The sequence below is a fragment of the Ectopseudomonas oleovorans genome, from assembly GCF_003052605.1.
GTDB classification, from domain to species: Bacteria; Pseudomonadota; Gammaproteobacteria; order Pseudomonadales; family Pseudomonadaceae; genus Aquipseudomonas; species Aquipseudomonas oleovorans_A.
The window spans coordinates 1-43,493 of record NZ_QASO01000047.1; the positions used below are offsets into that span (position 1 = coordinate 1).

A 43,493-nucleotide genomic window follows, 5' to 3' on the forward strand; every position below is an offset into this window, starting at 1 on the left:
CGCCGGGCAGATCGAGGCCGGCATCGTCTGGGTCAACAGCTGGTTCCTGCGCGACCTGCGCACCGCCTTCGGCGGCAGCAAGCAGTCGGGCATCGGGCGCGAAGGGGGTGTGCACTCGCTGGAATTCTACACCGAGCTGAAAAACATCTGTGTGAAACTCTGAGGAGCTGGCCATGAACGCACCGCAGCAAAGCCCTGAAATCGGTCGCGAAATCCTCGCCGCTGGCTACCGCACCAACCTGCATGATCAGGGCGAAGGCTTCCCGGTTCTGCTGATCCACGGCTCCGGGCCGGGCGTCACCGCCTGGGCCAACTGGCGCGGGATCATTCCGCAGCTGGCGCAGACGCGCCGGGTGGTCGCTCCGGACATGCTCGGCTTCGGCTACAGCGAACGTCCGGCCGATGGACAATACAGCCAGGCGCGCTGGGTCGAGCATGCCATCGGCGTGCTCGACGCCCTCGGCATCCAGCAGGCCGACATCGTCGGCAACTCGTTCGGCGGCGGGCTGGCGCTGGCACTGGCCATCCGGCATCCCGAGCGGGTGCGCCGGCTGGTGCTGATGGGCAGCGTTGGAGTGAGTTTTCCAATCACGCCGGGCCTGGATGCTGTCTGGGGCTACGAGCCGTCCTTTGCCAGCATGCGCCGGCTGATGGACGTTTTCGCCCACGACCGCACCCTGGTCAACGACGAGCTGGCCGAGCTGCGTTACCAGGCCAGTATCCGCCCCGGCTTTCAGGAGTCGTTCGCCGCGATGTTCCCGCCGCCACGGCAGAACGGAGTCGACGATCTGGCCAGCAACGAGACCGATATCCGCGCCCTGCCCAACGAAACCCTGGTCATCCACGGCCGCGAGGATCGGATCATCCCGCTGCAGGCTTCGCTGACCCTCGCGCAGTGGATTCCCAACGCCCAGCTACACGTGTTCGGCCAGTGCGGCCACTGGACCCAGATCGAACACGCCGAGCGTTTCGCCCGCTTGGTCGAGAATTTCCTCGCCGAGGCCGACGCCCTCCATTCCTGAGAGAGACCGATATGGACAAGACATTGATCAACGAACTCGGCGACGAGCTCTACCAGGCGATGGTCCAGCGCGAGACCGTCACGCCGCTGACCAGCCGCGGCTTCGACATCAGCGTCGAGGACGCCTACCACATTTCCCTGCGCATGCTGGAACGGCGCCTGGCCGCCGGCGAGCGGGTGATCGGCAAGAAGATCGGCGTCACCAGCAAGGCCGTGCAGAACATGCTCGGCGTGCACCAGCCGGACTTCGGCTACCTCACCGATGCCATGGTCTACAACAGCGGCGAAGCCATGCCGATCAGCGAGAAGCTGATCCAGCCGCGCGCCGAGGGCGAGATCGCCTTCATCCTCAAGAAGGACCTGATGGGGCCGGGCGTGACCAACGCCGACGTGCTGGCTGCCACCGAATGCGTGATCCCCTGCTTCGAAGTGGTCGATTCGCGCATCCAGGACTGGAAGATCAAGATCCAGGACACCGTGGCGGACAACGCCTCCTGCGGGCTGTTCGTGCTCGGCGACCAGGCCGTCTCACCGCGCCAGGTCGATCTGGTCACCTGCGGCATGCTGGTCGAGAAGAACGGCCAGCTGCTCTCCACCGGCGCTGGAGCGGCTGCGCTCGGCTCGCCGGTCAATTGCGTGGCCTGGTTGGCCAACACCCTCGGCCACTTCGGCATCGGCCTGAAGGCCGGCGAAGTGATCCTGTCCGGCTCGCTGGTTCCGCTGGAACCGGTCAAGGCCGGTGATTTCATGCGCGTCGAGATCGGCGGCATCGGCAGCGCCTCCGTGCGCTTCATCTGATCGAGGACAGCCTGATGAACAAGAAACTGAAAGTAGCGATCATAGGCCCGGGCAACATCGGCACAGATCTGGTGATGAAGATGCTGCGTTCCGAGTGGATCGAGCCGGTCTGGATGGTCGGCATCGACCCCGAGTCCGATGGCCTCAAGCGCGCCCGCGAGTTCGGCCTGAAGACCACCGCCGAGGGCGTCGACGGCCTGCTGCCGCACGTGCTCGAGGACGATATCCGCATCGCCTTCGATGCCACCTCCGCCTATGTACACGCCGAGAACAGCCGCAAGCTCAACGAGCTGGGCGTGCTGATGGTCGACCTGACCCCGGCCGCCATCGGCCCGTACTGCGTGCCGCCGGTGAACCTCAAGCAGCATGTCGGCACGCTGGAAATGAACGTCAACATGGTCACCTGTGGTGGCCAGGCCACCATCCCGATGGTCGCCGCGGTATCGCGCGTGCAGCCGGTGGCCTACGGCGAGATCGTCGCCACCGTGTCCTCGCGCTCCATCGGCCCGGGCACCCGCAAGAACATCGACGAGTTCACCCGCACCACCGCCGGCGCCATCGAGCAGGTCGGCGGGGCCAAGGAAGGCAAGGCGATCATCGTCGTCAACCCGGCCGAGCCGCCGCTGATGATGCGCGACACCATCCACTGCCTGACCGAAACCGAACCGGACCAGGATGCGATCACCGCATCGGTCCACGCGATGATCGCCGAGGTGCAGAAGTACGTGCCCGGCTACCGGCTGAAGAATGGCCCGGTATTCGACGGCAACCGCGTCTCGATCTTCATGGAGGTCGAGGGCCTGGGCGACTACCTGCCCAAGTACGCCGGCAACCTCGACATCATGACCGCCGCCGCCCTGCGCACCGGCGAGATGTTCGCCGAGGAAATCGCCAGCGGCACCATTCAACTGCCACGTCGTGAAGCGGCACTGGCCTAAAGGAGTCGCACCATGAATCTGCAAGGCAAGAACGTCACCCTGCACGACATGAGCCTGCGCGACGGCATGCACGCCAAGCGCCACCAGATCAGCCTCGAGCAGATGATCGCGGTCGCCACCGGCCTCGACGCCGCCGGCATGCCACTGATCGAGATCACCCACGGCGACGGCCTCGGCGGTCGCTCGATCAACTACGGTTTCCCCGCGCACAGCGACGAGGAATACCTGCGTGCGGTGATCCCGCGCCTCAAGCAGGCCAAGGTATCCGCCCTGCTGCTGCCGGGCATCGGCACGGTCGACCACCTGAAGATGGCGCTCGACTGTGGCGTCTCCACCATTCGAGTGGCCACGCATTGCACCGAGGCCGATGTCTCCGAGCAGCACATCGGCATGTCGCGCAAGCTGGGCGCCGATACCGTCGGCTTCCTGATGATGGCGCACATGATCAGCGCCGAAAAAGTGCTGGAGCAGGCGCGGCTGATGGAAAGCTACGGCGCCAACTGCATCTATTGCACCGACTCCGCCGGCTACATGCTGCCCGATGAAGTCAGCGAGAAGATCGGCCTGCTGCGCGCCGAGCTGAACCCGGCCACCGAGATCGGCTTCCACGGTCACCACAACATGGGCATGGCCATCGCCAACTCGCTGGCGGCCATCGAGGCCGGCGCCTCGCGCATCGACGGCTCGGTCGCAGGGCTAGGCGCGGGTGCCGGCAACACCCCGCTGGAAGTCTTCGTCGCGGTGTGCAAGCGCATGGGCGTGGAAACCGGCATCGACCTCTACAAGATCATGGATGTGGCCGAAGACCTCGTCGTGCCGATGATGGACCAGCCGATCCGCGTCGACCGCGATGCGCTGACCCTGGGCTATGCCGGCGTATACAGCTCATTCCTGCTGTTCGCCCAGCGCGCCGAGAAGAAATACGGCGTGCCGGCCCGCGACATTCTGGTCGAGCTGGGGCGCCGCGGCACCGTCGGTGGCCAGGAAGACATGATCGAAGACCTCGCCCTGGATATGTCCCGGGCCCGCCAGAACCAGAAGGTGAGCGCATGAACCGTACCCTCAACCGCGAGCAGGTGCTGGCCCTGGCCGAGCACATCGAGAACGCCGAATTGCAGGCCCATGACATCCACAAGGTCACCAACGACTATCCCGAGATGACCTTCGCCGATGCCTACGACATCCAGTGGGAAATCCGCCGGCGCAAGGAGGAGCGCGGCAACAAGATCGTCGGCCTGAAGATGGGCCTGACCTCATGGGCGAAGATGGCACAGATGGGCGTGGAGACGCCGATCTACGGCTTTCTCGCCGACTACTTCAGCGTGCCCGACGGCGGCACGGTGGACTGTTCCAAGCTGATCCACCCCAAGATCGAGGCGGAAATCGCGGTGGTCACCAAGGCACCGCTGGTCGGGCCTGGTTGCCATATCGGCGACGTGATCGCCGCGGTCGACTACGTGATCCCCACCGTCGAGGTAATCGACTCGCGCTATGAGAATTTCAAGTTCGACCTGATCAGCGTGGTGGCCGACAACGCCTCGTCGACCCGCTACATCACCGGAGGCCGCATGGCCAACCTCGAGGAGGTCGACCTGCGCACTCTCGGCGTGGTGATGGAGAAGAACGGCGAGGTGGTGGAACTTGGTGCCGGCGCCGCAGTGCTCGGCCATCCGCTGTCCAGCGTGGCCATGCTGGCCAACCTGCTGGCAGAGCGCGACGAACACATACCGGCCGGCACCTTCATCATGACTGGCGGCATCACCGCCGCCGTCGCAGTAGCGCCGGGCGACAACATCACCGTGCGCTACCAGGGGCTTGGCAGCGTCTCCGCGCGCTTCGTCTGAGCCATCCGGCCGCCCTGCCCGGGCGGCCTCTTCTTCAGGAGGCACACCATGCCTATTGCCCAGATCCACATCCTTGAAGGCCGCAGCGACGAGCAGAAGGAAACCCTCATTCGCGAAGTCAGCGAGGCCATCTCGCGCTCCCTGGATGCGCCGCTGACCAGCGTGCGAGTGATTATAACCGAGATGCCCAAAGGCCACTTCGGCATCGGCGGCGAAAGCGCCAAGGCCATTGGTCGATGAACCTGCCTCCTCCTGCACAGAGTCCGGCACATGAGAACAACGAATCAACGCTCGCTGCACTGGGAAGCCGCCTATGCCGCCACCCGTGCGGCCGTGGCACATGCAGAGAAGCTAGGCGTGCGCATTAACGTCTGCGTGGTTGACCACTCCGGCCTGCCGTTGGCCTATCTCCGCATGAACGGCGCCTTTCTACATTCACGGGAAATTGCCGAAGACAAGGCATACACCGCCGTGAGCTTCGGCTTCTCCACCCGCGACTGGCTCGACGTGCTGGGTGACAACCCGCGCCTGCGCATCGGCCTGCCAAGACGCGAGCGGCTGGTGGTGTTCGGCGGGGGCCTGCCGATCCTGCTCGATGGTGAATGCATCGGCGGCATCGGCGTCTCTGGGGCCGACGAGGGGCAGGACGAAGCCTGCGCGGCAGCGGGCTTGGCGGCCATAGGGCATCATGAGGCATCCAGTTTGGGGTAGAGGCAGATTTTGACTTTCGCGCCCGAACGCATCATGCGGCTGGCTTCCAGAAGGGAAATCAGCAGCATTGATTGGCCTTCTGATCTCTTTAGGCGGTTTCGGTAATAAGCGGAGCGAGAAACAGATCAGCCGATGGATGCTAGGTCGGCAAGCCCGTTCAGTTTGGCGGTGGCAGATAGACCGTGGGCCAATGGCTGGTTGGCGGCGAGCAATTCCTGCAACTGCACGGCTTGGCCGCCCTTGAGGTGCTCAGCGTTGCGCAGCAGCAGCCAGCGGCTGCGCTTGACCACCTTGCGCGCTGGTTTGTTATCGCGCAAGGTGGTTGGCCTGGTCGACGCGGATACGGTCGATCACCTCACGACCGTAGCGCGCCACCCCATGGAACAGGTCGTACACCACTTCGGCTTGAGGGCAGTGCCGCTTCACTTCCAGGTCGAAAGCGGTGTTCATGTCCATGGCGACCGCCTCGATATGCCGGCAGTGCTCACCGAGCCACTCGAAGAATGGGCGAATCGCCTGGCGGCTGCATAGCGACAGCAGGGTGTGGGGGTTGGGATGTTTAGCGACTGCCAATCTACCCACTTCCTCGCCTGTTACTAATGAGGAACAAAGTATCCGAACATCGCAATAATATTCGCGGTATTGTCTGACATCATAAAAACACAAAAGCATCAGCGTGTTATGGGTTTCACGGATACTTATCGGAAAACTTTTTGACTGTCCGGATACAAAATTTCGGGTTAGTAACTCGCTCTTTCCCCAGAATCCGCGGCCGCCCATTATAAAGGCTGGACACGCTGGCCGTTCCATAAACTGGAAGAGGAGTCTCTTCATGAACATCACTGCATCGGAACCGGCGTCCGGGCCCTGGAACCCTAAACGAATTCTGGCCGCGCTGCGCGCCGACGCCAGCATCGGCGAAGTGCTGGCGGGCGCCGACATCGAGGCCCGGTACCTGAACGACTGGAGCGGCGAGGAAGGCGGCAGGCCGCTGGCCTTGGTGCGCCCGCACGACACCGCCGAAATTGCGCGCGTGATGGCATTATGCCATGCAGGACGCTGCCCGGTGGTGCCGCAGGGCGGGCTGACCGGCCTGGCCGGCGGTGCCACGCCGATAGAAGGCTGCGTGCTCGTTTCACTGGAGCGCATGTCCGGCGTGGTCGAACTGGACCCTGCCTCAGCCACCATGACCGTGCTGGCCGGCACGCCGCTGCAGGTCGTTCAGGAAGCCGCGCAGGCGGCGGGCTTTCTGTTCGCGCTGGACTTGGGCGCGCGCGGCTCATGCCAGATCGGCGGCAACATCGCCACCAATGCGGGCGGCAACCGCGTGATCCGCTACGGCATGGCGCGCGACCTGGTGCTGGGACTGGAAGCCGTGCTGCCCGACGGAACCGTGCTGTCCATGATGAACAAGATGGTCAAGAACAATGCCGGCCCCGATCTGAAGCATCTGTTCATCGGCACCGAGGGCACGCTGGGCATCATCACGCAGGCCGTGCTCCGCCTGCATCCGGGCGTCTCGGGCGCCAATACCGCGTTGGTAGCCGCGCCCGATTTCGGCTCGGCCATCAAGCTGCTGCGCCATGCGCAGCACCTCCTGGGCGGCCGGGTCAGCGCATTCGAGATGATGTGGCAGGACTACTATGCCGCGGCCACAACCGCCGGCGGCATCGCCGCGCCGCTGCCGGCCACGTATCCACTATACGTGCTGCTGGACCTGCAGGCGGCCGCACCCGAAGAGGATGCGGCGCGCTTCGAGGCGATGTTGGAACACGCGCTGGCCGAAGGCTGGATCGCCGACGCCGCCGTGGCCCAATCTCACACGCAGACCCAAGCCTTCTGGGAACTGCGCGATGCCATCTCCGAGATGCTGCGCACCTTCGCGCCCACCATCAACTTCGACGTGTCCGCGCCCATCTCGGGCATCGAGGAATGCGTGGCCCGGATGCGCGAGGCGCTGGCGCGCGATTTCCCCGGCGTTCGGGCGATCTACTTCGGCCACGTCGGCGACGGCAACGTGCATATCGTGGTGGGTTCGCTGCCGACTGACGACCGCAAGACCGAACAGCGCATCGAGGCCGCATTCTACGCTATCGTGCGCAGCCTGTCGGGATCGGTCTCGGCCGAGCACGGCATTGGGCTGCACAAGCGGCCGTGGTTGCACTACAGCCGCAATCCGGCGGAGCTGTCCTTGATCGCGACGGTGAAGCGCGCGCTCGATCCGCACGGGATCATGAATCCGGGGAAGATTCTGGCGTCTTGAGTGGGGGTGGTGGCGGCGGTCGCCGCCTGATGGGTGCTGCAAGAGATTTTTTTGAAGAAAAAATTTACGGTCACCCCGTTTCTGCAATACTGACCAGCGATGATTCTATGGCTTGCGTAAATCTATCCGGCGCCTCGTTTGGGCTGCCTCGCGCCACGATGAGAGTCGCGCCTGGTGATCCTGACAAGCCGGCGGCTTCGAAAGCCGTTTTTTATGTCAGGTTCTTCACCAAGCCGGTGGCCGTTCACGTCATCGGTTGTTCAGCATCGCAAAACCTGGAAGGGTGTTCCGTGGTACAGCTGTAATGGCCGGATCAGGCGGCGTAGACGACTGGCCCTGCTTCGAATTCCGAGTGGTTGGCAGCGATCGCCCAGGCGATTCGGGCGAACTTGTTGGCCAGGGCGCACACCACTACATTCGAGTGATTCGAGCGGCGTCGCTCTCGTAGCGAACGGACCCAGTCGGCCAGGGCGCCCTGCTGATGCTTCAGGCGCTGCGGCTAGACCCGGGCGCATTGCACTAGAAGTCGCCGCAAATTCTTGTCCCCTCGTTTGCTCATCCCCAGCAAATTGGCTCGACCGCCGGTGCTGTGCTGGCGGGGCACCAGCCCCACCGATGCCGCGAAATCACGGCTGCCGCCATACTGCTTGCCATCGCCATTTCGGCCGATAACAGGCTGGCCGTGATCGGGCCGACACAGGGAATCGTCAGCAAGCGACTCCCCAGGTCATCTTCCTCAAGCTGGGTGGTCATTTCCTTGTCCAGTGCCTTGATCTGTCCGTCCAGATAGCGTGAATGCTGATGCAGGCGCGTTAGGAGTGCGACCAGCCGAGGCGGCAGCTCATGCTCATCCAACGTGCTCGGCAGTCGTCTGACCAGCGATAGTCCCTTGGGCAGGCTGATGCCGAACTCCAGCAGGAAACCGTGGGCCTGGTTGGCCGTCTTGGTACGATCACGCACCAGCGAATCACGCATCCGGTGCAATACCGAAAGCGTTTGCCGGGCCTCGGTCTTGGGCGAGACGAAGCGCATGCTGGGCCGCGAGGCGGCTTCGCAGATCGCTTCGGCATCAATGAAGTCGTTCTTGTTGCCCTTGACGAAAGGACGCACGAACTGCGGCGAGATCAATTTCACTTGATGCCCGAGCGCCGTCAGTTGGCGCGCCATAAAGTGCGCTCCGGCGCAGGCTTCCATCACCACCGTGCAAGCCGGCAGGATGCCAAGCAATCGCATCATTTGCTGGCGTGTCGCTTTCGTGCGAAAGATCTTCCGGCCAGAACCGTCTTTTCCGTGTAGATGAAAGCTTTGCTTGCCCGGATCAATCCCTACCAGTGCAACTGCGCTCGTGATGATGGCCTCCGAAATAAAAACACCCTGCGAAAGTGTGCCCTCGGAGGGTGGGGATGACCATCTCATTAACCCGAATCTCGAACGCGCGGAACCCACCAGGCAGCAAAAGCCACCGATCTTCTCGGCATGCAGCCAACTACCCTGGCTGCTGCCCAGCTCCACGCTGATCCTCCGCGCCGTTTCGCAAACTACCGGTATCAGCCTGCATGCGCTTTTCATCCATGTATTCGAGCGTGCTGGACAGGCTGCTCGCGGCGACGGTCTTGCGGCTGCCGCCGCGTATCGACAGTAAGCGCCCCCCCTTTTGCTCGAACACCCCGCCCTGCATCCTGTGCTTTTCCAGTAGGGGATTTATATGGAAACGATGCACGCGCGCCGCGAGTCCTGGGCTCGGCATGTTCAGGCCTGGCAGGACAGCGGGCTGACGCAGTTGCTTATTGCCAGTAGCATGCGCTCAAACCCGAGGCACTGGCCTACTGGATCAGACGCAGCAAGCGGGCGGCCACGCCGCTTACCCTGGTGCCCGTGGCAGCGGCAGCGGCAGGGGTGTGGCTGCTGCAGGCATGCCAGTGGCTGGCGGTTGGCGTTGCCGGCGGACGTCGATGCAAGCTGGTTGGCCGGATTGCTGCGGGGGATGGCCTGACGCGAATGCCGGCCCAGGTTTGGCTGGTGGCCGACCGATCAACATGCGCTTGGGGATCGACGGGCTTTGGTGCACCTTCAGCAGGCCCTCGGGCGACCACCCTGCGATGGCACGACCTATGCCTTTCGCAATCGGCACGGCTCGCGGCTCAAGCTGTTGCAGAAGGACGGCACCGGTGTGTGGTTGGGTCAGCGCCGTCTGCATCAAGGCCGTTTTCGCTAGTTCCATGCCGCCGAATGCAGCGCCGCGCTGGTCAAGATCGGCGAAGACATCAGCGAGCAGCTCGACCTGATCCTGGCCAGGTCCTTCGTCCACCGGCACAGTCGCCCGCAATAAGCCTGCCGCCCGTGCGAAAGCATCAGCGCCGCGCCGGTTCCGCCAGCAGTGATCGAAGGCGGCATGGCCGCCCCTGACCTGACCGCCTGCCGCTCTACCGCCTCGAACAGATCGCTGCCCGTGACGGCGTCACCCTGCCCGTTCGGCCCTCGCCGAGTGAGTCGGGCGCTACGGCGTGGCCTTGAGCCCCTGGTGGATCGGCTGCGCGCCTTATTGCTCCAACGCCAGGTGCTGCATGCCGATGAAACTCCCTCTGCAGCAACTCAATCCCGGCGAGGGGAAAACCAAACGCCCCTATCTCTGGGCCTACTCTGGGCCTACCGCAGCAACGACCTGGAGCCCAGTGACAGCCGAGGCCTTGCGGCGCATCGCCGATCTCTATGCCCTCGATTGGCGCGCCCCCGCACTCGACGCGGCCGTCCGGCAGCTGCTGCGTGAACAGAAAGCCCTGCCCAAACTGCAGGCCCTACACGACCGGCTGCAGCTACCGCGCCGCCACCATCCAGAGCGTGCTGGCCACCACCAGACTGAACGGTCTCGAGCCCGGCGCCTGGCTCAAGGACACCCCGGGAAAAACTGCCCATCTGGCCCAACAGCCAGATCGAGGAGCTGTTGCCCCTCGGCGTCTCAACCTGAGTAACGATGGGACGGCTGGACGCTCACCTTTTTTCATAAGACGAGCCGAAAACGGGCACCTACCCACAGCATGGGTTCGCGGAGGCGGGCTTAACCGTGATCGGTTGCTAAATGGGGGGCGATGCCGCTCAGCATGCGCTTAATGCAGCTCACGACCTGCTCAACCTAGATTGCTAATTCCCGGCTTGGATAGGGGGCAGGTTTTACAGAGGGTTCGCGCTTGGTAAGAAGTCCTCATGCAGGAGCCGCAGGTATGGGTTGTCTGGCGGCGTCTCCTGGAACAGCGCATCCGGGCTGGCGAGCAGGTAGCCGTGCAGCCGGCGCGACTTGCGCGGCCCCGTGACTTCGCAGGTCCAGATGTTCAGCCCGCTCGGCTGCTTGCGGTGCTGTCCCAGCTTCTCGAAGCGCTTCTGTACCCACTGCCACCCCTCCAGCTTCTCCTGCTTGGCCAGCGCGACGACTTGAAGGTACTCCTGCGCGTAGCGCTGGAACACGCCGGGGCTGACGAGGTAGCTCGTACCGGCGACGGTATGCACCAGGGCCCTGGCGTCGTTGATGATGAGCTTGCGCGTCTGGATGCTCTGACGCAGCCAAGCCATGAAGTGCGCCCCGGAGGGCTCCGTGCGATCCTGGGCAGGCGCGAGGCTCATCTGCGGCGGGGGCACGGTCGAAGGGGCCGGCTCGGGCTCGGCAACAGTGGAGCTCGGGATCTCCGGTTCCGTGGGTGGAGCGGCGTCGCCCAGCAGGTCGAGCAGCGCGGCCACGCCGGTGTCCATGGCTGCGGATGGGATCGGCGCCGCGCTCGCGGGTGCAGCTTCGGTGCCTTCCACGCGCGGCCCATCGGCCACCCCCGGCGCCTGCGGCTCCGCCTGTTCCGCTTCGACCTGCACACGGCCTGCGAACGGCGCCGGCCGGTCGGCGGCATCCCAGATCATCGCCGGCGAGAGTTTCAGGAAGGTGAAGGCGTGCGACCAGCCGGCGTCGCTGGTGACGGTAGCCTTCCAGATCGCCTTGCCATCCGGCGTCGGTTGCACGACGCCGTGATCCTGCAGCACGTTGAACACCGCCGTGTTGCTCGCGGGGATGCCGTCGATGCCCTGCGACAGCAGATGTGCGCGCAGCTTGTCGGAGACGGTCTTGCTCACCAGCCACAAGGCGTCTTGGGTCAGCCAACCGTCCGCCGGGCCGGCCTGGTTCAACTTGAACTCCTCCTTGAGCAGGTAGCCCAAGCCGTCGAGCAATTTGCGTTGCAGCGCATGCTTGGGCGCCGCCAGCGCCTTGCTGGGATCGCCGCCGAGTTCTTGGGCGACCGATGCCTGGTCGGCCTGCACGACCAGCTCGCCGAGCGTGCCGGCGTGCTCGTACTGGCCGGCCAGTACGTACAGCAGCGCGGCCCAGAGGTCGGAATAGCCGCTGAGCCAGTCGAAGATGTCTCGATCGAGAAGGCGCGCGTAGAGCAGCCCGGTGGCGGCGCTGTGCAGGCGGTACTCACGCTCCTTTCGGTAATGAAAGCGGTAGGGCTTACGCAGTGGGCCGTGCCAGGGATGCCAGACGCTGCCGTCGACATGCTCGACGTGCAGATCGACGGCAATCTTGCCGATGTCGTGCAGCAGGGCCGCGTAGGCCGTGCCTGCGGTCCAGGCTTCGGCCTGGGCCGCCTGTGCCTCTGGCGTGACGCCCGCAGGCAGCAGGTATGACTGCCGCAATTTCAGCGCATAGGCGACGATTTCCAGGCCGTGGTCCAGCATGCCGCCCGGATAGGCGTGGTGGTGGTTCTCGGAGGCCGGGAACTTCTGGACCAGCTCGGCGTAGCGTTCCAGTGGGGCGAGGTAGAGCGTGGCGAACTGTCGGCGCGAGAGCGATGTGCGCTGCCAGATGCGTTCCAGCAGTTTCCGCCGGCGCGGCGAGGCCAGCAGCGATGCGGCCGACTCGGGCCGCATCGACCCTTTCGGAGTTTCGATGGCGGATGTGGGCGGTGTGCCGGCGGTGGGTGGCACCCGTTTGCGCTGGAACAGCGAGAGCATGACGACCCCCGGATGACGGGCTGATCGGGGCGCCTTTTGGCCTTTTCGGGTAGGGCCTTTCCCCTTGGCCCCGTTCCCTTGCCCCTTCCCAGCCCTTTGGCCTTTGGCCTTTGTCGGAAGCCTTTGGGTATAGGGCCGCTGCTTCGCGGATGCCACGATGAATGCGGCATGGGGCAGGCCCGACAAGCGGGGAATACTTCTGTCGCCGCGTCAGATCTGGCCCAGGCCGGCATCGAGCGCAGCGGCTTGCGCGGCGAAGTCCTTGGGGCGCTTCTTGCGAAAGGTCTCCAGGTTGTTGAGCTTCCAGCGCAGTGCCGGCAGTTGCGCGGCGTGCTGGCATTGCATCAGCGACCAGTCCGGTTCTGCGCGTACCAGGCCGCTCAGGAACCGCCTGTGCGCCTTCGTCAGCCGTTGCTGCAACTCGCGTCGCAACTGCGCGCGAGCCTCCAGCAGCGTGTCCAAGGGGCAGTCCACTTCGGCCATACCGACAAAGGCCCGTTCGTACTCGCCGGCGATGTCCTTGTCGTTGCCGAACAGCACTTCGTGGGGCGGTCGGTTGTGGCCCGCCAGATAGATCACGAAGCACTCGACCATGCCGTCGCTGATGTCGCCCGACTCAAAGAGCTGCCACACGTCGAACAGGTCGCGGGGGTGCTGCCGATCCAGCGCGGCCACCAGCTTGCTGGCATACAGCTCGTCTGGTGCCAGGATCGGCACGTCCAACTCGATGCCGAACAGATCGCTGGTCCTAGCACTCAGCGGCCGCCGCTCAACGGGCAGCACGCTGCCTCGGAACACGACGTTGACCTCGATCTTCACCTGGTTGGCGTCGTTCTCGACGATCAGCTTGGTGTCCCCCAGGTCCTTGGCGCGAACCAGGCGTGTCTGCACGCCCAGTGGTGCAACGCGCGTGGCGATGGCGGCCAGCTCCTGGTTGATGGCTTGCAGCGCTTCGTCGCGCGGCGTCTGCCAAGGGAGGTACACCACGTCGATGTCTACCGACAGGCGCGGCATGTCCCGCACGAAGAGGTTGATGGCCGTGCCGCCCTTCATGGCGAAGATGTCGTTGGCGAACACGTCAGGCGCGACGGCCAGCAGCAGGCGAACGGTGTCCGCGTAGGTCTTATCCATGAGGTCTCAGGCTCAGCAAGGTGCCGTCATCGAGCCGGCTCATCCAGCGCGTGTTGCTGCCGGTGCGAACCGGGTACTGCTCCAGCAGAGCATCGACATCCACGAGGCTGGTCTCGCGCGCCCAGGTGAGGAACAGGCGCACGGCCTTCACGCTGGCGCAGCAGGACAGCAGTTGCCCGAGTAAGTCCTTGCGGGGGGAACGCAGTCCATCAAAGATGTTGCGGGCCTCTTCGAGGCTCTGCTTGGCGCCGGCTTCGTACAGCAGTTCCAGAACGGCACGCTCGGAGGCAGCCACCCGCAGATCCTCGGGCAGGCCAGGCGGCGTGGTCAGGGTCATGCTGGCCAGCGCCGTGTCCGGCCAGTCGAACAGGCGGGCGTGGACGTAGCGGGCCGGAAAGCGCGCGGTGAACCAGGCCGGCAACGCGAAACGACCGTCGCCCCACAGTACCAGCGTCTCCCGGCTGCCCAGGTTGTGGCGCACGCCCTGCAGGGCCAGGGCGCTCTTGCCGCCGACGTGCAGGCCGGGCACGCGCTGTTGCAGGAACTTCAGCGCACTGTAGACCCCGAATTCATCGTTCGGGAAGGCATAGACGCCATGGGCCAGGCGCACGAGCCACCCGCCGTCGGCATAGTGGGCGGCAAGCTGGGGCGACACCCCGAACTGACTCAGGGTGGCGAGGTCGAACGGCGCCCCGCGGGGGAGTCCGGCCTGCAGCCGCTTGATTACCTGGTGCCTAGAATTTCCATCCATGCTATAAAAATAGCACGGAATCCAATCAGCCCCTAGAGGTATCGCAAGAGCCTCACAGGGAAAGTAGCATAAGGTTTGATTTCTATTGCAAAATCTAATCATCTTGGCGACACCCGAGCCAGCCTGGCTCTGCCAGCCGCAACCCACCCGCCCTCCTGATCGCGGTCTATGCTGGAGGGCAAGCCACAACCGGCCGCTCCTGAGGTGAGGCACCACTGAAACCGAGGCACATGAGCATGACCACCAACACGCACAACGGGCGCTGGAGCCACCGGCTGGGCCGGGGGGCTGGCCGTGCCTGGCGTGGATACCAGCGCCGCGAGCAGCGTGTCGCCGGCCGGCTGGTGACGCGCGGGGTGCCCGCAGGCGCGGCGACGGCGGTGCTCTGGATCGTCAAGCTGGCCGTGCTTGGCATGCTGCTCTACACCGTATCCTGGCTCGTCCTGCTGCTGGCCTTTGCGGTGGTCGCCACATGGTTCGCGCGGAATGCCGATGCGGATGACGAGAAGCAGCCGGAACTTAGAGACGGACACTCGGGCGTCGGCCTGTACGACAAAGATGACTGGCGGATCGACATGGGCGATCCCGACGAGCCGTAGCCGCCGCATCAGCGCGAGAGAGTGCTCCTTACTTCGCGGCACCTTTCGATACGGCCGTCATCGCAAGACGAGAGCCGCTACCTCCAGCCGACTTTGCATCGGACGTGCCAGTGATGAGACCGCCCAGGAAGTTTCCAGCGCGAACTCCCGCCCATCCGAGTGCCATCACCCAGAACGTCGGTAACACGATGAACATCATCGCCATCACGAAATTCAACAGCATATCGCCGAAAGCGTTATTCAACCCCATCAGCGGGTTGAAGTTGCTGTGCGGCGAATGCCAGCCGTAGAGCGCGTCCAGGATCGTGCTGTCGATCCAGCGCGCGAGCTGGAACCAGAAGTCCACGAAGAACAGCGCGAACTGGACGCAGCTCACCGTCACCACCGTCTTCAGGTCGTAGGTGCCGATCAGCAGCACCAGCGGGATGCAGATGACGAGCGCCATCTTGAGCATCGTCAGCACCATCGGCAGCGCCTGGCGCACCACGTCCATCGCCGGAAAGAAGCCCAGCGAGCCGACGGTCAGCCCCAGGTCGCCCGCGTCGCGCGTGACGACGTTCGGCAGCGTCTTGTCGATCTGGCCGCCGTAGTCGGTGTAGACGGCGCCCTGGTTCATCTTCTGCTGCCTCGGTGAGACGACGGCGCGGATCACCGAGTCATTGAACTCGCTCTGCGACAGGAAGCCCGCCCAGCGCGCGATGCGCGACAGCAGATCCGGGTCGACCTGAGCCAGCAGCCGGCTGCGCAGTCCCTGGCCGCCATCGGCCCACCACTGCCGGCAGGACGGATAGCCGCCGCCGCTGTCCACCTGTGCCAGCCCCGCATCGCGGGTCGCGTCGTAGGGCCAGGCCGTGCGTGGGGTCTTGGCGCGATAGGTGTCATAGAAGCCGGGCGTGTCGAGGAAATAACTCGACCCGATCCAGGTGACGTCGTTCATCTGTTCCTCGGAGAGCGTCGGCCGGTTCATGAACAGCTTGGCGCGCGACGGCCCGTAGCAGTCGTGCGTGAAGTCGGCGACCTCCTGTGCCAGCACCGGATCCTCGATGCGCGTGGCATCCACATCCATGCGAATCTGACGCAGGTCCGTGCCGCAGGGAATCGCCGCCACCGCGGCGCCCGTCACGGCTTTCGACAGCGAGTGCATGAAGAACCACCACACCGGCACCAGCGCGCTCTGATCGTTGAGCGCGGTGTAGACGTTGGACCAGCCCGTCTCGTTGGGCAGCGGGACGTTGACCTGGCATTGCGCGGAGCGCGTGGTGTCGAACTTGATCGTGGCGAGATCCACCGGGATGAACGGGATGCCGGCGAACAGAATGACCACGATCGCCACCCACACCCGGTTCTCGATGCGCATCGACGACAGCACGCCCTTGTTGCCTTCGTCCGCACCTTCGCTGCGGGCCTTGAGCCATTCCTGGATCACGATGGCCACGAACGGCAGCGCGAACACGCCGCTGGCCACGAGGATGCTCCAGATGCCGTTGTTGACCACCCAGGCCACCAGGGTCAGGTAATACTCCAGGTAGTCCGTGGTGTAGAGCATCATGCCTGCCTCCCGGTCTCAGTCGTGCCGCAACAGGTGACTGGCTTCCAGCGCGACCACGGCGATCACGGCCGCGATCTGCGTGCGCAGCAGGCGCTGATGCGTCTCGCGGGAGGGCTCCCGCTGCAACAGGCGCCGACGCAGCCACCACCAGCCGTAAGCCGTCGCTCCGTAGAGGCACAGCCGCCACACGAAGAAATGGCCGGCGTGCGCCTGCAGCCAGTGCTGCCAGCCCTCGACGCCGCCGACCACGTGGATGCCGGCGATGTTCACCGCCACCGCGGCGGCGACCACCAGCAAGGTCCACAGCAGCGCCACGCCGACGCGGCGGTTGAAAAGCCACGGTAGTCGCAACCAGGCCGGCCGGCTCATGGCGTGCCGCTCCGCTGTTTCTGGACTTCCCGGAGACGGTCGCGCGTGGTGTCGCCCTCGAAGACACCGCGTGAGCCGACGGCGCGGATGCTGTGGCGCTGGATGATCGCCATCGCCGAGTTGCCGGCCAGCGTGCGGCGCAGCTCCAGCTCAGTCTTGAGGTTGTCGATCTCCTGCTCCAGCGCGCTGTTCTCCTGGTCGACCGCCCGCACGGCCAGCTCGTTGGCGGCGACGTTCGGCTCCTTCTTGCCGGTCAGCAACGTGCGTTGCAGCAGCAGGGCCTTCTCCAGCACGTTGGACAGCGCAGCCTCCGACGCCAGGCGCTTGCCCAGCACGTCCTGGTCGGGCTCGTCGCGTAGCGCTTCAATCACGCCGCGGGTAATCGGCAGCGAGCTGCTGCCGGCTGCGTCGAGATTGGCCAGCGTCGTCGGCCGGGCGCCCGTCACCAGCTCCTGCAGCACTTGCAGCTTGGTCTCGTACTCTTCCTGGATCATTGGCGTCAGCCCGACGCCAGGCGTGGTCTGGGTCTTCGTGCAGCTCTCGCAGGTACGTTGCTCGCGTTCGCCCAGCACGCGGGTCGCCCAGTCTGCGGCCGCCTGGGGCGAGGACCAGGTCTGGCAGGTCAGGCGGTTGCCGCAGGCGTTGCGCGCGATCGACAAGGTATCGGTGGCGCTGCGCCCGTTGAGCAGGTTGTAGCCCGCTCGCGTCACGTCGCCGACCACCTTGATCGAACTCTGGCCGGAGCCGCCCGCGTTGCCGCCGCCGACCCAGGGCACGCCGTTGTTCCCTTTGTTGGACTCGGCCTTCTCGACGGCGGAGACGGCGTCGGTGCTGCCGACCGCATCCCGCAGCGCCATCCCCTCGGCGAGCTGGTCCCAGCCGGCCTGGCCGCCGGCCATGTCCGCCATGCGATTGGCGATGGCCCGGCAGGTCATCTTCGAGCGGTCGAAATCCAGGCGCGCCTGCAGGATGCCGTTGGTGAGCAGGTTGTAGAGCCCGGGATCGGCGCGCTGGATGATCAGCGCGGGCAGCGAGGCCACGGCGCTGGTGGCGTTCTGGATCACGTTGCTCATGATCGTCTGGAAGCCGTTGCTGATGCCGTTGAGCTGGTTCTGCAGGGTCGTGGTGATGCTCATGTCGCCGCAGATCAGGTTGCTGTTCCAGCCGACCCCCACGCCGATGCTCTGCATGTTGCCGGCACCGCCCATCGACACGGCCCGGCCGCCGCCGATGCTGTAGAGCACGTCGTCGCCGATCACGCTGCCGCCGACGTTCACGCCATTGGGGTCGATGCGCGTCTGCGCCCAGGCGACGCCGACGGCCAGCGTGATGACCGCCACGAGCAGCGTGGCCCGCAGATGCGGCTTCGCGCGGCGCAGGAAGTCAGGCAGGGAGGCGTTCATCGTGGGTTCCTCACATGAAATCGACGCTGCCGAGGAAGACCTGGCCACGGCGCTGGCAGCAGGAGTACGGCCGCCACAAGGCCCAGGCGTAGTCGCCTTGCTGGGCCTGCACGCGGGTGCGGCTGTGCGGGAAGACCACGCAACTGTTCGAGCGCGTGGGCGTCAGCTCCTGCCACTTGCCCGTCGAGGCGTCGGTCTCCATCAGCGCGGCGGCCGGCCAGTAGCCGTCGCGGGCGTTGGCCAGCAGCGGCTGATACACATGAATCTGGTTGCGGCGCGTCACGATGTCGCCCGCGCGCTGCGCGACCACGGCGCCGCTCTTGTAGTCGTCGGTCTGGTGCAGGAAGCCACCGCGTGGATACACGTTGCCCCAGAGGTTCAGGTCGGTGCGCGTACCGATTTCGCGCCGGCCGGGGATGAGCGCTTCGGGGTAGAACGCTTCCGGGATGTTGTAGCGCCAGGCGATCGTGTCGAGCGTGCTCAATAGATACGGCATGAAGGCCGTGCCAGCGCCTTCGCAGGTGTAGCCGGAGGCGCTGGCGAACTGGCTGAACACCATCCCGGCCGGATGGCCGATGACATCGGCGTTCTTGAACTTGGCGAGGTTGTTCTCGTTGTCGTGATTGGTCGTGCCGTCACCGCCAGCCTTAGCACTTGGGTTGGGCATGCTCATCGCCCTGACTTCCAGCCACGGGTTTTCGCCAGTGTTCGAGTAGCTCGACACCACCGCATCGGGGACGTAGTGGCGCACCTTGACGGAAGTGCGAACCGAGCAGCCGAAGGGCGTGCAGTACAGCCAGTAGCAGATACCGACCACGCGGTATTCGAGGCAGTCGGGGGACAGCGCCGACGAGACGATGGTGGCGGTGTCCAGGGCGAACGTCGACGTGGCCGTGCTCAGCAGCAGCGAGGCGACGGTGGCGCGCAGGCGCCGGGATGCCAGCAGGAGGCTCATGGCTGCGTGCTCCGGTAGGCGTTGATGCGCGCGACGGCGCGGGGCACGTCGGGCTCGCCGTAGACCACGTAGCGTCGATCGACCACCACGGCGGGAATCTTGGCGATGCCCAGTCCCCAGGCATCCGCGACACCTTGGTAGGCGTGGCCGATGCGGCGTTGAAGGGCCTCGCCGCCGTCATGCAACCGCTGCCGCACCAGGGCTGCAGCCTGTTGCGGGTCGGCCGGTAGGTGCGCGGCGAGTTCGACCTCGATGCGCGTGGCCTGGTCCAGCTCGATGATCCGCACGCCGGCTGGAGCCTGCACCGGATGACGGCTGTCGGTGACGACGAGCACGTCGGCTGCTGCAGTCTGGGTAAACATGAACAGCACTGCCCACAGTCCGGGCGCAATGCTGATGGTCGGCAGCCGGGGCGAAGCCTTGAAGACGGGGGCCGGCATATCGGGCGTCCTTGGAGTCGATCAAAGTCACAGTCGACTTCAAGTGCCGATCTAGCGCGACAAAGAAACCGCATCCGGCCCCTGCCGGTTTCATACCCTATGCCGTTGTGAGCGTTGTGATTGCCTCCTGTCGGAGGCGGAGATCAGGTGCGGGACGCTGAGGTGCCCGCGAACCCAAGAAACGCATGCTGTAAGCGAATCGGCATCGACGGCTTGGAGCGTGCATGTAGGCTCTGCCAAGTCCCGTCACTGATGTCGCTCGGGGCGAGGCGATCTACCGAGCGCGAAACTCTTCTCAAGTAAGCGTTGACGCCATCCGCGGATTCCGAAGGAGCGCCGGCAAGAACGTACCCCACCATGAAGCCGATAGCATGGTTCTCGCCGTACTTCTCCTGGATGAATCGATCCATGCCCTCGACGACGTACTCTCGACACAAGTGAGTGTCCGACCCGGCGATTCGTTTGCATTCGATGATCGCGTGCGGATCATGCTCCTGCGTGCGCAAGAAAATTTCGACGAACGCCAGCGGGATGTCGGTACGTCCGTCTGGCAGCATCACGTTGCTTTTGGATCGCGATTCCGTGCCAGGCAGCACCATGATCTGCTTCCACGGGGAGTTCTTCAGCGCAATGCGCATCCCGTCCCGCAGGCGCTCGGTCATGATTACCTCTCCAGCGTTGGCATTCACGTCCTCGGCTGCGCATGCTCGCTGCCAACCTGCGGCCAGTGTCAGCAGAATGACCGCCACAACCTCGGGCTCAAGTTCAATGAACTCTCTGCCCAGTGCAGGAGGTGCCTCATAGGGGATCCTCAAACTTTGCCCCCTGAAAAGCTCTCCGCGACCACTGCATCGGCATCTTCCAGTGCCGCTATGCCCATCCAGTAGCGCCGCGCTGCTGGCTTGATGATCACGACTTCGTTGCGTCCGTGTACTCGCAATTCCCGCTCTGCACTGAGCGCGGTCGCAATCTTGACTTTCAGGCGCCTGCCGATACGTGCCAGTACTTCACCCAATTCGCCTTGTGGTGCCACGACGCTCACGCTCGCATTACCCGGCCCTTCTTCCAAGACAAAGCGCACGACGCGCAAGGCCGAACTGCTTGGCAAGTCGAGCACTTCGGCGCGCATGTGCCGCTTATTGCGAACGGAAAGCCAATCCTCGATAACGGACAGGAACGTCTTGGCATACGCCGTGACCTCAGTACGACTGTCCGATGGCTCCACGGATGATTCGCGGCCGGTTTCCCATTGCCACCCGGCGCGAAGGAGGCCGTCTCGAATGACAGTTCGGTCGGCATCGTTCAGTTCGTACAGATCGAAGACAGCTTCGTCCAGTTCAGCCCATCCCCTCTCGTCGGTGCCGTTGGCGCGCAGATTCTTCTCAATCTGCAGCAGGCGCTGGCCAGCCTCAGATTTCACTGCGCTCGTGAAATTAGGCACCGGTAGGAAGCTGAGGTCGCGAGCCAGCAGCTTCCTCTTGTAGATTCCAAACTCTGCAGCGGTCAGATAGAAGAACCATGTCGCAAAAGCAGAACTCAACACGGTGGCAAGCAAATGTGCCGTCCGCGTGTGCCCTCTCGGAAGAGACACTGCGAAGTATGAGTTCGTGAAGACGAGATCCCGCTCGGAGACGGCCGCCAAGACGCGTGGACTCCCCAGAAGCATTTCCTTCACGATGAGAAGCGGGGCTTGATATATCTCCCGCGATCGTGGCCATTGTGCCTTCGATTGGCTGAAAGTCGGCAAATCATCGGGAATGTTGAAGTGCTGCATGTCTTTGACTTGCAGTACATCCAATCCTTTTAGCGGGCGAGCATCGCGCGTCTGATTCTCTGGGGCCCCGCGAATCAATCCAACCTGGAAGGTAGTGTCGAGTAATGAGAGTTGCTCGCCCAGATTTCTGTGGGCCGAAGTCAAGTCATCCAGCAATAGGAGGTCACGGCGCCGGCCAACGGCTGCTGCCTTGAGCTTCAACGGCTGTTCTTGGATTTCGTCGAGTGTCAAAGTGATGACGTCACTCGGCGCCACCTCGAACGAATGAGTCCTTGCACCGCTGGGCGTCCACGGGATCTGAACGACCGTGACCTGATCCGTTCGCTGCTTCGGTCGATGACGGGCAAAGAGAACCACTGCGGGCATGGCCGCTGTCGCGAAGAGCCAACTGCACAAATTGGACAGATTTACCAAGGTGATCGGAGCCACGGCTCGCATCACATGCTGAGCTGCTGCCATGCCGGTGCCGCTGCGGCTGAAGAACGGCATCGCGCTAAGAATGATGCCGAAACGGGTCTTCTCATGTGAGAACTCCGCCGCTCGCAACACGAAATCCAAGCCTTCACCGCGCGGTTGCGCAGGTACGCCCGCAACCCTGGTCTTGCGCCGCGCTTCGGTTCCTGTCTGCCCCCTAAAGCTCCAAGGGGGATTGCCCACGATAAGGTCGAACTGCTTCAGCCCTGTCGGCGTCGCCAGCACGGCCTTGCCATCTCCATCACGTTCGACAGTACGAGCGTCACCGACGAGCAATGTCCTGCCGATCAATGGCTGGAACTTCAGGGACTGCGGTGGTTGCGGGTCAGGGTCCAGCTCAAGCGCAGCCAGGTACAGGCTGAACGCAGCGACGCGAATCGCGGCTTCGCTAATGTCTACGCCATACACCTGCCCGTAGAGCGTCGAGCGGATCAGCTCCCTCGTGGGCGGCTGACCTTGCGAGCGAAGATGAACCAAGCGCCGCAGCGCTTCGACCAGGAAGACACCGGAGCCGCACGTCAAATCCAGCACCGACTCCCGTCCAGATAGACCATCCATGACCTCATCGAGGACCAGCGAGACGACGGACAGTCGCGTGTAGTGCACGCCGTTTCGCAACGCTTCTGTGCGCTTTCCTCCAGTCTGCGGCTCAGCATGTGCAAACTGCTCGTAGATCGAGCTGATGAGCTCGACCGGAATCACGTCGAACTGGTACGGGAAGAAGCTGAGTTGCCCGCTTTCAGGATCGACAGCCTCCAGGAACTCCGCAACCCGCGTCAAATGGTGAGCTGCTGGTGTCGTTTTCACCGACGAGGGCGGAAACATATCGCCGTTGAAGGTCTGGGCCAGCCATGCGAACAGCTTGCTGGTCGCTGGCCGGTCGTGCAGGATCGCCGGCAACGCCGTGCGGCCGCATACCCGCTTCAACCGCGCCGCACTGACGATCTCGCGGTCAATCAGGTACTGGGTGAAGATCACGCGCCCAATCAAGGCCTGCGCCGCATCGCGCGCGAGATTGCCTGCGACCAAATCGCGTTCGAGACATCCAAGGTCAGACAGGAGCTTCTGATCGACGCTGGTCTTGCGATCGATGGCCGGCACCTGGGCCCAGAATTGGCCCGTCTCGATCGCCAGTCGGCCGGCCAACTCGTCCAGTTCATGAAGCGAACCTTCGATGTTCTCGAAACGCCGAATCAAATGTCTCTGGGCATCGCCTTCTTTCGCGGGTGTGCCGAAACCGTTGTACAGGTCGATACGCTGCGGCGAGATCACCCACAGCAACGGCGCGAACCCCTCGTTCCAGACCTCTCGTCGCCACTGGCTGACCAGATCGTCTGCAGGCGCGCTTTGCTCAAACTTGAAGTAGACGGTCAACGACGACGCGCTGCGCCACAATGCGTCCGGAACAAAAACGCGGCCGTGGCGCGAGGACTGCGCCTCGGCCCCCAACCGAAGACCGGGCGCGGGTTGCCCGTCCGGCAGGTAGCCGGTTGCGGCGAGCACCTGTTCCAGCGTGGCAGTGTTCACGCCCTACTCCGGATAGCTTCGGGTGGAAACGGCAACGCTGCCTGGCTCGGCGTCGGGACGATCGGCAGCATGTGCTGCTGAAGCCGCATGATCAACGGATCGAGCGGGATGACGAGAGTCGGTTGCGTCGGCGCCGGTCCAATCCCCTCGGGGCCGATATCGCACAGGGTCGCCGAAGTGGCCGTCACGAACGCCACGGACCCATTCAGCGCCAATGCGCTACTCGTGCCCAGCAACCGAAAGAGCGCGTCAACGCCGACGCTGACGGTGGCGATGTGCACTCCCAACGAGCTGACCAACTCATTGGTAACGGCCAAGCCTAGGAGATCCGCGAAGGTGAATCGGGCAGCCTTCCCGGTCTTGGACGCCAAGTAGGGCACGGTCTTGCGCCAATGCCGCACCGTTTCGACGGACACGCCGGTTAGCGTGCGCATCTGGTCCTGAGTGTACTGGATGGCGGTGACGGCAGACATTCGCGTTGCTGGCAACTAGAAAATATGCAGATTCTGCCATGCAAAGGTGTGCTTCTCAACAGGTAAAGGCCGGTTCAGCCGCCTATCCCACAAGCCTTCCAAGCTTCCGAAAGTCGCGACCATCAGAGCGCATCGCGAACGTGTGGATAGGGGCAAGACGCAAGGCGCCCCCGGAAGGGGCGCCTGCGGACTACAACAAGCCGGCTTCGGCGAACGAGTACGGGCTGCCCTTGCCGACGATGAAGTGATCCAGCACCCGGACATCGACGGTGGCCAGGGCGCTCTTCAGCCGCTCGGTGATCACACGATCAGCGGCCGAGGGCTCGGTGTTCCCCGAGGGATGCTGATGCGCCAGGATCAGCGCCGAAGCGTTGAGCGCCAGCGCACGCTGGACCACCACCCTCGGATACACCGAAGTCTGGTCGACCGTGCCCTTGAACAGCGGCTCGAAGGCGAGTACCTGGTGCTGGTTGTCGAGAAACACGACAGCGAAGATTTCGTTCGGCTCCGCGACCAGTTTCAGGCGCAGGTAGTCGCGCACGGCGGCGGGACTGCCCAGCGCCGGACCGGCCTTGAACACGCGGTTCTCCAGCAGGGTGATGGCCTGCCGGATGATCCAGTCTTCATGCTGGGCGGCGATCAGGGTGAGCGACTCCGGGCAGGAGTCGGCGATGACAAGAGACATGGCGAACCTCCAATGGATGAGATCGGAGGGCGCCTGCCCCTGGAGGGCAAACCCTCCTGGGGACGATGGGGATGGAACGGGTGACGAGCGGGCATCCACCACCGCGGATGCGGTGGCTGTTCGCGTCAAGGGATGCGATGCGAACGGGTTTCGATCAACGCGGACGAGCCGCGCCGCAGCCTTGAAGATCGATGGCTACCTGGGCATGTCACCGGCGACGCCGGCGGGCATGTCTGGGGAATGGGCTGGTTCGGCTGCGGTCGTGCTGCCGGCGGCGAGCAGGTCGATGGCCGACAGCAAGGCATCGCCTTCGACGGGACCGTGCAGCAGGAGGGTCTTGCCGGACTCGCGGTCGCGCAGTTGCAGGGCCGGCGTGGCCGCGATGCCCTGCTGTGCCGCTTCCGCCGCGTGGGCACGGATGATGGCATCGGGGCGATCGCTGTCGAGACAACCCTGCATGGCTGGTGTGAGGTCGGGATAGCGCAGGCTTTCCGGCAGGCCCTGGCCGTCGCCGCGGGTGTTCGCGTAGAGCCAGGCCACGGCCTGCCAGAACGTGGCATGTCCGCCGGTCTCGCCCGCGCACTCGGCCAGGCGTGCCCCGGCAGTCGCGGCCGGCTCGTGCATGGACAGCGGCAGGTGGTGCCACTGCCAGTTCACCTCGGGATGGGCGTCGATCCAGCGCTTGAGCGCGGGGAAGTAGGCCCGGCAGTACGGACACTCCAGGTCGGCGTACCCGACCACCGTGAAGCGCGCATCGGCACGGCCATACAGCCAGGGCGGGCCGGCCGGTTTCGACGCTTCGGACCCGGCAGCAGCCAGGGACACGGGGTCGGTCGCCGGATGCGGCGCGCGCAGCAGCATCCACCAGGCAACCGCAATCGTCACCACGATCAGCAGACCGATCCAGGGATGACGGCGGGCGAATGAGGGAAGGCGCATCGTGTCGCTCCCGTCAGGCCAACGTATCCAGCGCCAGGGGTTCGATGCCCCGCGCACGGTCGATCTTCTCGGCCACGCGGAAGGCGGCATCCAGCTCGCTGATGCCGTGCTGCTGCATCAACTGGAAGCGTTCGGCCTTCTCCTCGGGCTCGGTCATCGCCATCGCCAGGTAGAGGCTGGGCGGCACGGCGCGGAACAGCACTTCCATCGACTTGGACAGGATGACGCCCTCGCTGAACTTGCCGGCCTCCTTGCGGGCCGAGAGCATCAGCGCCTTCTGGGAAGCGTTGAGTTCGCGGAAGCGCGCGATCTTCTCGACTTCATCGGGCGGCATCGACAGGCAGATCCACCACTCGATCATGTTGAGCATGGGCTCGGCCGCTTTCGGCAGGTCGTCCAGGTTCTGCGTGGCGAGCCAGAACCAGGCGCCGAGCTTGCGCCACATCTTGGTGATCTTGACCACGTAGGGCGCGAGCAACGGGTTCTTCGTGATGATGTGGCCCTCGTCCGTCACGTTGATGATCGGGCGGCCCAGGAACTGGTCGCGCTCGGCGATGTTGTTGACCGTGTTGATGAGCGAGATATAGGCAATCGAGAGCTGCGCGTTGTAGCCCTCGCGCGCGAAGGTGGCCAGGTCCACGATGGTGATGTCCGCCTCGGGCCACGGCGTGCCGGACCGGTCGAACATCTCGCCGTCCACGCCCTGGCAGAACATATCCATGGCGTCGGCCATCTCCAGCAGCCGTGCGCGCCGCATCTCCGGCAGCGTGGCGTCGCGGGCGCGCTCGCGCAGCGCGTCGCGCACATCGCGCGTGAGCACCGTGCGTTCGTCAGCCACGCAATGCTGGGCCGCATCGAGAATGCACTGGCGGATCAGGCTGCGGTCGGCGCGCGTCATGCGCGCTTCTTCCTTGTCCTCGCCGCCGGTGATCATCAGTCGCGCCGTGATCTCCAGCTCGCCGAGCACGTCGCGCTGCTCGTCGCCTTCCACGGCCATGTCGACACCTGTCTGGTCTTCGTCGAGCGCATCGGCGTCCAGCGTCTGTACCTGGCTGGGCGTATCGACCAGCCGCCAGGCGTCGGCGAACGGAGCCAGACCGACGCCCGCGCCCGGCGCGAGCTTCACCCGATGCACGCTGAGGCCCAACCGCGCCGCGAAGTCGCCGAACAGGCCGAAGCTGTTGCCCGCCTCGACGATGAACAGGCGCGGCCGATAGATCGCGGTCACCTGGCTCATGATGTTGTTGAGCGTCGCGCTCTTGCCCGAACCGGTGGGGCCGAACAGGAACAGGTGCGCGTTCATCTGCCGGTCGAGGCGGTTCAGCGGGTCGAAGGTGATCGGCCCGCCGCCGCGGTTGAAGAACGTGATGCCCGGATGCCCCGTGCCCTGGCTGCGGCCCCAGACCGGCGCCAGGTTCGCCGCGTGTTGCGCGAACATGAGCTGGGTGTACCACTGGCGCTTGTCGGCAGCCGGATCGAACACGCACGGCAGCCAGCGCAGATAACTGTTCAGCGGCGCCACCTCGTCCTCTTCACGTACCGGTTGCAGGCCGGCGTTGAGCATCACGTTGACGAGCTGCAGGCCGCGCGCATCGAGCTGGGCCAGGTCGCGGCCACGCAGGTAGAACGCCAGCGCGCCGCGGTAGAGCTTGTGCGCGCTGCCGATCAGGCCGCGCGCCTGCTGCACGTCCTGGCGGGTCTGCTCCGAGGCCAGGGTCTCGCCGACGGCCTTCCTGGCGAGGTGGTTGAGGTGCGCCTCCAGCACGTCCTGGGGCGTGGCGACCAGCGTCAGGCACATCACCGTGTCCTCGGGCATCTGATCGAACAGCGCGTTCATGGCATCGCCGCCTTTGCGCGTCTCGCCCGTCAGATGGCCCGTCACGGGTGGCGTGCGCAGGCGATCCATCACGATCACCCGATGCGGCATGCCGTCGAAGAACCAAAGGCCGTTGGGCACGTCCGAGCGTGGCTGGCCGAAGAACAGGCGCTGCGCGAAGTCGGTGCCGCTGGCGAGTTCGATCTCGCCCTCTTCCCGCTCTTCCGGGTAGCGGGTCAGCGCATAGAAGCGTTCCCGGTCTTCGGCAGTGGCGCCGAGCAGGGTCGGGTTCGGGTTGAACCAGCGCAGCAGCCAGGCGTGGATGTCCGCCGCGCCGAGACGCCGGGCTTTCACGCCGGCATTCGCCAGCCCGCCGACCAGGCGGTCGCAGATCGTGGTCAGCGCCTGCTCGGGCGACTGGCCGCGCCGCGGGGCCGCGGACGTGCGGCGATAGACCACCATGCGCACGCGCCGGACCTGGCCGCGCCACCGCAGGCGCGTCACCGTGGTGTCCTCGAACAAGCCACCCGGCTTGGCGATGGCCTGCAGGTGATGGGCGAAGAAGCGCAGGTAGAAGTCGCTGAACGCGCTTCCCTGCGCACGCGGCTGCAGATAGTTCGCCAGTGAACGCAGATAGTTGTTCCAGTCGGCCTCGTCCTGGGCGTAGAGCTGCACCACCCAGGGGTTGTCGTCCAACTCGTCGAAGGAATCCTGCAGGGCGTTCTCCAGCGCATCGCGCGCCTGCCATAGCCAGACCATCTCGCGGCCCTCGGTGCCGACCGGCGCCAGCTCGAAGAAGGCCGCCACCGACCGCCCGTCTTCGAGCAGCATGGTCTTCGACCTCGGCAGGTACTCGACCCAGGGCAGCATGTCCGCGAACGACGGCGCGACGGTGTAGAGCGCATCGTGGTCGGACTGGGTCGCTGGCCGGCGCTGGCCGGCGAGCGCGCCGCCGGGCTCGGGTATGCCCTGCGCGGCCAGCGTCGCGACATGCAGCGCCCAGGCGTCGTCCGCCGCCTGCGCACCATCCGCTGGAGGGGCGGCTCCCTTGCGCGGCCACGGCATCGACCAGGCCATCAATAGTCCTCCACCCGCTCGCCGGGCATTGCGTACTGCACGCGCTGGTACAACGGGAACACCGTGCTGTAGCCAGGCACTGGCACCGGGTCGGTGCCGGCCAGATGCGGGAACACGTACATCACCAAGTCGGGATTCGGCAGGCGATGAAACTGCCGGTAGATTTCGTTGCTCGCGGTGCGCGTGTAGCGCTCTTGCACGGCGGGTGTGGCCTGCACGTCGGCTTCGGTCAGCGGCCGGCGCAGGCCCTGGCGTGCGTCGAGCAGTTGCCGTGCGGCGGGGCCCCCGCCTTCGCCGCCGCCGGTCTCCTGCTGCCAGATGTCGAGCATGGTGTTGTGGCCGTGGGGCAGCAGCTTCTCCTTGCTGGTCGCGCAGCCGCCGAGCAAGACGGCCGCCAGCAGCACGACGGCCGCGTCAATCCAGGTCCGAGGCATGGGCTTCTCCGATGCGGTGGTTCACCCGACGCCCCTGGGCGTCGCGGTCGATGTTGAGCGGCTGCTCCAGATGCACGGCGACCCTGGCGCCGGGCTGCACGTAAACGGCCGCGAAGGCCTGGCCATACAACTTGTTGACCCAGTCGGCCATGTCCCGCACGCCACCGGCCAGGATCCGGCCCATCGCTTCGTTGCCGCTGATGCCGACGGTGCCCATCGAGCCGTTGCTGTTGGCGACCACGGCCACGCTGCCGTTGTCGGACTTGATGAGCGAGGCCGCGCCGGCGCCGGCCGCGGTGATCAGCGCCTGGCTGCCGAGGTACTGCTGCGCGTTGCTGCGCCGCTCGCCGCTGACGCAGGGAATGCCGTAGGGATCGCTGATCCAGCCGAGGCCGCCTTGCGTGGCACTCGTCGTGCTGTTGGCGCTGGCTTGCCCGCTGCGCTGGTCCCGGTTGCCGTCCTCGGGCACCGTGCGGATGGTGCCGTCCTGGAACACGAACGTGACCGAGCGGATTTGCCCGCGCACGCACGAGAGCGTCCAGTCGCCCGAGGCCGTGCCGCTGACCACGGCGCCGGCCACGTCGGGGATGTCGATGCCGTTGGCCGTGAGGTTGTCCGGGCCGATCAGCACCTTGAACGGATAGGGATCGTTGACGGTTCCATCGATCGGCACGCGCCCGATCAGCGCCGTCATGGCAATCGACCCCATGAGCGTCGAGTTCGACGGCACAGTGTAGACCGCCTTCGTGGATGCGCCCACGGCGCGGCTGCCGACGTCGCCGACGGATTCCACTGCGGCCGACAGGCTTTTCTGGGCCGGCCCGAAGCTCAGGGGAAAGCTCGGCTCCTTGCTGCCGTTCTTGGCGTCGACCTTGGCATCGTCGGGCTCGACCCACTGCGTGCCACCGACGCCGCGGTTGAAGCGCTTGCCGTCACCCTCTTCCAGCCCCAGCCCGACGGGCAGGTCGGACGGGCCGCCCTTGCCGGCAATGGCGTCCAGTTGCCGCTGCAGATCCTGCAGCAGCCCCTGGGTCTGCTGCCTGTCGCTGGCCACCTGATTGCGCTCCTGCTCCAGGCGGTTGCGTTCGCCTTCCAGCGCGCTCTGGATGCGCTGGTCGATCGCGCTTTCCCGCGCACGCAGGCGCTCGTTCTCGGCCTTGTGCTGCCTGTTGTCGCCGAGCGCGCTCTGCAGCTCGGTGCGCAACTGCTTCACCTGCGCCACCAGCGTGGCGACGGTATCGCGCGGCGTGTCGCCGGCGATGCCCAGGGCCTTCATCTCCTCGGCCGTGAGCGTACCGGCCGCGCCCTTGGGCGCGGACTGGCCGCCGGGGGTGCCGGAGAACAGCTTGATGCCGACGACCACCAGCAGCAGCGCCATCGGGATCAGCAGCCACTTGAGCAGCGGATTACTCTTCATCGCGCGCTCCTCCGGCCGAGCCGGCCGCGGCGGCCGGCGGCAGGTTCACGATGGCGTCGATCGGGCTCAGCGCCGGCAGCAGCGACTCGGCCAGGCCGTGGCCGCGCGTGACCAGGTAGAGCACCGTGGTGTCGGACGGGGTGCCGGCCGGCCCCAGGTTCGGATGCTGGAAGGTCGCCGCCACGAAGTTCCCCTGCAGCGCGCGCGGGTCGAGGTCGAGCCAGCGCGCGGCGGTGTTGGTGAGTCGCACGGCCGTCACCCACTGGTCTTCCAGGCGCCACGCGGCCAGCGCCCGCGCGTGCACCGGCAGCGTCGGCAGCAGGGTGTCCAGCGCGAGGTCGCGGCGCAGGTTCACGCGCCCGATGCCGGACACCGGCTCGACGGTGCGCAGCGGCGCGTACAGGTTCTGTGCGGCATGGCGCGTCAGCACGACCGGTAGCGGCGTTTCGCGCCGGGGAACGGATTTGTCTGCGGGCGCATCGGCCTGCGCGTCCGCGCCACTTGCCGCACCGCCGCCGTAGCGCTTGGCGGGGGCTTCCGCTGCCACGATGCGCACCGGCTCCAGCGGCGCCTGGCCGTCCTGCGCCGGCTCGGCGGCGATGTCGAGCAGGATCAGCGCGCCGGATTCCACGTCCTGCAGTTGCAGCCGCGTTGGCGGAATCGGCTCGCTCGCCCGCAGGTAGATCGCGCCACCCGTACTCTGCACGCGCAGGTGGTCGCCAACACCGGTCGGCACGCCGACGCGCACATTGCGGTCGATGAAGACCACGCGCTCCTGGCCGACCACCAGCGGCAGCGGCAGGGGCAGCCGCTCCCAGCGCAGGATTTCCACGGCCTGGCTGGCCGGCACGAAACCGAGGGTCAGCAGGACGGCGGCCAGGGCCGACAAGACGACGGACTTCATGGGGAGCCTCCCTGCAGGCGGCCGGAGGCGTTGGCGGGCGTGCCGGCCCGGGTCGGCGTGGGCGTCGGCGGTGGTTCGATGCGCTGGGGTGCGCTGGCGTAGCAGTCCAGCGCCAGGCCGAAGGGGTTGCGCTCGGGGTCGATGTCCAGCCGGACGACCTTGATGGGGTAGCGCACCAGGGCGCGCTTGACCTGCTCGGAGCCGTAGTATTCGTCCGCGCTCACGTCGAGCGTGACGATCCAATCGCGGTCGGAGACCACCTTGACGCGCGTGGCCGGATTGTCGCCGTAGCCGCGGCCGGGAATCTCGTAGATGCCGCGCACGCGCTGACGCAACTCGCCCCTGGCACGCCGGTACTCGTAGTCCTGCTGCAGGAAGGCCCGGCAGCTCGGCGTCAGGTAGGCCGACAGCGCGCGCAGGTTGCGTGGATAGTCCTCTTCGCCGCTCGTGGGCCAGCGCTGTACCTGCTGCCAGATGTAGAAGGTGAAGGCATACACGCTCTCGGGCGGCACCTCCCACCACTTGCGCGTGCTGCCCGAGCGCAGGTCCGGCGGCACATGGATGGTGAGACTCTTCGGCGCAGTCCACCAACCGAAGCCGAGCAGCAGCACCACCGCGAACAGCGCGCCGGCGCCCAGGCGCAGCGTCCTCACGTGCGCCTGCAGGTGCGCAACCTCGTTCCTGAAACGGCTCATGGCGCCCCTCGATCGGCATTGCGCCGGGTCGTCCAGTAGCCCGAGCGGGTTATGAGGCGCTGGCCGCCCAGGAGCGCCGCCAGCGCTGGATGCCTGAGGGCCAACCGCCACTGGAGCTGCCGGTATAGCCAGGTCTCGGGCCGGCCGCGCTTCTGTGCGCGCAGGAAGCCGCCGCCGATGAAGACGCCCAGCGCGATACCGGCGACGATCAGCGTGGGCACCATGGCGATGCTGTGCGTGAGCCAGGCCAGCGGCACGCCGAGCGCGAACCCGGCGGCGGCCGACAGGCCGGCGCAGATCCACAACTCGTCGGCGGTCAACCCGCGCACGACCACCGGCTGGCGGTTCAGCCGGTGCGGCAGGAAGGTCACCAGCGTGTCGCGCGGGGTCTCCGCAGGGACGGCCATCGCTTGCCGCCCTCACAGCACGCCGGTGGCCTCGGTGAGCAGCCAGATGCCCACCACCAGCAGGATCGCGCCCACGGCGACCGTCAGGCCGAACTGCCCCCAGGTGGCGCGGCCGGCGTGGATCTCCGAGTAGCGGGTGTAGGCGTGGTAGCAGACGCCGACGAACATCGAGGCGACCACGAGCAGCGCGATCAGCAGCACGATGTCGTAGCCGTAGTTCTGCAGGGTCTGCAGGATGCCGCTGCCCTGGCCGCGCGATGGGTCTTCCATGGTCGGCAGGCCCTGCGCGAACGCGGATGGCGGCAGCCCCAAGAGCGCCAGCGGCAGCAGCGGCGCGGCGATGCGGGACGGAATGCGATGGGATGTCGTTGGCGTGTTCATGGCGTATGGCCCTTCGTGACGGTCAGGAGAGGAGGAAGAAGGCCAGCACCAGGTACATCGCCACGAAGCGCACGACGACGGCGAGGAACTGACGTTCAGTGATGCGGTGCTCGGCCCAGCCGACATAGGCGGTGCGCATGGCCCACACGCCCCACAGCAGTAACACGGCGAACACGAAGCCCAGCACCACGGCGGAGACGGCCGAAGGCGCAAAGCCGCCGTTGGCCTGGAAGGCGGCGACCTGATCGGCAGAGGGCGTCATGGCGACGGTTCCTCGTCGTCGGCGCGCTCGCGGCGGACGTAATCGCCGGCCAGCGGGACGGGATCGCGCGGCTGGGCGCGCTGGGGCACGAGGTAGTCCTGCAGGCCGGTGCGAACGCGCTGCAGGTCGGCGCGCAGCCGGGCGTAGTCGAAGTGGTAGCGGGCGCGCGCCTGCGGGGCGGTGCTGGTGGCGTGCTCGACCAGTCGGTCGATCAGGTCGAGCTGGCGCGCGAGCGCGGCGAGCTGCTCGTGTTCAGCGGTGGCATCGCCGGCCGATGCGGGCGATACGCCGGCCAGCGCGATGATCAGCGCCAAGGCCGGCACACGGCGGCAAGGGGTCATCGGGTTGCCATGGGGTGTCATCACGCCGTTCCACAGTCGTTTGGATGGCGGGATGCTGCGGTGGTCGGCTGGAACCTGCCGCAAACAATCGGAACGGGCTGCGAACCGGATTCACGTAATCTACTTCGTAGAGTGCCAAGCTAGCGCTTGCCGTGTCCGGCGTGCCCTGCGCCGGAGCAGCCAATCCACGACCGGGGCGAGCGCCGTTGGCAGCACCTGCACTTCTTCCAGTTTCGCGTCTCATCGATGCCCACCGCCGTGGGTGGGGTGCACGCAGTGAACTTCAGCGCGGCGCGGCGGCCGGGTGTGGACGAGACTAACGCCCGTCGCGGCCAGCGCTCTACGTGACGTTGTTCCATAATACCGATGCGCGGCGCTTGCTGTTCGCCACGCCGGGCCGGGATGCCCAGACCTTTGCGACGTTCGCAGCCGATCTGCGTGCGTATGGTGGCGAGCCCGACGCGATCACCGACATTGGCATCGACTGCCCAGGGCCTTCCAGGCGGGCGCGGCCAAGCAGCATCCGCAGGCGCGCCTCGCCTTCGATCCATTTCATGTGGTGGCGCTGGCCAGTCGGGCGCTCGACCAGGTTCGGCGTGCGGAAGTGAAGCTCGCGCCGGAGCTAAAAGGCAGTCGTTGGGCGTTGCTCAAGCGCGCGGCGCACTGGTATCGCAAACAGATCGACACCATGCATTGGCTGCAGCGCAGCGGCCTGAAGACAGCACGTGCCTTGCGCCTGAAAGAGGCATTGCGCCAACTCTATCAAGCACGCCACGCCGTTAGCCCTGCTCGACGGCTGGATCTCGTGGGCACGTCGCTGCCGGCTGTGGACGAATGGCTTCGCCTTCGCTCCTGATGCCCCTCTCGTGAACTCAAGTCCGACAGGCAGATAGAACATTAGATTTTCCGGAAAACAGGCGTTTTTAGTTAGCCAATTTCCCCGGATTTATGCCTGTTTTTTTGCTCAATTTTTCCGATTTGCGGGCGTAGTACGGCCATGCGTTTCAGGTTCCACGCTAGGCACGCCAGCGTCCATCGCCCCTGACCTTTTCATTCCACGCAGCGAGAATTGCCGAAAGCCCAGCACCGACTTGATGATGCCGAACACCGGCTCCACCGTTTGCTTGCGCAACGCATACCGCGCACGACCCACCTGGTTTTCAGCTTGTGCGCCATGTGCTGCGCCGGGGTGGCGTCGGCGGCCAAGGCCGGTGGCTCGGTGAAGCGCGCGCAGGGCGAGGGGTGATGCTCCTCTCGCTTGACCGCCATCAGCGGCTCGATGCTGCTCGCGGTGCAGGCGTTGGCATTGGCGGCGCTGTAGTAGCCGCTATCAGTCAGCAGTTCGCTGGGCTTGCCCAGCGTGGCGGGTAATTCGGCCAGTTGTGCCAGCATCGGCATGACTTGTTCCTTGTCGTTGCAGGCCTGGGTGACGGCTGGCGCCACCACCAGCATGCTGGTCGTATCCACCGCTGCCTGGGCGTTGTAGGCCTGTTCGAAGCCGCCGCCGGATACCGGCATGATGCGCGAGTCTTCATCGGTCAGGTTGATCTGATCTTTGGCCGTCGGCCCCGCAATGGGTGGCTTGGGGGCTTTGCCGCGTGGTTTCTTGCCACTGGCTTTGGCCTTTTCCTCCCGCTGCGCCAGCTTGGCCTGATACTCAGCTTGCTCCTTGGCGAAGCGCGCCTTGGCACGGGCTTGGATCTTGCTCTTCGCCTCGGCCATGGCCGCCAGGCGGGTTTCACGGCGAGCGATTTCCTCTGGCAGATTCATGCCGTCCGGGACGGCCGATTGATCCGCCTGCTCGGCCAGGGCGAATAGCGTCTGCACTTCGCTCTTGAGCTGATTTTCGAGTTGTTCGATATGCCCATGGGACAGCGCGCTATGGCGCGATGCGTTGGCGTGGATCTTGGTGCCATCCAGACTGATCGTGCCCAGCGTGAGCAGGCGCATTTCCTGCGCCATTTGCAGTACCTGCACGAACAGGCCGGCCAGTTCGTCGAGAAAGCGGCGGCGGAAGCTGGCCAGGGTATCGTGATCGGGATGAGCGTCAGCGGCGATGAAGCGGAAGGCCACCGAGTCATGGGTGGCGCGCTCGATCTTGCGGCTGGAGAACACGCCGGTGGCGTAGCCATAGATCAGCAGGGCCAGCAGCATCGACGGGTGATAGGCGCTACTGCCACGCCCGGCGTACGCTTTCTCCAGCGCGCTAAGATCACACCCGTCGACGACTTCGACGATAAAGCGAGCCAGGTGATTTTCCGGCAGCCAGTCTTCGATGGAGGGCGGCAACAGGTAGCTGGTGTGGCGATCGACTGGGCGGAAACGGCTCATGCTGGGTCTCGCTAAGGGCAGGCCGCCATGATCGCAGAAAACCATGGGAAAGACCGACAGGCTGCTAGCGATCGGATTCGAGTGATTTAGAGTTCCCGGCTCACTAAATGCTCCCGCCAAAGCTCTGCAGCAACATTATCAGCACGGTCAGAGTCAGAAAACCCAGGAGTGAGCTGGCGATCACCTGACTTGAGACGAAACGCGGTTCGGCATCGAATTCGGTTGCCAGGATTATCGTGAAGACAGCAGTGGGCATGGCCGCCATAACAATGAATGTATGCTGTGCAACACCTTCCAGACCCAACAGCTCACTGACCAGGTAGGCCAAGACGGCGCTGCCAATGAGCCTCAGGCCGAGTGCCGCCAATAGGCTGGCACCCCGGTCCAGGGCTACGCCTTTCTCAAGCTGGAAGCCCAGAATTAGCAGCATGATCGGAATTGAGGCCTGGCCCAGCATCTCTAAATGCTGAGCGAGCGCGAGCGGCAGGGTTGTATCCGTGACGCGAAGCAGAAAGGCCAGCCCGATCGCCCATACTACCGGCAGCTTCAGGGTTTGTTTGAGGGGGCCGAGCCCCGCATTGTGGCTGCGCGCCGCGATGAAGACTCCCAGCGACCAGCCCAGGATGGCCTGGGATGCAAAAATGATGACCGCGACAGCAAGGCCTTCCTGGCCAAAGGCGAGCAGGGCCACAGGTAGGCCCATGTTGCCGGCGTTGGGAAATGCCGTGGCAAGCATAAACCCACTCTGCATGGGACGGTTGTGACCAAGGCTGCGGCTGAGCAGCGCGCTGACGGCCACCAGGCTGATGCTCATGAGCAGGATCGCGCCAACGATCCGTCCGGTCGCCTCCAACGGCAGGCTCGCATTAAGCAGAGAGTCCAGCACCAGCGCAGGTGATAGCAGGTATAGCATCATCTGGCTGAAAGGGGCCGCAGGGATATTGCGCCAGCGTTTGAGTCCGGCACCGGCCGCCGCGACAATCAGTATTGGCAGGATGACGTTGAAAAAAACGTTAGTCACAAGACGAAAGACCTCGGCCGAAGTTGCAGGAGCGCAGGGAAAATCTGGGAATCTTCAGTGGCGCTCAACAGAGGCTTCTCAGCCGTGCAGTTGCGCTAGCGGGTAATGAACGTGTGAGAAGATACGTGAGTCCATGATTCCGTGAAAGCAGCCTTGTCCAGACCGTGCCTTTTTATTTTATTGTAGAGGGTTTTACGAGGCAGCCCGAGCTGCAGCATGGTGTGCTTTATACTCCCGTGGCAACTGTTAAGGGCGCTCACCAGTGCGAGCGCTCGAGCATAGGAAGAATAAAGGTTCTTCGCGGATTCTGGGGAAAGAGCGCGTTGACAGGCAGGGAAGTGGGTAAATTGGCAGTCGCTCAACATCCCAACCCCCACACCCTGCTGTCGCCGTGCATCCTATTGATCTTGCCGCTTTCTGGCCAGGCTACGACGTCGTCGCCTCTCGCCCCGTAGCTGAGAATACCCTGCTGATCGAGCTCGAACCCCAGGCCACGCGAGTGCCCTGGTGTGGGCGCTGTCTACAGCCCTGTCCGTTGATTCACGAACGGCGTCTACGCCACGTGCGTGACCGCGACCTGCTGAATCAGCAGGTGCTGCTCCAATTGTCCATGCGTCGCGTCGACTGCCTGCGGTGTGGGCGGGTGACCGAACGGAACGATTGGCTGGAGCCGGCTTCCCGCCTGACTCGACGTTTGCAAGCCTGGCTCGAGGGCTTGTTGCGGATACTGCCCATCAGCCACGTCAGCCAGCTCACCGGCCTGCATTGGCACACCCTCAAGGCCCTCGACAAACGCCGCCTGGAAGCGGAGGCAGGCGTCATCGAGCCGGGCGACGTCCGGCGCCTGGTGATGGACGAGCTCGCCCTGCACAAGCGCCATCGCTACGCCACGGTGATCATGGATGCCGAGCGAACACGCGTGCTGTGGGTCGGCCACAGCCGCCAGGCGATTCGCCCATTCTTCGAGTGGCTCGGTGAGCACTGCCGGCATATCGAGGCGGTCGCCATGGACATGAACACCGCTTTCGACCTGGAAGTGAAGCGGCACTGCCCTCAAGCCGAAGTGGTGTACGACCTGTTCCATGGGGTGGCGCGCTACGGTCGTGAGGTGATCGACCGTATCCGCGTCGACCAGGCCAACCACCTTGCGCGATAACAAACCAGCGCGCAAGGTGGTCAAGCGCAGCCGCTGGCTGCTGCTGCGCAACGCTGAGCACCTCAAGGGCGGCCAAGCCGTGCAGTTGCAGGAATTGCTCGCCGCCAACCAGCCATTGGCCCACGGTCTATCTGCCACCGCCAAACTGAACGGGCTTGCCGACCTAGCATCCATCGGCTGATCTGTTTCTCGCTCCGCTTATTACCGAAACCGCCTAAAGAGATCAGAAGGCCAATCAATGCTGCTGATTTCCCTTCTGGAAGCCAGCCGCATGATGCGTTCGGGCGCGAAAGTCAAAATCTGCCTCTACCCCAAACTGGATGCCTCATGATGCCCTATGGCCGCCAAGCCCGCTGCCGCGCAGGCTTCGTCCTGCCCCTCGTCGGCCCCAGAGACGCCGATGCCGCCGATGCATTCACCATCGAGCAGGATCGGCAGGCCCCCGCCGAACACCACCAGCCGCTCGCGTCTTGGCAGGCCGATGCGCAGGCGCGGGTTGTCACCCAGCACGTCGAGCCAGTCGCGGGTGGAGAAGCCGAAGCTCACGGCGGTGTATGCCTTGTCTTCGGCAATTTCCCGTGAATGTAGAAAGGCGCCGTTCATGCGGAGATAGGCCAACGGCAGGCCGGAGTGGTCAACCACGCAGACGTTAATGCGCACGCCTAGCTTCTCTGCATGTGCCACGGCCGCACGGGTGGCGGCATAGGCGGCTTCCCAGTGCAGCGAGCGTTGATTCGTTGTTCTCATGTGCCGGACTCTGTGCAGGAGGAGGCAGGTTCATCGACCAATGGCCTTGGCGCTTTCGCCGCCGATGCCGAAGTGGCCTTTGGGCATCTCGGTTATAATCACTCGCACGCTGGTCAGCGGCGCATCCAGGGAGCGCGAGATGGCCTCGCTGACTTCGCGAATGAGGGTTTCCTTCTGCTCGTCGCTGCGGCCTTCAAGGATGTGGATCTGGGCAATAGGCATGGTGTGCCTCCTGAAGAAGAGGCCGCCCGGGCAGGGCGGCCGGATGGCTCAGACGAAGCGCGCGGAGACGCTGCCAAGCCCCTGGTAGCGCACGGTGATGTTGTCGCCCGGCGCTACTGCGACGGCGGCGGTGATGCCGCCAGTCATGATGAAGGTGCCGGCCGGTATGTGTTCGTCGCGCTCTGCCAGCAGGTTGGCCAGCATGGCCACGCTGGACAGCGGATGGCCGAGCACTGCGGCGCCGGCACCAAGTTCCACCACCTCGCCGTTCTTCTCCATCACCACGCCGAGAGTGCGCAGGTCGACCTCCTCGAGGTTGGCCATGCGGCCTCCGGTGATGTAGCGGGTCGACGAGGCGTTGTCGGCCACCACGCTGATCAGGTCGAACTTGAAATTCTCATAGCGCGAGTCGATTACCTCGACGGTGGGGATCACGTAGTCGACCGCGGCGATCACGTCGCCGATATGGCAACCAGGCCCGACCAGCGGTGCCTTGGTGACCACCGCGATTTCCGCCTCGATCTTGGGGTGGATCAGCTTGGAACAGTCCACCGTGCCGCCGTCGGGCACGCTGAAGTAGTCGGCGAGAAAGCCGTAGATCGGCGTCTCCACGCCCATCTGTGCCATCTTCGCCCATGAGGTCAGGCCCATCTTCAGGCCGACGATCTTGTTGCCGCGCTCCTCCTTGCGCCGGCGGATTTCCCACTGGATGTCGTAGGCATCGGCGAAGGTCATCTCGGGATAGTCGTTGGTGACCTTGTGGATGTCATGGGCCTGCAATTCGGCGTTCTCGATGTGCTCGGCCAGGGCCAGCACCTGCTCGCGGTTGAGGGTACGGTTCATGCGCTCACCTTCTGGTTCTGGCGGGCCCGGGACATATCCAGGGCGAGGTCTTCGATCATGTCTTCCTGGCCACCGACGGTGCCGCGGCGCCCCAGCTCGACCAGAATGTCGCGGGCCGGCACGCCGTATTTCTTCTCGGCGCGCTGGGCGAACAGCAGGAATGAGCTGTATACGCCGGCATAGCCCAGGGTCAGCGCATCGCGGTCGACGCGGATCGGCTGGTCCATCATCGGCACGACGAGGTCTTCGGCCACATCCATGATCTTGTAGAGGTCGATGCCGGTTTCCACGCCCATGCGCTTGCACACCGCGACGAAGACTTCCAGCGGGGTGTTGCCGGCACCCGCGCCTAGCCCTGCGACCGAGCCGTCGATGCGCGAGGCGCCGGCCTCGATGGCCGCCAGCGAGTTGGCGATGGCCATGCCCATGTTGTGGTGACCGTGGAAGCCGATCTCGGTGGCCGGGTTCAGCTCGGCGCGCAGCAGGCCGATCTTCTCGCTGACTTCATCGGGCAGCATGTAGCCGGCGGAGTCGGTGCAATAGATGCAGTTGGCGCCGTAGCTTTCCATCAGCCGCGCCTGCTCCAGCACTTTTTCGGCGCTGATCATGTGCGCCATCATCAGGAAGCCGACGGTATCGGCGCCCAGCTTGCGCGACATGCCGATGTGCTGCTCGGAGACATCGGCCTCGGTGCAATGCGTGGCCACTCGAATGGTGGAGACGCCACAGTCGAGCGCCATCTTCAGGTGGTCGACCGTGCCGATGCCCGGCAGCAGCAGGGCGGATACCTTGGCCTGCTTGAGGCGCGGGATCACCGCACGCAGGTATTCCTCGTCGCTGTGCGCGGGGAAACCGTAGTTGATCGAGCGACCGCCGAGGCCGTCGCCGTGGGTGATCTCGATCAGTGGCATGCCGGCGGCGTCGAGGCCGGTGGCGACCGCGATCATCTGCTCGAGGCTGATCTGGTGGCGCTTGGCGTGCATGCCGTCGCGCAGGCTCATGTCGTGCAGGGTGACGTTCTTGCCTTGCAGATTCATGGTGCGACTCCTTTAGGCCAGTGCCGCTTCACGACGTGGCAGTTGAATGGTGCCGCTGGCGATTTCCTCGGCGAACATCTCGCCGGTGCGCAGGGCGGCGGCGGTCATGATGTCGAGGTTGCCGGCGTACTTGGGCAGGTAGTCGCCCAGGCCCTCGACCTCCATGAAGATCGAGACGCGGTTGCCGTCGAATACCGGGCCATTCTTCAGCCGGTAGCCGGGCACGTACTTCTGCACCTCGGCGATCATCGCGTGGACCGATGCGGTGATCGCATCCTGGTCCGGTTCGGTTTCGGTCAGGCAGTGGATGGTGTCGCGCATCATCAGCGGCGGCTCGGCCGGGTTGACGACGATGATCGCCTTGCCTTCCTTGGCCCCGCCGACCTGCTCGATGGCGCCGGCGGTGGTGCGGGTGAACTCGTCGATGTTCTTGCGGGTGCCCGGGCCGATGGAGCGCGAGGACACGGTGGCGACGATCTCGCCGTAGGCCACCGGCTGCACGCGCGATACCGCGGCGACCATCGGGATGGTGGCCTGGCCACCACAGGTGACCATGTTGACGTTCATTTCCAGCGTGCCGACATGCTGCTTGAGGTTCACCGGCGGCACGCAGTACGGGCCGATGGCGGCCGGGGTCAGGTCGACCATCAGCACGCCCAGCTCGTTGAGCTTGCGGCTGTTCTCGGCGTGTACATAGGCGGAGGTGGCATCGAAGGCGATGCGGATATCGTCCTCGAGCACGTGCGGCAGCAGGCCGTCGACGCCCTCGGCGGTGGTCTTCAGGCCGAACTCGCGGGCGCGCTTGAGGCCATCGGACTCGGGGTCGATGCCGACCATCCAGACCGGCTCGATCCACTCGGAACGCAGCATCTTCATCACCAGATCTGTGCCGATGTTGCCCGGGCCTATGATCGCTACTTTCAGTTTCTTGTTCATCAGGCTGTCCTCGATCAGATGAAGCGCACGGAGGCGCTGCCGATGCCGCCGATCTCGACGCGCATGAAATCACCGGCCTTGACCGGTTCCAGCGGAACCAGCGAGCCGGACAGGATCACTTCGCCGGCCTTCAGGCCGATGCCGAAGTGGCCGAGGGTGTTGGCCAACCAGGCCACGCAATTGACCGGCGAGCCGAGCGCAGCCGCTCCAGCGCCGGTGGAGAGCAGCTGGCCGTTCTTCTCGACCAGCATGCCGCAGGTGACCAGATCGACCTGGCGCGGTGAGACGGCCTGGTCGCCGAGCACGAACAGCCCGCAGGAGGCGTTGTCCGCCACGGTGTCCTGGATCTTGATCTTCCAGTCCTGGATGCGCGAATCGACCACTTCGAAGCAGGGGATCACGCATTCGGTGGCAGCCAGCACGTCGGCGTTGGTCACGCCCGGCCCCATCAGGTCCTTCTTGAGGATGAAGGCGATCTCGCCCTCGGCGCGCGGCTGGATCAGCTTCTCGCTGATCGGCATGGCTTCGCCGCTGTTGTAGACCATGGCATCGGTGAGGTAGCCGAAGTCCGGCTGGTGCACGCCGAGCATGTTCTGCACGGCCTTGCTGGTGACGCCGATCTTCTTGCCGATCACCCGCTCGCCGGCGGCCAGGCGCCGTTCCAGCATGCGCAGGGAAATGTGGTAGGCGTCCTCGACGCTGATGTCGAAGCCGCGGCTGGTCAGCGGCGTGACGGTCTCGCGCTGGACCATCGCCTGGTAGAGCTCGTCGCCGAGTTCGTTGATCAATGTCTTGTCCATATCGGTCTCTCTCAGGAATGGAGGGCGTCGGCCTCGGCGAGGAAATTCTCGACCAAGCGGGCGAAACGCTCGGCGTGTTCGATCTGGGTCCAGTGGCCGCACTGGCCGAACACGTGTAGCTGGGCGTTGGGAATCCACTGCGCGAGGGTCAGCGAAGCCTGCAGCGGGATGATCCGATCCTCGCGGCCGTGGATGACCAGGGTTTCGTTGGGCAGGGCGCGGATATCGGTCTCGTTGCTGGCCAGATCGTCGACTCCGTTCTGCCGTGGCGGCGGGAACATCGCGGCGAACGACTCCTGAAAGCCGGGGCGGATACTGGCCTGGTAACGCAGCTCGGCCAGCTCGTCGTTGACCAGGGTGCGGTCGTGGGCGAAAACGTCCATCAGCCGGCGCATGCTGGCAAAGGACGGCTCGTAGCCCCAGACAGCATCCAGGCCCGGCGTGATTGGAAAACTCACTCCAACGCTGCCCATCAGCACCAGCCGGCGCACCCGCTCGGGATGCCGGATGGCCAGTGCCAGCGCCAGCCCGCCGCCGAACGAGTTGCCGACGATGTCGGCCTGCTGGATGCCGAGGGCGTCGAGCACGCCGATGGCATGCTCGACCCAGCGCGCCTGGCTGTATTGTCCATCGGCCGGACGTTCGCTGTAGCCGAAGCCGAGCATGTCCGGAGCGACCACCCGGCGCGTCTGCGCCAGCTGCGGAATGATCCCGCGCCAGTTGGCCCAGGCGGTGACGCCCGGCCCGGAGCCGTGGATCAGCAGAACCGGGAAGCCTTCGCCCTGATCATGCAGGTTGGTGCGGTAGCCAGCGGCGAGGATTTCGCGACCGATTTCAGGGCTTTGCTGCGGTGCGTTCATGGCCAGCTCCTCAGAGTTTCACACAGATGTTTTTCAGCTCGGTGTAGAATTCCAGCGAGTGCACACCCCCTTCGCGCCCGATGCCCGACTGCTTGCTGCCGCCGAAGGCGGTGCGCAGGTCGCGCAGGAACCAGCTGTTGACCCAGACGATGCCGGCCTCGATCTGCCCGGCG

At 65.1% G+C, this 43,493-nt stretch carries 48 protein-coding genes and 4 pseudogenes; 15 read left to right on the forward strand and 37 right to left on the reverse strand.

What is annotated here, in order from left to right; translation table 11 throughout:
- From DBO86_RS08715 to DBO86_RS08750, 8 genes are all read left to right on the forward strand, one after another.
- Positions 1-163: aldehyde dehydrogenase family protein (locus DBO86_RS08715; protein ID WP_146173191.1), on the forward strand; the 163-nt coding region annotated here is incomplete at its 5' end.
- Between the two features lie 10 nt (positions 164-173).
- Positions 174-1,022, forward strand: a complete 849-nt coding sequence (locus DBO86_RS08720; RefSeq protein ID WP_108233479.1) for an alpha/beta fold hydrolase — start codon at positions 174-176, stop codon at positions 1,020-1,022.
- Between the two features lie 11 nt (positions 1,023-1,033).
- Entirely contained in the window at positions 1,034-1,819 is a 786-nt protein-coding gene (dmpE, locus tag DBO86_RS08725; protein WP_045633702.1) for a 2-oxopent-4-enoate hydratase, read from the forward strand.
- 14 nt (positions 1,820-1,833) lie between these two features.
- On the forward strand, positions 1,834-2,757 hold the full coding sequence (locus DBO86_RS08730) for an acetaldehyde dehydrogenase (acetylating) (RefSeq protein WP_108233480.1): 924 nt from the start codon (positions 1,834-1,836) through the stop codon (positions 2,755-2,757).
- A gap of 12 nt (positions 2,758-2,769) precedes the next feature.
- Positions 2,770-3,810, forward strand: coding sequence for a 4-hydroxy-2-oxovalerate aldolase (gene dmpG / locus DBO86_RS08735; RefSeq protein WP_003450283.1), 1,041 nt, complete (start codon positions 2,770-2,772; stop codon positions 3,808-3,810).
- Positions 3,807-4,601 carry a 2-oxo-3-hexenedioate decarboxylase gene (dmpH, locus tag DBO86_RS08740; protein ID WP_017849598.1) on the forward strand — a complete coding sequence of 265 codons (795 nt, stop codon included), beginning with the start codon at positions 3,807-3,809 and terminating at the stop codon, positions 4,599-4,601. Before dmpG (DBO86_RS08735) ends, dmpH (DBO86_RS08740) begins: the two co-directional genes overlap by 4 nt.
- A 48-nt stretch (positions 4,602-4,649) precedes the next feature.
- Positions 4,650-4,841, forward strand: a complete 192-nt coding sequence (locus DBO86_RS08745) for a 2-hydroxymuconate tautomerase (protein ID WP_003292102.1) — start codon at positions 4,650-4,652, stop codon at positions 4,839-4,841.
- A 30-nt stretch (positions 4,842-4,871) separates the two neighbouring features.
- Entirely contained in the window at positions 4,872-5,312 is a 441-nt protein-coding gene (locus DBO86_RS08750; protein WP_017849597.1) for a GlcG/HbpS family heme-binding protein, read from the forward strand.
- A 188-nt stretch (positions 5,313-5,500) separates the two neighbouring features.
- On the opposite strand, the pseudogene DBO86_RS08755 reads toward DBO86_RS08750, so the two are convergent.
- Positions 5,501-5,837: pseudogene (locus DBO86_RS08755) on the reverse strand (ISL3 family transposase); the annotation flags it as partial.
- Between the two features lie 307 nt (positions 5,838-6,144).
- On the opposite strand from DBO86_RS08755, the gene DBO86_RS08760 reads away from it, so the two are divergent.
- Both DBO86_RS08760 and DBO86_RS25810 read left to right on the forward strand, forming a co-directional pair.
- On the forward strand, positions 6,145-7,575 hold the full coding sequence (locus DBO86_RS08760; RefSeq protein ID WP_003451223.1) for an FAD-binding oxidoreductase: 1,431 nt from the start codon (positions 6,145-6,147) through the stop codon (positions 7,573-7,575).
- Positions 7,572-7,880 carry a hypothetical protein gene (locus DBO86_RS25810; RefSeq protein ID WP_146173192.1) on the forward strand — a complete coding sequence of 103 codons (309 nt, stop codon included), beginning with the start codon at positions 7,572-7,574 and terminating at the stop codon, positions 7,878-7,880. Before DBO86_RS08760 ends, DBO86_RS25810 begins: the two co-directional genes overlap by 4 nt.
- 8 nt (positions 7,881-7,888) lie before the next feature.
- Here the strand turns inward: DBO86_RS25810 and DBO86_RS08765 are convergent.
- Together DBO86_RS08765 and DBO86_RS26535 are read right to left on the reverse strand one after the other, a co-directional pair.
- A pseudogene (locus tag DBO86_RS08765) lies at positions 7,889-8,925 on the reverse strand (IS110 family RNA-guided transposase).
- A 511-nt stretch (positions 8,926-9,436) separates the two neighbouring features.
- Positions 9,437-9,850, reverse strand: coding sequence for a hypothetical protein (locus DBO86_RS26535; RefSeq protein WP_244185528.1), 414 nt, complete (start codon positions 9,848-9,850; stop codon positions 9,437-9,439).
- On the opposite strand from DBO86_RS26535, the gene DBO86_RS25815 reads away from it, so the two are divergent.
- Entirely contained in the window at positions 9,839-9,904 is a 66-nt protein-coding gene (locus tag DBO86_RS25815) for a hypothetical protein (RefSeq protein WP_394296130.1), read from the forward strand. The genes DBO86_RS26535 and DBO86_RS25815 overlap by 12 nt on opposite strands.
- Positions 9,905-9,967: 63 nt before the next feature.
- Entirely contained in the window at positions 9,968-10,342 is a 375-nt protein-coding gene (locus DBO86_RS27225; protein WP_074519822.1) for an IS66 family transposase, read from the forward strand.
- A 401-nt stretch (positions 10,343-10,743) separates the two neighbouring features.
- Here DBO86_RS27225 and mobH read toward each other — a convergent pair whose 3' ends face one another.
- The 3 genes from mobH to DBO86_RS08800 form a co-directional block, all read right to left on the reverse strand.
- On the reverse strand, positions 10,744-12,564 hold the full coding sequence (mobH, locus tag DBO86_RS08790) for a MobH family relaxase (protein WP_108233481.1): 1,821 nt from the start codon (positions 12,562-12,564) through the stop codon (positions 10,744-10,746).
- Positions 12,565-12,774: 210 nt separating this feature from the next.
- Positions 12,775-13,695: a nucleotidyl transferase AbiEii/AbiGii toxin family protein gene (locus DBO86_RS08795; RefSeq protein WP_059396320.1), complete on the reverse strand. Its 921-nt coding sequence runs from the start codon at positions 13,693-13,695 to the stop codon at positions 12,775-12,777.
- The gene (locus DBO86_RS08800) at positions 13,688-14,446 is read right to left on the reverse strand and encodes a type IV toxin-antitoxin system AbiEi family antitoxin domain-containing protein (protein WP_020190636.1); all 759 of its coding nucleotides are present in this window, start codon (positions 14,444-14,446) and stop codon (positions 13,688-13,690) included. The genes DBO86_RS08795 and DBO86_RS08800 overlap by 8 nt, the downstream gene beginning before the upstream one ends.
- Before the next feature lie 230 nt (positions 14,447-14,676).
- Between DBO86_RS08800 and DBO86_RS08805 the strand changes: the two genes are divergently transcribed.
- Positions 14,677-15,045, forward strand: coding sequence for a DUF3742 family protein (locus tag DBO86_RS08805; RefSeq protein WP_009397194.1), 369 nt, complete (start codon positions 14,677-14,679; stop codon positions 15,043-15,045).
- Between the two features lie 28 nt (positions 15,046-15,073).
- Here DBO86_RS08805 and DBO86_RS08810 read toward each other — a convergent pair whose 3' ends face one another.
- The 20 genes from DBO86_RS08810 to DBO86_RS25825 all read right to left on the reverse strand — a co-directional run bounded on the left by DBO86_RS08810 (position 15,074) and on the right by DBO86_RS25825 (position 33,923).
- Positions 15,074-16,594, reverse strand: coding sequence for a conjugal transfer protein TraG N-terminal domain-containing protein (locus DBO86_RS08810; protein WP_059396319.1), 1,521 nt, complete (start codon positions 16,592-16,594; stop codon positions 15,074-15,076).
- 15 nt (positions 16,595-16,609) lie between these two features.
- The gene (locus tag DBO86_RS08815; RefSeq protein WP_059396318.1) at positions 16,610-16,963 is read right to left on the reverse strand and encodes a hypothetical protein; all 354 of its coding nucleotides are present in this window, start codon (positions 16,961-16,963) and stop codon (positions 16,610-16,612) included.
- Positions 16,960-18,366, reverse strand: a complete 1,407-nt coding sequence (locus DBO86_RS08820; RefSeq protein WP_059396317.1) for an integrating conjugative element protein — start codon at positions 18,364-18,366, stop codon at positions 16,960-16,962. The genes DBO86_RS08815 and DBO86_RS08820 overlap by 4 nt, the downstream gene beginning before the upstream one ends.
- A 10-nt stretch (positions 18,367-18,376) precedes the next feature.
- Entirely contained in the window at positions 18,377-19,321 is a 945-nt protein-coding gene (locus tag DBO86_RS08825) for a TIGR03756 family integrating conjugative element protein (RefSeq protein ID WP_108233482.1), read from the reverse strand.
- Positions 19,318-19,761, reverse strand: a complete 444-nt coding sequence (locus DBO86_RS08830; protein ID WP_016446147.1) for a TIGR03757 family integrating conjugative element protein — start codon at positions 19,759-19,761, stop codon at positions 19,318-19,320. The genes DBO86_RS08825 and DBO86_RS08830 overlap by 4 nt, the downstream gene beginning before the upstream one ends.
- Positions 19,762-19,904: 143 nt before the next feature.
- Positions 19,905-20,423: a hypothetical protein gene (locus tag DBO86_RS08835; protein ID WP_017462901.1), complete on the reverse strand. Its 519-nt coding sequence runs from the start codon at positions 20,421-20,423 to the stop codon at positions 19,905-19,907.
- 149 nt (positions 20,424-20,572) lie between these two features.
- Positions 20,573-23,536 carry an HsdM family class I SAM-dependent methyltransferase gene (locus DBO86_RS08840; protein WP_018076246.1) on the reverse strand — a complete coding sequence of 988 codons (2,964 nt, stop codon included), beginning with the start codon at positions 23,534-23,536 and terminating at the stop codon, positions 20,573-20,575.
- Positions 23,533-24,009 (reverse strand): MerR family transcriptional regulator, encoded by a 477-nt coding sequence (locus DBO86_RS08845; protein WP_016446149.1) that lies wholly within the window; start codon positions 24,007-24,009, stop codon positions 23,533-23,535. The genes DBO86_RS08840 and DBO86_RS08845 overlap by 4 nt, the downstream gene beginning before the upstream one ends.
- Positions 24,010-24,199: 190 nt before the next feature.
- Positions 24,200-24,694 carry a RadC family protein gene (gene radC / locus DBO86_RS08850; RefSeq protein WP_108233483.1) on the reverse strand — a complete coding sequence of 165 codons (495 nt, stop codon included), beginning with the start codon at positions 24,692-24,694 and terminating at the stop codon, positions 24,200-24,202.
- Positions 24,695-24,889: 195 nt separating this feature from the next.
- A complete protein-coding gene (locus DBO86_RS08855; RefSeq protein ID WP_108233484.1) occupies positions 24,890-25,633 on the reverse strand; it encodes a DsbA family protein in 744 nt (247 codons plus the stop codon).
- A gap of 13 nt (positions 25,634-25,646) precedes the next feature.
- Complete coding sequence (locus DBO86_RS08860; RefSeq protein ID WP_108233485.1) at positions 25,647-28,526, reverse strand: conjugative transfer ATPase; 2,880 nt, start codon at positions 28,524-28,526, stop codon at positions 25,647-25,649.
- Entirely contained in the window at positions 28,526-28,960 is a 435-nt protein-coding gene (locus DBO86_RS08865; RefSeq protein WP_020193564.1) for a TIGR03751 family conjugal transfer lipoprotein, read from the reverse strand. Before DBO86_RS08865 ends, DBO86_RS08860 begins: the two co-directional genes overlap by 1 nt.
- Positions 28,941-30,377 (reverse strand): TIGR03752 family integrating conjugative element protein, encoded by a 1,437-nt coding sequence (locus tag DBO86_RS08870; RefSeq protein WP_108233486.1) that lies wholly within the window; start codon positions 30,375-30,377, stop codon positions 28,941-28,943. The genes DBO86_RS08865 and DBO86_RS08870 overlap by 20 nt, the downstream gene beginning before the upstream one ends.
- Positions 30,367-31,281, reverse strand: a complete 915-nt coding sequence (locus DBO86_RS08875) for a TIGR03749 family integrating conjugative element protein (protein WP_108233487.1) — start codon at positions 31,279-31,281, stop codon at positions 30,367-30,369. Before DBO86_RS08875 ends, DBO86_RS08870 begins: the two co-directional genes overlap by 11 nt.
- On the reverse strand, positions 31,278-31,976 hold the full coding sequence (locus tag DBO86_RS08880) for a PFL_4703 family integrating conjugative element protein (RefSeq protein WP_003451246.1): 699 nt from the start codon (positions 31,974-31,976) through the stop codon (positions 31,278-31,280). The genes DBO86_RS08875 and DBO86_RS08880 overlap by 4 nt, the downstream gene beginning before the upstream one ends.
- Positions 31,973-32,383 carry a TIGR03750 family conjugal transfer protein gene (locus tag DBO86_RS08885; protein ID WP_108233488.1) on the reverse strand — a complete coding sequence of 137 codons (411 nt, stop codon included), beginning with the start codon at positions 32,381-32,383 and terminating at the stop codon, positions 31,973-31,975. Before DBO86_RS08885 ends, DBO86_RS08880 begins: the two co-directional genes overlap by 4 nt.
- A 12-nt stretch (positions 32,384-32,395) precedes the next feature.
- Complete coding sequence (locus tag DBO86_RS08890; protein WP_003451249.1) at positions 32,396-32,764, reverse strand: TIGR03745 family integrating conjugative element membrane protein; 369 nt, start codon at positions 32,762-32,764, stop codon at positions 32,396-32,398.
- A gap of 22 nt (positions 32,765-32,786) precedes the next feature.
- The gene (locus DBO86_RS08895; protein WP_003451251.1) at positions 32,787-33,026 is read right to left on the reverse strand and encodes a TIGR03758 family integrating conjugative element protein; all 240 of its coding nucleotides are present in this window, start codon (positions 33,024-33,026) and stop codon (positions 32,787-32,789) included.
- Positions 33,023-33,367, reverse strand: a complete 345-nt coding sequence (locus DBO86_RS08900; protein WP_036992632.1) for an integrative conjugative element protein, RAQPRD family — start codon at positions 33,365-33,367, stop codon at positions 33,023-33,025. Before DBO86_RS08900 ends, DBO86_RS08895 begins: the two co-directional genes overlap by 4 nt.
- Positions 33,368-33,707: 340 nt before the next feature.
- Positions 33,708-33,923: a hypothetical protein gene (locus tag DBO86_RS25825; RefSeq protein ID WP_059396312.1), complete on the reverse strand. Its 216-nt coding sequence runs from the start codon at positions 33,921-33,923 to the stop codon at positions 33,708-33,710.
- Between DBO86_RS25825 and DBO86_RS08905 the strand changes: the two genes are divergently transcribed.
- Positions 33,852-34,223 (forward strand): transposase, encoded by a 372-nt coding sequence (locus tag DBO86_RS08905; RefSeq protein WP_079452554.1) that lies wholly within the window; start codon positions 33,852-33,854, stop codon positions 34,221-34,223. The two genes, DBO86_RS25825 and DBO86_RS08905, sit on opposite strands and share 72 nt — an antisense overlap.
- 71 nt (positions 34,224-34,294) lie before the next feature.
- Here DBO86_RS08905 and DBO86_RS08910 read toward each other — a convergent pair.
- The 3 genes and pseudogenes from DBO86_RS08910 to DBO86_RS08920 form a co-directional block, all read right to left on the reverse strand.
- Positions 34,295-35,698: pseudogene (locus tag DBO86_RS08910) on the reverse strand (IS1182 family transposase).
- Between the two features lie 103 nt (positions 35,699-35,801).
- Positions 35,802-36,719, reverse strand: coding sequence for an AEC family transporter (locus DBO86_RS08915; RefSeq protein ID WP_108233489.1), 918 nt, complete (start codon positions 36,717-36,719; stop codon positions 35,802-35,804).
- A 95-nt stretch (positions 36,720-36,814) separates the two neighbouring features.
- Positions 36,815-37,084, reverse strand: coding sequence for a helix-turn-helix domain-containing protein (locus tag DBO86_RS08920; protein WP_075746132.1), 270 nt, complete (start codon positions 37,082-37,084; stop codon positions 36,815-36,817).
- Positions 37,085-37,110: 26 nt separating this feature from the next.
- Here DBO86_RS08920 and DBO86_RS08925 point away from each other — a divergent pair.
- Positions 37,111-37,996: pseudogene (locus DBO86_RS08925) on the forward strand (ISL3 family transposase); the annotation flags it as partial.
- Positions 37,997-38,181: 185 nt separating this feature from the next.
- Here the strand turns inward: DBO86_RS08925 and DBO86_RS08930 are convergent.
- From DBO86_RS08930 to DBO86_RS08965, 8 genes are all read right to left on the reverse strand, one after another.
- Positions 38,182-38,622: a GlcG/HbpS family heme-binding protein gene (locus DBO86_RS08930; RefSeq protein WP_017849597.1), complete on the reverse strand. Its 441-nt coding sequence runs from the start codon at positions 38,620-38,622 to the stop codon at positions 38,182-38,184.
- Positions 38,623-38,652: 30 nt separating this feature from the next.
- Positions 38,653-38,844 (reverse strand): 2-hydroxymuconate tautomerase, encoded by a 192-nt coding sequence (locus DBO86_RS08935; protein WP_003292102.1) that lies wholly within the window; start codon positions 38,842-38,844, stop codon positions 38,653-38,655.
- Between the two features lie 48 nt (positions 38,845-38,892).
- The gene (gene dmpH, locus DBO86_RS08940; RefSeq protein WP_017849598.1) at positions 38,893-39,687 is read right to left on the reverse strand and encodes a 2-oxo-3-hexenedioate decarboxylase; all 795 of its coding nucleotides are present in this window, start codon (positions 39,685-39,687) and stop codon (positions 38,893-38,895) included.
- On the reverse strand, positions 39,684-40,724 hold the full coding sequence (gene dmpG, locus DBO86_RS08945) for a 4-hydroxy-2-oxovalerate aldolase (protein WP_003450283.1): 1,041 nt from the start codon (positions 40,722-40,724) through the stop codon (positions 39,684-39,686). The genes dmpH (DBO86_RS08940) and dmpG (DBO86_RS08945) overlap by 4 nt, the downstream gene beginning before the upstream one ends.
- Positions 40,725-40,736: 12 nt before the next feature.
- The gene (locus DBO86_RS08950; protein WP_108233480.1) at positions 40,737-41,660 is read right to left on the reverse strand and encodes an acetaldehyde dehydrogenase (acetylating); all 924 of its coding nucleotides are present in this window, start codon (positions 41,658-41,660) and stop codon (positions 40,737-40,739) included.
- 14 nt (positions 41,661-41,674) lie between these two features.
- Positions 41,675-42,460, reverse strand: coding sequence for a 2-oxopent-4-enoate hydratase (gene dmpE / locus DBO86_RS08955; RefSeq protein ID WP_045633702.1), 786 nt, complete (start codon positions 42,458-42,460; stop codon positions 41,675-41,677).
- An 11-nt stretch (positions 42,461-42,471) separates the two neighbouring features.
- Positions 42,472-43,320: an alpha/beta fold hydrolase gene (locus DBO86_RS08960; RefSeq protein WP_108233479.1), complete on the reverse strand. Its 849-nt coding sequence runs from the start codon at positions 43,318-43,320 to the stop codon at positions 42,472-42,474.
- 10 nt (positions 43,321-43,330) lie between these two features.
- On the reverse strand, positions 43,331-43,493 hold a 163-nt coding region (locus DBO86_RS08965; protein WP_146173191.1), incomplete at its 5' end, for an aldehyde dehydrogenase family protein.

Bases quoted from the DNA above. Each gene is read 5' to 3' on its own strand.
- DBO86_RS08720 (WP_108233479.1), top strand. From the start codon at position 174: ATGAACGCACCGCAGCAAAGCCCTGAAATCGGTCGCGAAATCCTCGCC.
- dmpE (WP_045633702.1), top strand. From the start codon at position 1,034: ATGGACAAGACATTGATCAACGAACTCGGCGACGAGCTCTACCAGGCG.
- DBO86_RS08730 (WP_108233480.1), top strand. From the start codon at position 1,834: ATGAACAAGAAACTGAAAGTAGCGATCATAGGCCCGGGCAACATCGGC.
- dmpG (WP_003450283.1), top strand. From the start codon at position 2,770: ATGAATCTGCAAGGCAAGAACGTCACCCTGCACGACATGAGCCTGCGC.
- dmpH (WP_017849598.1), top strand. From the start codon at position 3,807: ATGAACCGTACCCTCAACCGCGAGCAGGTGCTGGCCCTGGCCGAGCAC.
- DBO86_RS08745 (WP_003292102.1), top strand. From the start codon at position 4,650: ATGCCTATTGCCCAGATCCACATCCTTGAAGGCCGCAGCGACGAGCAG.
- DBO86_RS08750 (WP_017849597.1), top strand. From the start codon at position 4,872: ATGAGAACAACGAATCAACGCTCGCTGCACTGGGAAGCCGCCTATGCC.
- DBO86_RS08760 (WP_003451223.1), top strand. From the start codon at position 6,145: ATGAACATCACTGCATCGGAACCGGCGTCCGGGCCCTGGAACCCTAAA.
- DBO86_RS27225 (WP_074519822.1), top strand. From the start codon at position 9,968: ATGGCCGCCCCTGACCTGACCGCCTGCCGCTCTACCGCCTCGAACAGA.
- mobH (WP_108233481.1), bottom strand. From the start codon at position 12,564: ATGCTCTCGCTGTTCCAGCGCAAACGGGTGCCACCCACCGCCGGCACA.
- DBO86_RS08795 (WP_059396320.1), bottom strand. From the start codon at position 13,695: ATGGATAAGACCTACGCGGACACCGTTCGCCTGCTGCTGGCCGTCGCG.
- DBO86_RS08800 (WP_020190636.1), bottom strand. From the start codon at position 14,446: ATGGATGGAAATTCTAGGCACCAGGTAATCAAGCGGCTGCAGGCCGGA.
- DBO86_RS08805 (WP_009397194.1), top strand. From the start codon at position 14,677: ATGAGCATGACCACCAACACGCACAACGGGCGCTGGAGCCACCGGCTG.
- DBO86_RS08810 (WP_059396319.1), bottom strand. From the start codon at position 16,594: ATGATGCTCTACACCACGGACTACCTGGAGTATTACCTGACCCTGGTG.
- DBO86_RS08815 (WP_059396318.1), bottom strand. From the start codon at position 16,963: ATGAGCCGGCCGGCCTGGTTGCGACTACCGTGGCTTTTCAACCGCCGC.
- DBO86_RS08820 (WP_059396317.1), bottom strand. From the start codon at position 18,366: ATGAACGCCTCCCTGCCTGACTTCCTGCGCCGCGCGAAGCCGCATCTG.
- DBO86_RS08825 (WP_108233482.1), bottom strand. From the start codon at position 19,321: ATGAGCCTCCTGCTGGCATCCCGGCGCCTGCGCGCCACCGTCGCCTCG.
- DBO86_RS08830 (WP_016446147.1), bottom strand. From the start codon at position 19,761: ATGCCGGCCCCCGTCTTCAAGGCTTCGCCCCGGCTGCCGACCATCAGC.
- DBO86_RS08835 (WP_017462901.1), bottom strand. From the start codon at position 20,423: ATGACCGAGCGCCTGCGGGACGGGATGCGCATTGCGCTGAAGAACTCC.
- DBO86_RS08845 (WP_016446149.1), bottom strand. From the start codon at position 24,009: ATGTCTGCCGTCACCGCCATCCAGTACACTCAGGACCAGATGCGCACG.
- radC (WP_108233483.1), bottom strand. From the start codon at position 24,694: ATGTCTCTTGTCATCGCCGACTCCTGCCCGGAGTCGCTCACCCTGATC.
- DBO86_RS08855 (WP_108233484.1), bottom strand. From the start codon at position 25,633: ATGCGCCTTCCCTCATTCGCCCGCCGTCATCCCTGGATCGGTCTGCTG.
- DBO86_RS08860 (WP_108233485.1), bottom strand. From the start codon at position 28,526: ATGGCCTGGTCGATGCCGTGGCCGCGCAAGGGAGCCGCCCCTCCAGCG.
- DBO86_RS08865 (WP_020193564.1), bottom strand. From the start codon at position 28,960: ATGCCTCGGACCTGGATTGACGCGGCCGTCGTGCTGCTGGCGGCCGTC.
- DBO86_RS08870 (WP_108233486.1), bottom strand. From the start codon at position 30,377: ATGAAGAGTAATCCGCTGCTCAAGTGGCTGCTGATCCCGATGGCGCTG.
- DBO86_RS08875 (WP_108233487.1), bottom strand. From the start codon at position 31,281: ATGAAGTCCGTCGTCTTGTCGGCCCTGGCCGCCGTCCTGCTGACCCTC.
- DBO86_RS08880 (WP_003451246.1), bottom strand. From the start codon at position 31,976: ATGAGCCGTTTCAGGAACGAGGTTGCGCACCTGCAGGCGCACGTGAGG.
- DBO86_RS08885 (WP_108233488.1), bottom strand. From the start codon at position 32,383: ATGGCCGTCCCTGCGGAGACCCCGCGCGACACGCTGGTGACCTTCCTG.
- DBO86_RS08890 (WP_003451249.1), bottom strand. From the start codon at position 32,764: ATGAACACGCCAACGACATCCCATCGCATTCCGTCCCGCATCGCCGCG.
- DBO86_RS08895 (WP_003451251.1), bottom strand. From the start codon at position 33,026: ATGACGCCCTCTGCCGATCAGGTCGCCGCCTTCCAGGCCAACGGCGGC.
- DBO86_RS08900 (WP_036992632.1), bottom strand. From the start codon at position 33,367: ATGACCCCTTGCCGCCGTGTGCCGGCCTTGGCGCTGATCATCGCGCTG.
- DBO86_RS25825 (WP_059396312.1), bottom strand. From the start codon at position 33,923: ATGAAATGGATCGAAGGCGAGGCGCGCCTGCGGATGCTGCTTGGCCGC.
- DBO86_RS08920 (WP_075746132.1), bottom strand. From the start codon at position 37,084: ATGTTGAGCGACTGCCAATTTACCCACTTCCCTGCCTGTCAACGCGCT.
- DBO86_RS08930 (WP_017849597.1), bottom strand. From the start codon at position 38,622: ATGAGAACAACGAATCAACGCTCGCTGCACTGGGAAGCCGCCTATGCC.
- DBO86_RS08935 (WP_003292102.1), bottom strand. From the start codon at position 38,844: ATGCCTATTGCCCAGATCCACATCCTTGAAGGCCGCAGCGACGAGCAG.
- dmpH (WP_017849598.1), bottom strand. From the start codon at position 39,687: ATGAACCGTACCCTCAACCGCGAGCAGGTGCTGGCCCTGGCCGAGCAC.
- dmpG (WP_003450283.1), bottom strand. From the start codon at position 40,724: ATGAATCTGCAAGGCAAGAACGTCACCCTGCACGACATGAGCCTGCGC.
- DBO86_RS08950 (WP_108233480.1), bottom strand. From the start codon at position 41,660: ATGAACAAGAAACTGAAAGTAGCGATCATAGGCCCGGGCAACATCGGC.
- dmpE (WP_045633702.1), bottom strand. From the start codon at position 42,460: ATGGACAAGACATTGATCAACGAACTCGGCGACGAGCTCTACCAGGCG.
- DBO86_RS08960 (WP_108233479.1), bottom strand. From the start codon at position 43,320: ATGAACGCACCGCAGCAAAGCCCTGAAATCGGTCGCGAAATCCTCGCC.